Annotated in this window: 45 protein-coding genes and 2 tRNA genes (1 of these 47 running past the window's edge); 16 read left to right on the top strand and 31 right to left on the bottom strand. The window is 44.8% G+C overall.

All coding sequences use genetic code 11. The features are described 5' to 3' along the window. Nucleotides 1-2,005, top strand: partial view of a ribonuclease R gene (rnr, locus tag E5342_RS08785; RefSeq protein ID WP_135959218.1) — the 3' portion only. Its footprint begins 179 nt before the window's first position; the window shows 2,005 of its 2,184 coding nt (coding positions 180-2,184); the start codon falls outside the window, past its left edge; its stop codon occupies nucleotides 2,003-2,005. A gap of 77 nt (nucleotides 2,006-2,082) precedes the next feature. On the opposite strand, the gene E5342_RS08780 is transcribed toward rnr, so the two are convergent. From E5342_RS08780 to E5342_RS08745, 8 genes are all read right to left on the bottom strand, one after another. Further along, nucleotides 2,083-2,802, bottom strand: a complete 720-nt coding sequence (locus E5342_RS08780; protein WP_117987799.1) for a hypothetical protein — start codon at nucleotides 2,800-2,802, stop codon at nucleotides 2,083-2,085. Between the two features lie 4 nt (nucleotides 2,803-2,806). Beyond that, nucleotides 2,807-3,724: a relaxase/mobilization nuclease domain-containing protein gene (locus E5342_RS08775; protein WP_024987965.1), complete on the bottom strand. Its 918-nt coding sequence runs from the start codon at nucleotides 3,722-3,724 to the stop codon at nucleotides 2,807-2,809. Further along, a complete protein-coding gene (locus E5342_RS08770; RefSeq protein WP_024987964.1) occupies nucleotides 3,690-4,073 on the bottom strand; it encodes a MobC family plasmid mobilization relaxosome protein in 384 nt (127 codons plus the stop codon). Before E5342_RS08770 ends, E5342_RS08775 begins: the two co-directional genes overlap by 35 nt. Before the next feature lie 146 nt (nucleotides 4,074-4,219). After that, nucleotides 4,220-5,185 carry a toprim domain-containing protein gene (locus E5342_RS08765; RefSeq protein WP_005782049.1) on the bottom strand — a complete coding sequence of 322 codons (966 nt, stop codon included), beginning with the start codon at nucleotides 5,183-5,185 and terminating at the stop codon, nucleotides 4,220-4,222. 163 nt (nucleotides 5,186-5,348) lie between these two features. Next, nucleotides 5,349-6,428 (bottom strand): AAA family ATPase, encoded by a 1,080-nt coding sequence (locus tag E5342_RS08760; RefSeq protein ID WP_372585353.1) that lies wholly within the window; start codon nucleotides 6,426-6,428, stop codon nucleotides 5,349-5,351. Continuing rightward, a complete protein-coding gene (locus tag E5342_RS08755) occupies nucleotides 6,428-6,715 on the bottom strand; it encodes a helix-turn-helix domain-containing protein (protein ID WP_005633171.1) in 288 nt (95 codons plus the stop codon). The genes E5342_RS08760 and E5342_RS08755 overlap by 1 nt, the downstream gene beginning before the upstream one ends. 125 nt (nucleotides 6,716-6,840) lie before the next feature. Continuing rightward, entirely contained in the window at nucleotides 6,841-7,749 is a 909-nt protein-coding gene (locus tag E5342_RS08750) for a hypothetical protein (protein WP_024987962.1), read from the bottom strand. Nucleotides 7,750-7,985: 236 nt separating this feature from the next. Next, nucleotides 7,986-8,069, bottom strand: a tRNA-Leu gene (locus E5342_RS08745). A gap of 203 nt (nucleotides 8,070-8,272) precedes the next feature. Between E5342_RS08745 and E5342_RS08740 the strand changes: the two genes are divergently transcribed. Then, a complete protein-coding gene (locus E5342_RS08740) occupies nucleotides 8,273-9,355 on the top strand; it encodes a mannose-1-phosphate guanylyltransferase (protein WP_121735368.1) in 1,083 nt (360 codons plus the stop codon). 44 nt (nucleotides 9,356-9,399) lie between these two features. Here the strand turns inward: E5342_RS08740 and E5342_RS08735 are convergent, their stop codons facing one another. From E5342_RS08735 to aroQ, 5 genes are read right to left on the bottom strand one after another with little or no spacing between them, the layout of a single operon-like run. After that, the gene (locus E5342_RS08735) at nucleotides 9,400-10,629 is read right to left on the bottom strand and encodes an FtsX-like permease family protein (RefSeq protein WP_121735367.1); all 1,230 of its coding nucleotides are present in this window, start codon (nucleotides 10,627-10,629) and stop codon (nucleotides 9,400-9,402) included. Nucleotides 10,630-10,641: 12 nt separating this feature from the next. Next, a complete protein-coding gene (gene rbfA / locus E5342_RS08730; RefSeq protein WP_005859883.1) occupies nucleotides 10,642-10,977 on the bottom strand; it encodes a 30S ribosome-binding factor RbfA in 336 nt (111 codons plus the stop codon). 12 nt (nucleotides 10,978-10,989) lie between these two features. After that, the gene (locus E5342_RS08725; protein WP_121735366.1) at nucleotides 10,990-11,625 is read right to left on the bottom strand and encodes an O-methyltransferase; all 636 of its coding nucleotides are present in this window, start codon (nucleotides 11,623-11,625) and stop codon (nucleotides 10,990-10,992) included. Between the two features lie 5 nt (nucleotides 11,626-11,630). Beyond that, nucleotides 11,631-13,088, bottom strand: a complete 1,458-nt coding sequence (pyk, locus tag E5342_RS08720; RefSeq protein ID WP_135959217.1) for a pyruvate kinase — start codon at nucleotides 13,086-13,088, stop codon at nucleotides 11,631-11,633. A 52-nt stretch (nucleotides 13,089-13,140) separates the two neighbouring features. Next, nucleotides 13,141-13,557: a type II 3-dehydroquinate dehydratase gene (aroQ, locus tag E5342_RS08715; protein ID WP_121735364.1), complete on the bottom strand. Its 417-nt coding sequence runs from the start codon at nucleotides 13,555-13,557 to the stop codon at nucleotides 13,141-13,143. A gap of 100 nt (nucleotides 13,558-13,657) precedes the next feature. Between aroQ and xerD the strand changes: the two genes are divergently transcribed. Continuing rightward, complete coding sequence (xerD, locus tag E5342_RS08710; RefSeq protein WP_121735363.1) at nucleotides 13,658-14,563, top strand: site-specific tyrosine recombinase XerD; 906 nt, start codon at nucleotides 13,658-13,660, stop codon at nucleotides 14,561-14,563. Nucleotides 14,564-14,819: 256 nt separating this feature from the next. Here the strand turns inward: xerD and E5342_RS08705 are convergent, their stop codons facing one another. Further along, complete coding sequence (locus tag E5342_RS08705) at nucleotides 14,820-16,814, bottom strand: DUF4954 family protein (RefSeq protein ID WP_121735362.1); 1,995 nt, start codon at nucleotides 16,812-16,814, stop codon at nucleotides 14,820-14,822. A 21-nt stretch (nucleotides 16,815-16,835) separates the two neighbouring features. After that, complete coding sequence (gene hflX, locus E5342_RS08700) at nucleotides 16,836-18,047, bottom strand: GTPase HflX (protein ID WP_121735361.1); 1,212 nt, start codon at nucleotides 18,045-18,047, stop codon at nucleotides 16,836-16,838. 73 nt (nucleotides 18,048-18,120) lie between these two features. On the opposite strand from hflX, the gene E5342_RS08695 reads away from it, so the two are divergent. Beyond that, nucleotides 18,121-19,935, top strand: a complete 1,815-nt coding sequence (locus E5342_RS08695) for a T9SS type A sorting domain-containing protein (protein ID WP_135959216.1) — start codon at nucleotides 18,121-18,123, stop codon at nucleotides 19,933-19,935. Nucleotides 19,936-19,984: 49 nt separating this feature from the next. Next, entirely contained in the window at nucleotides 19,985-20,203 is a 219-nt protein-coding gene (locus E5342_RS08690; RefSeq protein ID WP_121735359.1) for a hypothetical protein, read from the top strand. Between the two features lie 365 nt (nucleotides 20,204-20,568). Here E5342_RS08690 and uvrA read toward each other — a convergent pair whose 3' ends face one another. Further along, nucleotides 20,569-23,352, bottom strand: a complete 2,784-nt coding sequence (gene uvrA, locus E5342_RS08685) for an excinuclease ABC subunit UvrA (RefSeq protein ID WP_135959215.1) — start codon at nucleotides 23,350-23,352, stop codon at nucleotides 20,569-20,571. 206 nt (nucleotides 23,353-23,558) lie between these two features. On the opposite strand from uvrA, the gene E5342_RS08680 reads away from it, so the two are divergent. The 3 genes from E5342_RS08680 (at nucleotide 23,559) to E5342_RS08670 (ending at nucleotide 27,519) form a co-directional block, all read left to right on the top strand. Further along, on the top strand, nucleotides 23,559-25,088 hold the full coding sequence (locus tag E5342_RS08680; protein WP_121735357.1) for a glycoside hydrolase family 10 protein: 1,530 nt from the start codon (nucleotides 23,559-23,561) through the stop codon (nucleotides 25,086-25,088). Nucleotides 25,089-25,099: 11 nt separating this feature from the next. After that, on the top strand, nucleotides 25,100-25,954 hold the full coding sequence (locus E5342_RS08675) for a helix-turn-helix transcriptional regulator (RefSeq protein WP_121735356.1): 855 nt from the start codon (nucleotides 25,100-25,102) through the stop codon (nucleotides 25,952-25,954). Between the two features lie 434 nt (nucleotides 25,955-26,388). Further along, nucleotides 26,389-27,519, top strand: coding sequence for a clostripain-related cysteine peptidase (locus E5342_RS08670; RefSeq protein ID WP_121735355.1), 1,131 nt, complete (start codon nucleotides 26,389-26,391; stop codon nucleotides 27,517-27,519). A gap of 141 nt (nucleotides 27,520-27,660) precedes the next feature. Here E5342_RS08670 and E5342_RS08665 read toward each other — a convergent pair whose 3' ends face one another. Continuing rightward, entirely contained in the window at nucleotides 27,661-29,859 is a 2,199-nt protein-coding gene (locus tag E5342_RS08665) for a lamin tail domain-containing protein (protein ID WP_135959214.1), read from the bottom strand. Nucleotides 29,860-30,012: 153 nt separating this feature from the next. On the opposite strand from E5342_RS08665, the gene E5342_RS08660 reads away from it, so the two are divergent. Continuing rightward, entirely contained in the window at nucleotides 30,013-31,023 is a 1,011-nt protein-coding gene (locus E5342_RS08660; RefSeq protein ID WP_121735353.1) for an aspartate-semialdehyde dehydrogenase, read from the top strand. Between the two features lie 72 nt (nucleotides 31,024-31,095). On the opposite strand, the gene E5342_RS08655 is transcribed toward E5342_RS08660, so the two are convergent. The 3 genes from E5342_RS08655 to E5342_RS08645 are packed head-to-tail and all read right to left on the bottom strand — an operon-like array spanning nucleotide 31,096 to nucleotide 34,474. Next, nucleotides 31,096-31,986, bottom strand: coding sequence for an SDR family oxidoreductase (locus tag E5342_RS08655; RefSeq protein ID WP_135959213.1), 891 nt, complete (start codon nucleotides 31,984-31,986; stop codon nucleotides 31,096-31,098). Nucleotides 31,987-32,001: 15 nt separating this feature from the next. Continuing rightward, complete coding sequence (locus E5342_RS08650) at nucleotides 32,002-33,222, bottom strand: DcaP family trimeric outer membrane transporter (protein WP_168354469.1); 1,221 nt, start codon at nucleotides 33,220-33,222, stop codon at nucleotides 32,002-32,004. Between the two features lie 22 nt (nucleotides 33,223-33,244). Then, nucleotides 33,245-34,474 (bottom strand): DcaP family trimeric outer membrane transporter, encoded by a 1,230-nt coding sequence (locus E5342_RS08645; RefSeq protein WP_135959211.1) that lies wholly within the window; start codon nucleotides 34,472-34,474, stop codon nucleotides 33,245-33,247. 159 nt (nucleotides 34,475-34,633) lie between these two features. On the opposite strand from E5342_RS08645, the gene E5342_RS08640 reads away from it, so the two are divergent. After that, nucleotides 34,634-35,995, top strand: a complete 1,362-nt coding sequence (locus tag E5342_RS08640; RefSeq protein WP_005859947.1) for a TrpB-like pyridoxal phosphate-dependent enzyme — start codon at nucleotides 34,634-34,636, stop codon at nucleotides 35,993-35,995. Between the two features lie 77 nt (nucleotides 35,996-36,072). Here the strand turns inward: E5342_RS08640 and E5342_RS08635 are convergent, their stop codons facing one another. Further along, nucleotides 36,073-36,483, bottom strand: coding sequence for a DUF3836 domain-containing protein (locus E5342_RS08635; protein WP_005859949.1), 411 nt, complete (start codon nucleotides 36,481-36,483; stop codon nucleotides 36,073-36,075). 352 nt (nucleotides 36,484-36,835) lie between these two features. Here E5342_RS08635 and E5342_RS08630 point away from each other — a divergent pair, with 352 nt between their 5' ends. Then, nucleotides 36,836-37,984, top strand: coding sequence for a BPL-N domain-containing protein (locus E5342_RS08630; RefSeq protein WP_005863380.1), 1,149 nt, complete (start codon nucleotides 36,836-36,838; stop codon nucleotides 37,982-37,984). 11 nt (nucleotides 37,985-37,995) lie between these two features. On the opposite strand, the gene E5342_RS08625 is transcribed toward E5342_RS08630, so the two are convergent. The 7 genes from E5342_RS08625 to E5342_RS08595 all read right to left on the bottom strand — a co-directional run bounded on the left by E5342_RS08625 (nucleotide 37,996) and on the right by E5342_RS08595 (nucleotide 47,074). Further along, entirely contained in the window at nucleotides 37,996-38,667 is a 672-nt protein-coding gene (locus E5342_RS08625; RefSeq protein ID WP_135959210.1) for a DUF2461 domain-containing protein, read from the bottom strand. Between the two features lie 37 nt (nucleotides 38,668-38,704). Next, nucleotides 38,705-40,909: a patatin-like phospholipase family protein gene (locus E5342_RS08620; protein WP_135959209.1), complete on the bottom strand. Its 2,205-nt coding sequence runs from the start codon at nucleotides 40,907-40,909 to the stop codon at nucleotides 38,705-38,707. A 445-nt stretch (nucleotides 40,910-41,354) separates the two neighbouring features. Next, the gene (locus E5342_RS08615) at nucleotides 41,355-42,512 is read right to left on the bottom strand and encodes a 6-bladed beta-propeller (protein ID WP_057326100.1); all 1,158 of its coding nucleotides are present in this window, start codon (nucleotides 42,510-42,512) and stop codon (nucleotides 41,355-41,357) included. 31 nt (nucleotides 42,513-42,543) lie between these two features. Then, entirely contained in the window at nucleotides 42,544-44,406 is a 1,863-nt protein-coding gene (locus E5342_RS08610) for a tetratricopeptide repeat protein (RefSeq protein WP_034531693.1), read from the bottom strand. A 56-nt stretch (nucleotides 44,407-44,462) separates the two neighbouring features. Next, the gene (locus E5342_RS08605; protein WP_135959208.1) at nucleotides 44,463-46,088 is read right to left on the bottom strand and encodes a M56 family metallopeptidase; all 1,626 of its coding nucleotides are present in this window, start codon (nucleotides 46,086-46,088) and stop codon (nucleotides 44,463-44,465) included. 17 nt (nucleotides 46,089-46,105) lie between these two features. Beyond that, a complete protein-coding gene (locus tag E5342_RS08600; protein ID WP_005859967.1) occupies nucleotides 46,106-46,468 on the bottom strand; it encodes a BlaI/MecI/CopY family transcriptional regulator in 363 nt (120 codons plus the stop codon). A gap of 114 nt (nucleotides 46,469-46,582) precedes the next feature. Next, the gene (locus tag E5342_RS08595) at nucleotides 46,583-47,074 is read right to left on the bottom strand and encodes an energy transducer TonB (protein WP_135959207.1); all 492 of its coding nucleotides are present in this window, start codon (nucleotides 47,072-47,074) and stop codon (nucleotides 46,583-46,585) included. Between the two features lie 477 nt (nucleotides 47,075-47,551). Between E5342_RS08595 and E5342_RS08585 the strand changes: the two genes are divergently transcribed. The 3 genes from E5342_RS08585 to E5342_RS08575 are packed head-to-tail and all read left to right on the top strand — an operon-like array spanning nucleotide 47,552 to nucleotide 51,022. After that, nucleotides 47,552-48,244 carry a succinate dehydrogenase cytochrome b subunit gene (locus E5342_RS08585; protein ID WP_121735342.1) on the top strand — a complete coding sequence of 231 codons (693 nt, stop codon included), beginning with the start codon at nucleotides 47,552-47,554 and terminating at the stop codon, nucleotides 48,242-48,244. Between the two features lie 48 nt (nucleotides 48,245-48,292). After that, on the top strand, nucleotides 48,293-50,236 hold the full coding sequence (locus E5342_RS08580) for a fumarate reductase/succinate dehydrogenase flavoprotein subunit (RefSeq protein WP_005859978.1): 1,944 nt from the start codon (nucleotides 48,293-48,295) through the stop codon (nucleotides 50,234-50,236). A 30-nt stretch (nucleotides 50,237-50,266) separates the two neighbouring features. Beyond that, the gene (locus E5342_RS08575; RefSeq protein ID WP_005859980.1) at nucleotides 50,267-51,022 is read left to right on the top strand and encodes a succinate dehydrogenase/fumarate reductase iron-sulfur subunit; all 756 of its coding nucleotides are present in this window, start codon (nucleotides 50,267-50,269) and stop codon (nucleotides 51,020-51,022) included. A 1,067-nt stretch (nucleotides 51,023-52,089) separates the two neighbouring features. On the opposite strand, the gene E5342_RS08570 is transcribed toward E5342_RS08575, so the two are convergent. The 3 genes from E5342_RS08570 to E5342_RS08560 form a co-directional block, all read right to left on the bottom strand. Further along, nucleotides 52,090-52,722, bottom strand: coding sequence for a hypothetical protein (locus tag E5342_RS08570; RefSeq protein ID WP_135959206.1), 633 nt, complete (start codon nucleotides 52,720-52,722; stop codon nucleotides 52,090-52,092). Nucleotides 52,723-52,902: 180 nt separating this feature from the next. Next, the gene (locus E5342_RS08565) at nucleotides 52,903-53,424 is read right to left on the bottom strand and encodes an FKBP-type peptidyl-prolyl cis-trans isomerase (protein WP_135959205.1); all 522 of its coding nucleotides are present in this window, start codon (nucleotides 53,422-53,424) and stop codon (nucleotides 52,903-52,905) included. Between the two features lie 4 nt (nucleotides 53,425-53,428). Beyond that, nucleotides 53,429-54,973, bottom strand: a complete 1,545-nt coding sequence (locus E5342_RS08560) for a glycine--tRNA ligase (protein WP_135959204.1) — start codon at nucleotides 54,971-54,973, stop codon at nucleotides 53,429-53,431. 138 nt (nucleotides 54,974-55,111) lie between these two features. On the opposite strand from E5342_RS08560, the gene E5342_RS08555 reads away from it, so the two are divergent. Both E5342_RS08555 and E5342_RS08550 read left to right on the top strand, forming a co-directional pair. After that, on the top strand, nucleotides 55,112-56,548 hold the full coding sequence (locus E5342_RS08555) for a Gfo/Idh/MocA family oxidoreductase (RefSeq protein WP_135959203.1): 1,437 nt from the start codon (nucleotides 55,112-55,114) through the stop codon (nucleotides 56,546-56,548). A 752-nt stretch (nucleotides 56,549-57,300) separates the two neighbouring features. Next, a tRNA-Leu gene (locus E5342_RS08550) sits at nucleotides 57,301-57,382 on the top strand. Nucleotides 57,383-57,671: the final 289 nt, after the last annotated feature.

Here is a 57,671-nt window from a genome sequence, read left to right as displayed (position 1 = left end):
CCAAGTGCAGAAATTGCAGGTGGTAGACATCCTGTATGACTTGTCCGCCGAGGATATCATCACCGAGATCGACCGTGGCCGCTATCGTCTCAACGGATTGGGAACCCTAGCCGTAGGAACTTTCGCACGCCGCAGTAACGGAAAGAATTCTTTCATCCCCGAAGACGGAGGTACACCGGTATTTATCGCCGAACGTAATTCCGGACATGCCATGGATGGTGACAAGGTGAAAATACAGCTTTTCGCTAAGCGTAAAGGTGCCGAGCCGGAAGGTGAGGTCGTGGAAATCCTTGAGAGCAAGGAACGTACTTTCGTAGGCAAACTTCAAGTAGCTAAGGGATTCGCCTTCTTGATTACGGAAAACAAGACGTTGTCTAACGATATTTTCATCCCTAAAGATAAACTGAAAGGGGGTAAGAACGGTGACAAGGCGATCGTACGTATCGTGGAATGGCCGGATGAAGCCAAGAACCCGCTGGGTGAGGTCGTCGATATCTTAGGTACCGCCGGACAGAATACCGCCGAGATGCATGCGATCCTTGCCGAATTCGGATTGCCCTACAAATATCCTTCCTCGGTAGAGAAAGCGGCGGATAAGATCCCGGAAGCGATCTCTCCGGAGGAAATTGAGAACCGGGAGGATTTCCGGGGGATAACAACCTTCACGATCGACCCGAAGGATGCGAAAGACTTCGACGATGCTCTTTCCGCACGCCGTTTGGATAACGGGAACTGGGAGGTGGGCGTACATATCGCCGACGTAACACATTATGTGAAAACGGACGGTGTCATCGATAAAGAGGCACAAAGCCGTGCGACTTCCGTTTATCTGGTAGACCGTACGATACCGATGCTTCCTGAGCGACTTTGTAACCAAATATGCTCTTTACGTCCCGACGAGGAAAAATTATGCTTCTCCGCTGTCTTCGAACTAAATAGCGACGCCGTAATGCAAAACTCCCGGATCTGCCGCACGATCATCAAGAGCGACCGCCGCTTTACCTATGAGGAGGCACAAGAAGTGATCGAAACCGGCGAGGGAGATTATAAAGAGGAGATTCTAGCCTTGAACGACCTTGCCAAGAAATTGCGGGAACGCCGCTTCAAGAGTGGCGCTATCAATTTCGACCGCTATGAGGTTAAATTCGAGATCGACGAACAAGGGAAACCGGTCCGTGTTTATTTCAAGGTCTCAAAAGACGCTAACAAGTTAATCGAGGAGTTCATGCTATTGGCAAACCGTACCGTAGCCGAGTTCGTGGGCCGTCCTCCTAAAGGAAAGACTAAGAAGACATTTGTTTATCGTATCCATGAGCTTCCGGACCCGGATAAAATGGAGAATTTCGCCTCTTTTATCCGTCGCTTCGGCTATAAGTTGAAAACAGACGGCACGAAGACGGATGTCTCCAAAGGTATCAACTCCTTATTAGACAATGTACAAGGGAAGCCGGAAGAGAACTTGATCGAGACAGTGGCGATCCGTGCCATGCAAAAGGCCCGTTACTCCACGGAGAATATCGGCCACTATGGCTTGGCTTTCGAATACTATACACATTTCACCTCTCCTATCCGCCGTTATCCGGATATGATGGTACACCGATTGCTGGAACGTTATCTAGCCGGTGGCCGTAGCGTTATACAAAAGAAGTATGAGGATTTATGCGATCATTGTTCCAGCATGGAGCAAGTCGCCGCCAACGCAGAGCGTGCATCCATCAAATATAAGCAAGTGGAATTCATGCAGGATAAGCTCGGCATGGTATTCGACGGCGTTATCTCCGGTGTCACCGAATGGGGACTTTACGTAGAACTGAACGAGAATAAATGCGAGGGACTCGTACCTATCCGTGATCTGGATGACGATTACTACGAGTTTGATGAGAAGAATTATTGTTTATTGGGCCGTCGCAAGAAACGTCAATATCGTTTGGGAGACCCGATCACGATCAAAGTAGCGCAAGCGAATCTGGAACGTAAGCAACTTGATTTCCAATTAGCGGAATAAGGCCGTCGACCCTACGGTAGCCATAAGTATCCAAGTATCTTAACTTGTACTTCATCATTTGTTCCGGCTTTCCCTGCTTATGGCTTGCCCAACTTATCGGCTTCTTTCTTTAGCTGTTCGGCTTGCTCGTTCAACAGCCTTGCACGTTCCAACGCTTCCGCCTGCTTTTGGATGCGGTATTCAAAATCCATCACTGAATCGGTCAGACTTCGGATAAAACCGTTATCCCGTTGCCACTTGAACTTGTTTTCCAGCATATCAAGAGTTTCCCCGTCTGCCTGTCCTTGCATCAGCAAATAGCGATATTTCATATCGTTGTCCTGCAACTGCTGCATACGTTCAGCCAAACGGACATTCAAAAATATGGAAACGGAACAGACAACCAGCACTGCCGAAAAAACAAACAATCCCGGACTAATCCAAGAAGCGACCTTGTTGTAAATCCGTTGATAGAACGGTAAGGGCATAGCTTCCTCTTTATCCATCTTGCAAGAGCCCAAAGTATCAATCATTACCTTGAAACAACGGTAGGTTTCCAATGTTATTTTCTTGGTGTCCTCTATGTTCTTCTGCTGACCTCGCATCCTGCTCCTTATGTCGTCAAGTTGGCTTTGAATAACCTGCAACTTTTCTTCGGGAACAGCCGAATTACTGTGCAGTTCCGACAACGCTTGTTCTATTACTCCCAGCCGTTCGAGAGTTTCCTCCCGACTGGCTGGCGTTACCTGTGCTTCCTGCTTCTCTTTCAGTTCCGTAACCATAGAGAGAAGCCCCTCTAAAATCAAATTATCCTCCATGTCTTTACAGTTTAAGTCGTTTTTTCTTTTTCTTCTTTCTCAAATTAAAATTAGGTTCTTCATCCACTGGGGGAGAAGAAGCGGAAAACAGACCGAGCGAACCAGTTATCAACGGACTGTCAGCCTTGCCCGGTGCAGGTACTTGTTCCCGAACAGGTGCGAAGGTTGTTTGCCGTTGGCTTCCGGCAACATTCATTCCTGCATCCCCGAAACATTTATCCAGTTTGGAAAAACTGAAACTGCGGTCTATCTCCGAACCCTTGAATGTGTATTCGCCTTTGGAAAAGGATATGCCCTGTATCTCATCGGTCTGTCCCTTTCGTTTGAACTGGACGGTGATACCCTTTTCCGCTAACCGCTGCTGTAACTGCTGCCAGTTACGGGATTTGCCGATTTCATTCTTCACAGCCGTGTAAATCTCGTATTTCGACTTGTCCGGCTCTTTCAATCGGTGCTGCTTTACCTGTTCTTTTCCACCAGCAAAATAAAGCCCGTGTTTGGTTTTCAGCTTCTTGCAGACCTGCTCGTTACGGTACATATCGTTCCTGTCCGAAATGGTCCTGCCGTTGTTGTCTATGCGGTTGAATACAATATGTACGTGCGGATGCTCCCGGTCTTGGTGGCGCACGATGATATACTGCGTATCGGTGATTTTCATTTCACGCATATACTCCTGTGCAAGCTCTATCATTTTCTCGTCCGTCAATTTGGGTACATCCACTGCCGAATAGCTTAACGCAATGTGTCCGACCGGCTTCTTCAAATCGGGATTCATCCCGGTCTGCATACAGAAGCTGCGGATTATATCGCTCCAGCTTTCCGTCAGAACCCCGTCCGCATGAAGCAAAACCGCCTGCTCCTTGCCAAGCACATAGTTCACACAGCCCTTAAAACCGCTTCCCTTTTTTATTTTTCCAATCATCCGACAAATGATTTATGATTTCAATAATCCTATTTTTGAGCTTCACCAGTTCCACCGCCACCAATGCGAAACCTCCGGCATTTGCCCTATGCGCCAGCTGATTGATGTTGTTGGCTTCCCCTGCCAGCTTGCGGATGGTGTCCGCATCCTGCCTGTTCAGCCGGGGTATGACCTCTGCCGAAACAACTGCCTGCCGTACATACTCACTGACACGCAACCCGGCTTCTCCGGCTCGCTTCCTGATGGCGTAATACTGCAACTCGGTCAGTTTCGTACTGACAACCCGTTGCTGCTTCTCTATCCGTTTCTTTGCCGGACGTCCCCCCGGCTTATCCTTTATATTCGTCATAGGTTTTTACGTTTAAATGGTGTCTTAAAAATTGCGACCAACGGGAGAAATTTTCTTTGCGATGAGCAAAGCAAGGTAGTTTCGGTTTACCGAAACATAACCTTGCTCTCCCTATGAAACCGCCAGCCGCTGGCAATCCTGCCGGATTAAATGCCCCTGCCTCTCTTTTGTTTTTGGGCGGCACGTTGTCCGGTTTTCTGCTTCGTTTCCTGTACTTGGCTGGCTGCGTTTTTCTGTTCCTGCTTCCTGCCGCACAGATAATCGTTCAAGTCCGAATACCCTCTGTAATTGTGCGAGAAGTCACGCACACGGTAGGAGTATTCCAATTCGATAGCCCGTGTTGCCTTATACCCTGTCTCATCATTGTCAAGCATACAGTGGATGCGTTCATACGGGTATAGCACATCAATGGCTTTCGGCACATTGACAGTCGAGTTAAGAATAACATAGTCCTGCCTGTCAAGGTCAGGCATGGTCGGACAGTTCTTCATCCGGAGCGTAAGGAAAGAGAGGTAGTCCATGAATCCCTCGAATACCAGACACTTCTCTCTCGGCTCTCCCTGCTGCCGTATATGGGTGATGTCTTTCGGGGCAATGCAGCCTTTGAAAAAGGAATTGCGAACCTCGTAACCTCCTGCCATGTTCGGAAACCCGATAGCAAAGAACGGCTTCCCGTTATTGGTAAAATGAAGTTCCTTACATTCTCTTTTTGCCAGCTCAATATTGATACCCCGTCCCTGCAAATAACGGAGCAATGCCGGATGAGTTAAGTCCCGGACTTCCAAATGTTGGAAACTTGGTTCTGTCCTACACTGGGGAAAAGAAAAACTGACTGGGCGAACATTCGGGGTCTGCTCTTCTATCCTTTTTAAAAGGTAGGGCAGACTGTCGGAAAAGTAAAGTTCCTTTGCCAGGGCGATGATGTTGCCGCCTTTCCCTGCGCCAAAGTCATACCAAAGGTTGCGGTCTGTATTCACCTTAAAGGACGCTTCGTGTTCCTCTCTCAGTGGTGATTTATACCATAAGCCGTTACCCTGCTGCTTGACGGGCGAATAACCTAAACTATGCAGATAGTCTGCAATGGGTATTTGTTTCACATCTTCGATGTTCATAACATTTTCTTTTTGGGGATTAAAAAATAGTTGAAAAGTGCACCAGTCCTGTTTAGTCCGTCATATATATACCCGTACCATACTAAACCTGCCTGCTGTCGATACCGGGAAACAGACAGTCCGTTCCGCTTATATATACACCCGGACTAAACCAAACCGACTTTTAATAATGAAAATCAGGATTGTAGCGATAGCCCTTACCCTCTTTCACAATCATGCGCTTGTTCACAAGGAACTTGTTAAGCGACACAAGGACATTGCGTCCACGCTCGTAACCTATACTTGCGTAACCTTGTTTCAATGCCGCTATCACATTGGAATAGCCTTGTACAACCTGCTTACCGAAACCGTTCTCCAATGCTTCCCGGTGCTGCTGTTCCGTCAGCTCTGTAAGCGGAAAGCTTCTGTCCTGCTTGGATTGCTGGAATACATAACCGTTCATGACTTCGGGCAAAGCGTTATCATTGATGCGAAATGCGAACGGGTCAAACTCCCGGTCACGTATGTGCATCGCCTTTACTTCACTTATATTGCCGTCCTGCGTGCTTTTCGTGATTTGCAGGACGGTTTCAGCTTTGTTGTTCAGCTCTGTACCGATATGTCCTCTTGTGTTATCATCCCCCTTGTTCAAATGCAGTACGGTATGGATATGCAGATTATACCCACTTGACCAGCGCATCAAAAGGTTGATTAGGTCGGTCGATTCGCTCGGACTGTTGATGTCGTACATCAAATCACGGATTCCGTCAATAATGAGCAACCCCACATCGGGCATATTCTCTAACATATAGCCAATTATCTGCTTACGTTTGTCGGGGGTCTGCTCCCTTAACACAATGAAAACAAAATCGTCCACATCTTTATCGGTCGGCAGTCCGGCAAGGCGCAAAATACGTTCCATGACCTTATGGCAATGGTACTTGCTCTGCTCGGTATCAACATAGAGAATTTTGCGCTTGTTCGGTGGCAGATATGCCGAATACTTCAAAACCTCGTCATTCTTCAATGCAGCCGCAACAATGGCGGAAATGTTGAATGTCTTTTTGCTCTTGGCTTTGCCTGTGGATGCACTGAAATTGCCCAACGTGCCGATAGTAGAACCGTTCACCCAAAGAATTTCGGGCGGTACTTCATAAGTGTCCGTCACCTTTAGACGAATGGTTTTCCAAAGGGCTGCAAAATCTTCTTTCGTCATGGCTGTACCTTGTCCGATTTCCTCTTTCGTCTTGTTTTCCATAGCCATTATTTCTTTAGAGGACGGTTAAGGATATACTTCTGCGCTTCCTGCTCTATCTGCGCCTGCGTCTTCACCGGGTTCTGACGCAACCATGCTTCCAGCTCAGCCTTTTCAAAATAAAGCATTTTGCCTTGCGGCTTGTAATGGGGTATCAAGTTACCCGAAGTCAGCTTGTACAGGTAACTTTTAGAAAGGTTCAAGAACCTGCTCGCTTCATCGAAGCTAAGCACGTTCTTTGAAAGGAACAACATCTTTTCGAGTTCGGAAACTCTTAACTCCAAGTCTTTTTCCATATCGTTTGGGATTTTAGGTGAAACAATATGAAGGTGCGCACCCTCGTCTTTTGTGTTAACGGGGGCAAAGTTAAGAGCTTGAAAATGAAGTCTAATTGACCTTTGTTTGAGCGTTCAATCTATGCTCAACCTTTTTGCAGTTGTTTGATGTATTTGTCTATGATTTCATATCCTTTCGGATAGATGTTCTTCGCCTGGTCTGTCGCACTCGACAAGTCAGTACGTGTAAGCGGTTCTCCTTTTATCTTCTTCAATATCAACTTGTTGTTTGCTATAACTGACTGCCACTCATAAACGATGTAGTTATAACAGCTGAGTTGCATCATTAGATAAGCCAACAGACGGGTATTATTAACTTTCAATACACCGTCCAACTTACAGTTGAAAAAATCGGTAAGTATTTTGGTGCTGACAGTAGTAGTAAACATATTCGCTTCGTTCACACATTCGGTCAGAAGTTTGATTTCATTGGCTTTCAAAGTGGATTTGAAGGGATTGCTTTTACCCACAATCTTGGCTGGAGTGGTTTCTACACTTTCATCTTTTTCTTTTGGCAAGACTTGTTCTTTAGTGGCAACAGAATCTGTATAGTATTTGCTCTCCTGCTCTTGCAGAAAGTACAAATACTTGGAAAGTACCACAAGGCTAACGATGATGGAAAAATAGGGAAGCCGTTCATCATAGCAAGACGGTTCATGCAAATATGCATCCATATCAAAATCAGAACAGCGGAAAACGATGTACTTTTTCCTCTCATCAGAGTTCAAGTCCTCAAAATAACCGCTTTCCCACAAAAAATCAGGAATATCCATATCCAATACAATGTTACGCACGACACGGTATTTTTGTTGGATGGCTACAATATTTTCAGTCACACGGAAAATTTCTTGTCGCAAATAATCCTTTAGCTGGGCTTGCGTCAAATATTCACGTTTTAAAAATAGTGCATCTACTTTAGTTTTATAGTCATGAGCTATACAACTATCTAATATCTTCTGTATTCCTCTGAAATTGGTTTCTATATGATTTTCCATAATCGTGTGCCTTTAAACGTTCATGTCACAAATATAAGGTAAGAATCTCACTTTTCCCGAAAACATCGGCAATAATAAGGAAGAAAAGATAGGATAAGCGTTAAGAAATTATAAAGATATGGGGAAGAAAACTATTAAAGTACACCTTTTCTTTGTATTCGTCATTCAGTACACATTTAGTACACCCTATAAAAGTAGAAAACCCTGATAATCAGGTGATTATCAGGGTTTATTCGTACCCAGAGCCGGGATCGAACCGGCATGGAAGTGAATCCACTGGTGTTTGAGACCAGCGCGTCTACCAATTCCGCCATCTGGGCATTTTGATCAACCTTTTGGCTTTAACAGTAGGTTTGTTTCTCAAATGCGTTGCAAAGGTACAGCTTTTTTTTAAACCTGCAAGCGTTTGGATGAAAATTTTCAAATATTTTTTTCGTAAAGGGAATATATATGGGTTTGTTTCGCATAGCAAAGATTATTTCGTTACATTTGTGAATGTATAATCATAATAACAGCCAATATCATGAAAGATAATTATTGCGTCATCATGGGAGGCGGAATCGGTAGCCGTTTCTGGCCTTTCAGTAGAGAAAGTTACCCAAAACAATTCCTTGATTTTTTTGGGAGCGGACGGTCTTTACTGCAAATGACATTTGATCGCTTCGCAAAAATCATCCCTACTGAAAATATATACATCGTTACCAACGAATCTTATGCAGACTTAATCAAGGAGCAGTTACCCGAATTAGCGGAAGAACAAATCCTTTTAGAACCAGCTCGTCGCAATACAGCCCCCTGTATCGCTTATGCGACTTATCATATTAAGGCATGCAATCCGGAAGCGAATATTGTCGTAGCCCCTTCAGACCATCTGATCTTAAAAGAGGATGTTTTCTTGAGGGACATTCAAAAGGCATTGGATTTCGTGAAAAGAAACCGTGCGTTGGTCACTTTGGGCATCAAGCCTAGCCGCCCGGAAACAGGATACGGATATATCCAAAGCAGTGATACGGTAGTAGATGATTTCACCAAGGTGAAGACCTTTACGGAAAAACCGAACCTCGAGTTGGCAAAGGTATTTATGGAAAGTGGAGAATTCTTCTGGAATTCCGGATTGTTCGTCTGGAACGTGAATACGATCTTGGAAGCGTTCTCTAAATATCTCCCGGATATCAGCAGCCGTTTCGATCTGGGCAAGGATAAATTTAATACCCCGGGAGAAAAAGCGTTCATCCAAGAGAATTTCCCCTATTGCCTAAATATATCCATCGACTACGGTATCATGGAAAAAGCGCACAACGTATATATGCTATGCGTAGATTTCGGTTGGGCCGACCTCGGTAGCTGGGGATCTTTGTTCGACCTAGCGAATAAAGACGAGAATGAGAACGCCGTATTGAAAAATAACCAGGCAATGCTATACGAATGCTCCGGCAACGTGATCGCATTGAATAACCCGAAACGTCTAGCTGTTATCCAAGGGCTAAAAGATTGCATCGTAGCCGAGTCTGGAAACGTATTATTGATTTGTAAGAAGGATGACGAACAACGTATCAAACAATTCGTAGCCGACGCCAAGATTAAATACGGAAAAGAATACAACTAATTAAGAATTGAGAATTGAGATTTATCGGCAAGCGGTATTCATTCTCAATTCTCAATTTTCAATTTCTTAGCAAGATATCGTACAGGATACCACGCTGCCAAAAAGCCTATCGTTAACACCGTTACGAAAACCGTAATTATATCGGTTGGGACTACACGTACCGGATAAGCCTCTATAATAAATGCTCCAGCGGCTTCCCCTAGTTTTATAAAGCCAAACTCTTGTTGTAACAAACAAAGCACAACTCCGATCAAGACTCCGATCAAAGCTCCAAAACCAGAGATCATCCAACCTTCAAACAAAAAAATCCGACGGATCAGACTGTCATCAGCTCCCATATTACGCAGTGTACTTACATCCTCCTGTTTCTCGATCATCAACATAGATAAAGAGCCCACCACATTGAATAAGGCGATCGCCAATATAAATGTAAGGATCAGGAAGGTCATCCATTTCTCCACTTGCATCATTTTGAAAGAAGCCTCCTGCTGCTCAAAACGGTCTTGCACGATATATGGATCACCTAGAATTCGTTGAATCTCTTTCTTTACCGAAGCGATATCCTCGCTATCTTTCACCTTCAATTCCAACGCTGTCACTTCTTTATCATAATTAAATAAAGAACGAGCCAGCGACAAGGGCACGATCATATATGAATCATCGTAAACCTGTTGGTCCGTACGAAAGACAGCGCCTATATAAGCATATTCCAAATTGAAGGAAGAAGCCGGATTCGCCATGTTTACCTTCTCCTCCCGCTTTGGAGCGTAGATCTCCAGCGGAGAGACAAAGCCTGCGTTTATTCCTAGCGAGAAAGCCAATCCGATCCCCATATTCGCGTAATTCGCAACCTCGTCATTCAGAAGGAATTTTCCATCAATCAAGATACTATCGATCTGCGCCAGTTTCTCATATTGATCGTCTACCCCTTTCAAGGTAGCCACACCCTGACGATCTCGATAACGGACCAAGGCATTGTCTTGCAACACCTCACTAAAACAAACAATGCCGGGCAATTCCCGCACCTTTCGAATCTCTTCCGAGGTCGAGTCGAAAACCTTCCCTTTCCGAGGCATGATTTTCAACTCCGGATCAAAATTGCTGAAGAGAGAAGAGACCAAATCGTTAAAACCATTATAGACCGACAAGGCACAGACCAAGGCGATCGTGGCGACAACAACCCCACATACCGATACCATCGATATGATATTTATGGCATTGTGCGACTTTTTCGAAAAGAGATACCGCCGGGCTATATAGAACGGAAAATTCAAGGCTCCTCTTGATTACTTATGCAAAAGATTGTCGATATTCTCGATATAATCCAATGAATCGTCTATAAAGAAGCTTAATTCAGGAATCTTACGCACCTGCAAACGAATGCGTTGCCCCAAATCAAAACGGATCGCTTTCGTATTGCTTCGTATAGCCTCCAATAGCTCTTGCGATTTATCCGATGGGAAAATGCTTAAATAAGCTCTCGCCACACTTAAATCCGGACTTACACGAACTACACTGACAGAGACCAATACGCCATGCATTCCTTGCGTCTGTTTCTGAAATATATCACTCAACTCCTTCTGAAGAAGGCGTTCGATCTTTTGTAATCTAGTACTTTCCATACGCTTTATTATTTACTTTTTCCAGATCATCGTCAAACCGTCGCGTAAAGGGAGGATCACCTTCTCTACCCGATCGTCTTGCTTGATCTTTTCATTAAAAACCAGTATTCCCTTCGTTTGTTTATCGGAAGGATGCACTTCTTCTATCACTTTACCGTCCCAAAGCGTATTATCCGCAATAATCAAGCCGCCCGGACGGACCATCGGGAATACCAAATCATAATACTCGGAATACAGACGTTTGTCGGCATCGATAAAAACTATATCGAACGTCTCATCCAAATGGGGGATAATCTCCATCGCATCCCCGAAATGGACTTTTATCTTGTCCTTATGTGGCGAGCGGGAAAGATATTTCATAATAAAATCCTCCATCTCGTCATTGATCTCGACCGTATGGATCAACGCCCCCTCGTCCATCCCTTCCGCCATACACAAAGTGGCATAAGACGTATAAGTCCCGATCTCCAAGGCTCTTCTCGGACGAATCATCCGGCAAAACATCTTCAATATCCTACCCTGCAAATGCCCGGATAGCATACGCGGACGGAGGAGGTTCACATTGGCGTCGCGATTCAATGCCAACAACAAATCCCCTTCTTCGTCTATATGAGAAAGAATATACGCATCAATCTCGCCCGTAAACATGCTTCTTACTCTTTAAAAGTAGGCAATTGGTATTGTGTGCCGGCATCCAGCACCTTTCCTACATTATTAATCTCCAAGAAGCTGGTACCACCACCTTCGCCGAAGCTACCGCTCAAATACGCTACCATATCGTTACGAGTGATACGTCCGCTATGAATCAACTGATTCAGCGCATCATAAAAATATCCCCTACGGCTGTCATTGTACGGCTGATGAACCGCCCATACACCATAAGAAAGACCCAACATACGCATCACACGAGGGTTATAGCAAATAGCGAACACGGTAGAGGTTCCGCGGAAAGCGGCCAGATAACGTGCCGTACGACCGGTGTAACTATCCGTGATGATCGCCTTCACATGTAATTTAGAAGAAGACTTAACGGCTTGTTTTGCTAAAAAAGAAGTCACGTCTAAATCATTCCCCTCGATCGGTACACGGATATCATTCGCAGAAAGCTTAGTCTTCTCAGCCTCACGAGCCACTTTCGTCATAGTCTGTACCGCCTCGACTGGATATTTTCCATAAGCCGTCTCACCGCTTAGCATCAAAGCATCCGTACGATAATAAATAGCATTGGCGATATCCGTAACCTCAGCACGAGTAGGACGAGGATTGTTAATCATGGAATGAAGCATTTGCGTAGCCACGATAACCGGCTTCTTCACCTCCACGCACTTACGGATCAACATACGCTGGATACCCGGAATCTTCTCGGCCGGAACCTCAATACCCAAGTCACCACGAGCAATCATGACACCATAAGCCACTTCCAAGATCTCTTCAATATTATCCACGCCCTCTTGATTCTCGATCTTAGCGATAATCTTGATAGGGCTGTTAGACTCGTCCAAGATACGTTGGATATCCAATACGTCCTGTTTGTTGCGAACAAATGAGTGAGCAATAAAATCAAGATCATGCTTGATCGCCCAAAGTATATTATTACGGTCTTTCTCCGTCAATGAAGGTAAATTGATACGTACGCCCGGCACATTCACGCTCTTGCGGCTACCCAACGTAGCGTCGTTCTGGACTTCGCAAAGCAAGCAGTCGCCAGATTTCCCGACAACTTTCATTTCCAGATCACCATCATCGATAAGAATGTCGCTGCCAACCACCAAGTCATTCACGAAATTCTTATATGACACACAAATGCAATCATGCGAAGTTTCCTGATCGGGATTACCGATTACCTTCACGATCTCTCCAGTCTTGAAAGGGATCGGCTCCTTGTTTACCGTTGTCGTGGTACGTACTTCCGGCCCTTTCGTATCCATTAAGATACCGATACGATCGGATACAGTACGGACGTTATTTACCACACGGGTCAACCCCTCTTCCATCATGTGAGCCGTATTCAAGCGCACCACATTCATTCCCGCTTTATATAACGCCTCAACGAACTCAACGTCGCAGCGCTGGTCGGAAACTGTAGCAACAATCTTCGTATGCTTTAACATATACCTTAAAATTATTATAACCTAATTATTAATTCTATTTGATAACCTTCTATCACATAAACGATTCAATCGCCAACCGATACGAATCCAGTCCAAACCCAAGAATCACTCCCCGGCATGCTGCCGATATCATCGACACATGGCGAAACGATTCACGGGCATGCACATTCGAGATATGTACCTCCACGACTGGCGTAGTAACCGCCTTGATAGCATCATGCAACGCAACGGAAGTATGTGTATAAGCACCGGCATTCAACACGATACCGTCATATTCAAAACCAACCTCATGGATCTTATTAATCATTTCTCCTTCCACATTACTTTGATAATAAGATATCTCACACTGAGGAAAGCAGGCACGTAACTCGCTCAAATAGCCCTCGAACGAGGCATTTCCGTATACTGTCGGTTCTCGCTTGCCCAACAGATTCAAATTAGGGCCATTGATGATCTGAATCTTCTTCATTCTTATTGTAAGTTTATTACCTTTGTACCGCCTGTTGAGGTCGGAATTATCCGGCAAAGGTAAGGATTTTATTTGACACATTCATAACGACATACCGACAATGAGACAAGGAAAAGATATAAACAACCGATATAAGACCTATTTACGGCTGGAAAAATCGCTCTCGACCAACTCGATCAACGCCTATTTGACAGATCTTGACAAATTGCTACGTTTCGCTGAGGATGAGAAAAAGGACATTAAGAAGATCACCTACGACGACTTGCAACAGTTCATCGCCCAATTACGTGACATCGGTATCCATCCCCGATCGCAAGCACGTATCATTTCAGGTATAAAATCGTTCTATCGTTTCTTATTGCTTGACAATTATATAACAAATGATCCGACCGAATTGTTAGAGTCTCCCAAGATCGGACTAAAGTTACCGGAGGTTCTAACCGTCAACGAGATAAACAGCATTCTCGAAACGATAGACCTCACGCTTCCCGAGGGACAGCGCAACCGTGCGATGCTGGAAGTTTTATATAGTTGCGGACTACGCGTATCGGAGCTTACCGGCCTACGTTATTCGGATATATATCCCAAAGAAGGTTTCATCCGAGTAGAGGGTAAAGGAAGCAAACAACGACTTGTTCCTATCTCCGAAGTCGCTTTGCGAGAAATTAAGAACTATTTATATGACCGGAATTCGATCGTGGTTAAAAAAGGCTTCGAGGATATTCTATTTCTAAGTCGGCGAGGGACGGCTCTCTCCCGTATCATGGTATTTCATATCATCAAGCAACAGACAGAGGCCGCCGGTATCCATAAAAACGTAAGCCCCCATACCTTCCGCCATTCTTTCGCCACCCACTTGCTGGAAGGCGGCGCCAACTTACGGGCTATCCAAGAGATGCTGGGGCATGAGAAAATCACCACTACCGAAATATATACACATATCGACCGGGAGTTCCTTCGCAAAGAGATACTAGAACATCATCCGAGGAGCAGGCCAAGAGGGTGACGCTGCATGGAATATCAAATGGCACAGATTGCAAAGAGACATTCCAGATAGTACCGTATTTATTGCCAAAGAAGCCTAATTCCAGACTATATCTTTTGAGTCCATTAGGCAGTTTGTCGATATCTATCACCATGTTCTCAAACCGGTGTTCCATATCATCGAAGGTTCTCTCTAATTTTCGGGTATCGCTTCCTATCGGTAACTGGAACCGCCCGAGAGCCTCCCGATCAGCCACCGCATTGCTTCTCTGTTTTCCTCATAGCGTATTCAAAAAGCTCAATCTTTCGATCAGCTCATTTCCCAACGCGCGTTTGTTCACAATATGTTCTTGTACGGCGGTGACAAACGGATTGTTCTCGAAATCACCTCGTACCCCCTCGAAGTCTTGTTGTTTTTCCACACTGGAACCATCCACGCCAAAACCTGTCATAGAGGTTAAAGAGAACTCCTTGCGAGCATCCTCATACAGCAATTCGTCCAAGCGAGTCACAGATTCTTGCCAACGGCGCACAAGCTTGATGATCTCAGCCGCCGAGATCGAGCGAAGGTCTACCTCATAATAAAGTTCGATCATCTCATACGCCCACGTCCATTCCAATGAATAATAGCGGCCATGTACCAAACGGAAGAAACATTCCACCTCCTCTAACGAGGTAATCTCCCCTTGTTCGATATCCGACAATAAAGCGTCTAGCGGCTCTTTCGGAAGGATCAGACCCGCCAGATCCAACCACTCGCCAGAACCTTTGGACTCCGTGGGACGCAATTGTTCCCAAACCTCTTCCATCGAATGGAATTCGGTTCCCTCTAGTCTCTTGATCAAAGAGTTACCGAAAAACTTATTGATAGCCATTCCATAGAAATTCAAGGCATTCCGAAGAGAGGAACCTTTTATACGGGCATTTTGGTAATAATAAATCTCCGATGTCTCACCAACCAACGCTTGTAAATTCCTCAAGATATCGATCGCCTTGAGCATCTTATGAATCGTATAAGGACTCAACAAATTGTAGTTGATCATATCCAAGCGATCCGGGTCTGTACGTTTATCACGTTTCGGCCATTTCTGGGCATCACGGATCGTACCCACGCTGCGAAGATTAATTCCCGGGACTAAGTAAGTCTCATCATCCTTCTCTATTAAATAGGAGAAAGGAATATCAGAAGTATCGCTATGGTGATGATGGCGCCCCATTACTAAAGAGAAAGCACCGATACGAGCCGGCCAAAGGATATACGAGTCGCTGGTAGTCTTGGAACCACGCTCTACGATCCCTTGATGGATCGGTCCCAGCTTATACATATGATTACTCTGGTTGGAGCCACTCCCCGCATTCAAGAACGAATACATTCCCGCTATCAACAAACTGCTCTTATGCATAGACACCGTAAACGGGCCGGCGAAAATAGCACAAGCCTCTCCATTCTCGAAAGCGCAGTTACTGAACAATAAGGAATCGTGCGCCGAGAAGTTATGTGTCACTTGGCAAGCCTGTCCGATAAAACAACGGATAATCTTAGCGGCATCCGCAATTTTAGCCCCCGAGGAGATAATGAAATCTTGTGCGATCACGCTATCCCCGATAAATATCGGAGCCTCCTTCTTGCTATTTACGGAACCATTTTCCAAACGTGCACTATTCTCTATAGTCGCATAATCACCAATCTTCACGTTACGGATCGTACCGGTATTAACAATCTTAACTCTATCGCCAACTATTCCCTCCGTAGAGGCGATACCCTCCGTATAAGCGGTAATCATATCCCGCAAGTGTTTGATCAAGACCGGACGATGTCGGTACAAAGCGATGATATAAGCCAATGAGGCCGATAAACCATCGTAAATCGGAACTTCACGCCCACCGGTCTCATTCAACACCGATACCTCGACATTATTCCCGAACGTAGCCTTGCCTTCCACCAACATAACATTTATATTCTGGATAAAGCAGTCATCGCCGATTCGGTAATTAGCTATATAATTTTGTACGTTCTCAATCAATACATTATCCCCCAACGTACAATTATGTAGGGTAACATGACGAAGCCCACTATGCTTTACCAGTCCCCCCGGTAGGGTAAACACCTTTCGAAAGGCTCCTAACTGAACCGTTCCCGAAAAACGCACATGGTTCACATATTCAATATCAAACATCTCAGGAACCCAAACTTGATTCCAATCATCGGCCCGGCAAGCTTGAGATCGCAAAATAGCGATCTCATCCAGCTGCAAATTTCTCAAATGATTCATTGGCATTAATTTTGTAAGACTCTACTCTTCATCGTATTGCTGAAAGAGGAAGTCATTGTAGGGGAAACGGTTGATATGGATTTGTTTAACCCGTTCATACAATATATCTTTCAACACCTCTATATTCGTACGTTCCTTGGCAGAGATAAAGATGCAATTATCTTGCAATTTACCCATCCACGTACATTTCAGTTCATCCAGATCAATATTCTCACGAGTACGAGGAGTCAAATCATCCTCCTCTTTCGGGACAAAGGTAAATGCATCCACCTTATTGAAAACCATGATCATAGGTTTCTCGACCTTATCAATCTCCATCAACGTACGGTTCACGACCTCTATTTGCTCCTCAAAAGTAGGATGAGAGATATCCACGATATGTACCAGCAAATCCGCTTCTCGTACCTCATCCAAGGTCGACTTAAAAGATTCTACCAGTTCAGTCGGTAACTTACGAATAAATCCGACCGTATCAGACAGCAAGAACGGTAAGTTCTCGATAATTACCTTACGTACGGTCGTATCCAACGTAGCGAACAACTTATTCTCGGCAAAAACCTCGCTCTTGCTCAATAAGTTCATCAAGGTAGATTTACCAACGTTCGTATATCCGACTAACGCTACACGTACCATCTTACCCCTATTTTTCCGTTGTACGCTTTTTTGTTTGTCAATGTCCACCAACTCTTTCTTCAACCGTGATATTTTATCCAAGATAATACGTCTATCGGTCTCCAACTGAGTCTCACCCGGGCCACGCATACCTACCCCGCCTCGCTGACGCTCCAAGTGTGTCCACAGACGAGTCAGACGGGGTAACATATATTTATATTGCGCAAGCTCCACCTGTGCCTTCGCATGGGCAGTTTGCGCACGGCTAGCGAAAATATCCAAGATCAAGCTTGTACGATCCAAGATTTTCACCTGCAATTCTTTCTCAATATTACGGAGTTGCTTCGGACTCAGCTCATCATCAAAGATCACCAAGCCAATCTCATTCTCTACCACATACTCCTTAATTTCTTGCAATTTACCGGTCCCGACAAAAGTGGCAGAATTCGGATAATCCATTTTCTGGGTAAAACGCTTTACCGCATCCACCCCTGCCGTATCAGCCAAAAAAGCCAATTCGTCTAGATATTCCTTAACTTTTTGCTCATTTTGCCCAGGGGTAACTAAACCCACCAAAACAGCCTTTTCGGTCTGTGCCTCAGATATGATAAATTCTTTCATGCCACAAAGATATATTATTTCAATTATTTACGTATATTTGTGGACACATTTACAAATATAAATCAACTTAGCTATGAAAAAGAGTATTTGGCATCTATCCAGATGTGTTGTCGTTTGTACGACATTCCTATTCGTACAACAATTTATTCGGTCACAAGTTTCACATCCATCTACATGGGATAGTTTTGTGCAAAGTAACGCAAATATATCTATCCGAGATACGTTTAGGATACAGACATTTACGGGATTACCTTACGATAACTGGAACTACACAACGATCGGAAACGTTTCTATCGAAAATATCTCGGAGACAGATATTCCCGATGACCCTAAACAGGGAAGAGGACACGGAACTCATGGCCTACGAATGTCCATGAACACACAAGTCGCCTTTGAGCATATCCCCTTAACGACCTACCAGGACGTAATAATCAGCGTTCGTAAAGGAGGCATCCATCTGGCAGAAGGAGAAGGCATGAAAGCCAGAACCTATCGAAAAGATGAAACAAGTTATCCCTCCTTAGTATCAACCATAGGAGAGAGCGGCATCAATCCATTCAAAACCACAGATATAAAAAATAATCCTCCAGGAGTGGATCTTATTGTCCCAGCCCCGGCCGTCAATACCAAAAACGGCTATTATTATGTAGACAGTGTCTATGCTCATGGAATGGTTCCTACCTATTCTCTATTTACCGGAAATAGCGATTGGGACAATGAGGATCACTGGAGCCACCTACCCGTCTACCGCCATCGCAACGCCTTGATTAACGGTAATATCTCCATAAATACAAATATCAGCTGTAAAGATATTTATATTTATGGGGACATCTACATTTTACCAACCGGAAATCTATCCGCAAATAACCTTACGATTTATCCCAATGAGGATGTCTTGGTGTCTTCCTCCACCTTGCGATCATCCGGAACTATTAACATTGCCGGGAAAATAACGATCGAGAAGACCTTCGCTCAAAAAGGCAAATGGTATTTTATCTCCTTCCCCTTCGATATATTCGCTTCCGGCATAGACCCAGAATTCCAACTAGGTGACAACAATAGCAATACAAACGGTAATTACTTTTACGTACAAGCCTACAACGGAGAAAAGCGAGCCAACTCACAAAGCCTCTTCAACAACTGGGAAGTTATACCACAAACAATAATCAATACATCCCAACCCATCTTCAAGAAGAACAAGGGGTACCTGATCGCTATTGACGCCTCTGCCGATCGCCAGAACCTTCGTTTCTCCTCGAAAACAGGAGATATCCCTATAGATTTCGGCAAAAACGGTCAAGCCTCTATCCCGGTAAGCATTAACAACCAAAGCCAGAACCAGAATCACAACGGTTGGTATCTATGCGGAAATCCCCTACCGGCCCCTTTAGCTCTCAGTCAAATAGAATCAAACTCAGCCTTAGACGGCTACATTTATATATATGATGGTTCCACTTACCAATCCTACACAATTGGTAGTGATTTCGCCATCCCTCCATTCTCTGCTTTCTTTGTCAAAGCGAATAAAAGCACTAGTTTATCTGTATATAGTACGTCCGAACCTGCCAATTATAAATTATTATCAACGAACGTACCCATGTCTTTCCCGACATCAGAACCTCAAGCCCGGCAGGCCCCCCCTGTTTCCAATCAAGCCTTCTCACTTCCGGAATTAAGCTATCATCTAGAGAACAAGACTTTATTCATTAATAATCTTCCATCCCCCAGTAAAATCGAACTATTTACTCCGGCAGGCGTATTAGTATTCACGCAAACGGTACAGGTAGGGAACCCTATCCTCCCGATTTCCCTCCCACAAGGTTTATATATCTTAATTATTCAAACAGAACATTATCGAGCACAGTACAAATGCGTTTTAACCTCATAAAGCCCGAAACTATCTTATATCTTTGCTCTATTTTTAGAATAAAACAAATATGAAGAAAATCAATATTACAACAATTGCCTTACTTGTCTACTTAATTGTGATGAGTATCATCGGCTGGCCCGGCAATAACCCAGGTAATAGCTATACCGAATATTTCCTGATGATCAGCGTTACGCTCGTCATCATTCTCCTTCTACGCTATCTGCAAGCCAAACGTCTGAAAATACGGGATAAGTGGAATAAAGACGACAATCCTGCCAAACAATAAAAACACAGCCTGTTCTTCTGTGAAGAAAAACAGGCTGAATAAACTTTATTTTATTACACTAGTATTAATATTACAGCTTTTTCTCCCTCACAGGCTACTTGAATGTCTCATAAAGCCTACGCACGGTATAAATTATGATTATAAATAATTACAATCTTAAAGGAGACACACCGCTTGTTTCGCTTACTTTCTTAAAATGAGTTACTTTCATAATTCTACATTTTATTCACTAGTACTAAAACCGCATCAAAACATTAATTCAGAAAAAATCACATACGTGTTTTTCGGGAAACTATTATATGGAATTTAAGTAACTATTTTGATGAGATGAGACGCAGCATGCTAGATCCCTGTAATTAAATGGATTACAATTTATCTTTCAAAAACTTTCCAGTATAGGATACCTCGCAAGCCGCTATCTTCTCAGGTGTACCGGCACAAACTAACTGTCCACCGGCCTTTCCGCCTTCCGGACCGAGATCGATCACATAGTCCGCACATTTGATCACATCCATATTATGCTCGATAATTACCACAGAGTGACCTTTCTCAATCAAGGCACTGAAAGCTTTCAACAAAGTCTTAATATCATGAAAATGTAAACCGGTCGTAGGCTCGTCAAAAACGAATAAGGTAGGTTGCTGTTTCTCTTGACCTAAGTAATAAGCCAGTTTTACACGTTGGTTCTCACCACCGGATAAAGTGGAGGAAGTCTGTCCCAACTTGATATAGCCCAAGCCCACGTTTTGCAACGGTTTCAGACGTTTCACGATCTTCTTCTCTTGGGAGCCAGAACCTTTTTCGAAAAATTCGATCGCCTGATTCACAGTCATTTCCAATACATCATATATGTTAGTGCCTTGATACTCTACATCCAATACATCCTGTTTGAAGCGTTTGCCGTGGCAAGCCTCGCATTCCAAGGTGATATCCGCCATAAACTGCATCTCCACCGTGATCTTGCCCTCGCCCTTACATTCCTCACAGCGGCCTCCTTCTTTATTAAAGGAGAAATAGGCTGCGTTATATCCCATCTGCTTCGCTAGAGGCTGCTCGCCAAATAGTTTACGTATCTCGTCGTAAGCACCGATATACGTCACGGGGTTCGAACGGGAACTCTTTCCGATCGAGTTCTGGTCTACAAACTCGATTGCCTGAATCATATTCAAATCTCCACGGATACCGGAGCAATCCACGGTCAGACGAGCGGCATCATCCAAATGGCGTTTCACGCCCTCGTAAAAAATATCACGAACCAAGGAGCTTTTACCCGAACCACTCACGCCGGTAACCACCGTCATCACGTTCAAAGGAAACTTCACGTCCACGCCCTTCAAGTTATTCTTCCGGGCTCCTATCACCTCTATATAATTATTCCACGGACGGCGATAAGGCGGGATCTCGATCTGATCCTCTCCCGTCAAATAACGTACCGTATGGCTATCGCTACACTTCCGGAGGTTGTTCACATCACCTTGATAGACAACCTCTCCCCCCAAACGTCCCGCTTTCGGACCAATATCGATGATATAATCCGCCGCACGGATAATCTCCTCATCATGCTCCACCACGACCACGGTATTCCCCAAGGCTTGCAACTGTCGCAATACCTTGATCAGCAAATCCGTATCCCGAGAATGCAGACCGATACTCGGCTCATCCAAAATATACAACGAACCCACCAAGCTACTACCCAACGAGGTAGCCAGATTGATACGTTGGCTCTCTCCCCCGGATAAGGAGGCCGAGAGGCGATCTAAAGCCAAATACCCCAACCCCACATCCAACAGGAATTGCAAGCGATTATTGATTTCCGTGAGCAAACGTTTTGCGATCGCCACATCCGTCTCATCCAGTTCCAGTTGATCAAAGAAAACCTTTGCCTCCGAAACCGGCATCGTCACCAGCTCAGCGATATTCTTACCGCCCACTTGCACATACAGCGCTTCCGGCCTCAAGCGGCTCCCCTTACAGACCGGACAAGTCGTCTTTCCCCGATAGCGGGCTTGCATCACCCGGTATTGTATCTTATACAGATTCTCTTCCACGAACTTAAAGAAATCATCGATACCGTGTAAGCCTCTCGCCCCATGCCACAACAAATCCTTCTCTTTCTGCGTCAAGTCGTAATACGGGCGGTGGATCGGGAAGTTATATTTCTCGCTCTTCACGATAAAGTCTTTCAACCATTCACCCATCACCTCACCTTTCCAGCAAACCACGGCTCCTTGATAGACAGACAAGCTTTTATCGGGCACTACCAAATTCTCATCGATACCCAGCACCTTACCGAACCCCTCACAGGTCGGGCAAGCGCCCAACGGATTATTAAAGCTGAACATCATATCGGTAGGCTCCTCGAATGTCATGCCATCGGCCTCGAACTTCTTTGAGAATTCCTTCACGACTACCCCTTCCTCCGTATAAATACGAATCAAACAGGTACCATGGCCCTCAAAGAAAGCGGTCTCGGCCGAGTCTGCCAAACGACTTTTCAAGGTCTTATCGTCCGATACCGTCAGACGGTCCACCAACAGCTCGATCGGGTAAGACTGCAACTCCCCGCTCGCCAGTACCTCCGAGATACGATATACCGTATCATTCACCGACAGACGGGCATATCCTTCTTTCCGTAAGATCTCCAGCTGCTCCTTCATATCCCGGCCTTCCGGCAAGACAACCGGGGCGAATACGGCAAAACGAGTCCCCTCGGGATATCGCATGACCTCCTTGATAATATCGCTTACCTGATGTTTTTTCACCTCGGTGCCGGAAACCGGCGATATCGTCTTCCCGACGCGAGCATATAACAAGCGTAAATACTCATAAATCTCGGTAGATGTACCGACCGTGGAACGCGGATTACGGGTATTCACCTTCTGCTCGATAGCAATAGCGGGCGGTATTCCCTTAATATAGTCGCATTCCGGCTTACTCATCCTCCCCAAGAATTGGCGGGCGTAAGCGGATAAACTCTCTACATACCGGCGCTGCCCCTCCGCATAAAGGGTATCGAACGCCAACGATGATTTTCCACTCCCGGACAGCCCGGTTATCACCACCAGCTTGTCCCTCGGAATCTCTACATCTATATTTTTCAAGTTATTGACACGTGCCCCCTTGATGAAAATCGAATTGCTCTCAGACATATTACCTTTATCTTTTTCTTTAACGCAAAGATAACCAAAACTAACCGATTCTGCCCTATCTTCATCGAACTAATTCACACAGTTAGACAGGGTGTGCCTCGTCTCTGCTGCCAAGTAAATAAAATAACAAGGGCGAAATATTTCATATTTACAGGGAATCTTCTACATTTGTTGAAAATTTCATAGACAAATACAGCAAGGCACTCATGTACATTAAATATTTTCGCTTCTTAATAGCGATTCTCTTTTGTGTGATAACCTCATGTTCTACGGTTCGCAAGACACCTCGTCCGGTTACGAATACAGGCAAGGAGACCAAGCGAGAGTTTAGGGGAGCATGGATACAAACCGCTTTTCAAGGCGAATACAAGGATATGTCTCCCGCCCGGATGAAAAAAGACTTCATCCGCAAGCTTAATTACCTACAAGCCTGTGGTATCAACGCTATCATCTTTCAAGTGCGCCCCGAGGCAGACGCCTTCTATAAATCCGATATCGAGCCGTGGAGCCGCTTCTTCACCGGAGAGCAGGGCCTAGCCCCAGCAGGAGAGTTCGACCCGATGGCTTTCCTGATCCAAGAATGCCATAAACGGAACATGGAGTTTCACGCTTGGTTGAATCCTTACCGGGCAAGCACAGCAGGAAACACCCGTTTCGCTGATTCCCACATTTATCATAAGCATCCCGAATGGTTTGTCACCTATAATAAACAAATCCTTTTCGACCCAGGATTGCCGGAAAGCCGTCAGTTTATCTGCCGGGTAGTGCGTGATATCGTCGGCCGTTACGACGTAGACGCTATCCATATGGACGATTATTTCTACCCCTATCCCGCGGCAGGTATGCCTTTCCCTGATGATAACAGCTTCCGGAAATACGGCTTGCGAAAAGGCTATAGCGAGGCACAAAGGAACGATTGGCGCCGGGAAAACGTAAATACCTTGATCCGGGAATTGAAACGCACCATCTTGCTCACCAAGCCTTGGGTACGCTTCGGTATCAGCCCCTTCGGCATCTACCGCAACAAGAAAAGTACCACAGACGGATCGGGTAGCAACACCAACGGCCTACAAAACTACGACGACCTCTACGCCGATATCACCTATTGGGTACAGCAAGGTTGGATCGATTATAACATCCCCCAAATCTATTGGGAGATCGGACACCCGGCGGCAGATTACATCACGCTTATCAAATGGTGGGACAAAAACGCCAACGGCGGACACCTGTATATCGGTCAAGACGTGGCCCGCACCATGAAAGCGGACCAATTAACCCGCAAGATGCGTTACGAACGCACCTTATCTCACGTAAGCGGCAATTGTTTCTGGCCCGCCAACGAGATTCTATGGAATAACAAAGGCGTAGCCGACAGCCTGAAACGGAACTATCACCGTTACCCGGCACTTATCCCGGCCTATACCCATATGCATAACCGTCCGCCAAAAGACGTAAGCAAGCTAAAGACCGAATGGACACCTAAAGGCTTCTTGTTACATTGGCAAGCGGAGCAAAGCCCCACGAATCCGGAGCTAGCCTCTTATTTCGTGATTTATCGCTTTAACGACAAAGAACCGATAGACACGAGCGACCCCTCGAAGATCGTGGCTATCACCCGGGAAACCGGCTACTTGATGCCTTACGAGAAAGGTAAGATCAAATATCATTACGTGGTGACCGCCGTAGATCGCTTTCACAACGAGAGCGAGGGCAAGGCAAAGAAAGTAAAATTATAAAGACACCAATTATGTTAACCGACCATCGCTGCACCAAATATACCGACTGTTCCTCTTGTAGTTTCTACCAAAGGGATATATTCAAGTATCGTCTTTATCCGAAAGGGTACGTGATCCCTCAGACAAGATGCATGCAGAACATGGTATTCTTCCTGATCAAGGGAGAAATCTGGCTGAACAGCGAGGAGCATCCGGACACTACGTTCCGGGGCGGACAGTTCGTATTGCAACCGATCGGCTCGAAAGTGGAGTGCAAGATACTCGACTATACCGAATGTATCATCTATCTTTTCGAGCGTCCGCAAAACATATGCGACAACCGTTTCAACAAAGGCATCTCCATCGTGGAGACCGAGCGCCAGCAACCCATCGTCATGACGATGGTTCCACCGATACAACTCTTCATCGAGGGTATGAAGCTTTTCCTCAACGATGATTTAAGATGCTCCGGACTGATGCAAGCCAAACGCTCGGAGATGGTCTACCTGTTGAACTGCTACTACCCCATCAAGGAGCTAGCCGCGTTTTACGCCCCGATTTACCGGTATAGCCACAGTTTCCAGTATTTCGTGATGCAGAACTACCAAAAGGCGAAAGACGTGGAGACCTTCGCCCAATTGGGAGGTTACAGCGTACCCACTTTCCGCCGTATCTTCAAGGACACGTTCGGAGAGCCCGCTTATCAATGGATGCTGAAACGCAAATGCCAAGACATTCATAACGACCTTATCATGACCGAACTTTCCATATCCGAGATTTGTTACAAGTATGGCTTCGAGTCGCTTTCTAACTTCTCGCACTTCTGCAGGGCTAATTTCGGCCAATCTCCTCGCTCAGTCCGTTCTTTAAAGGATGAAAACACATAATATTCAATGATTTTAAAAAAGAGCAAATAGTTTCTCTCAGGGAAAACTAAAGTTTCGTAAGCACAAAACAAAAGTTTCCCTATGAGAAAACAAGAGTTTTCCAATATGAAAACTTTTGTTTTTACACCATAAAAACTATAAACATCAATTATTCAACTTCTTAAACACAAAGCCTAAAATAATCAAGTAGCTAGTCTGCCGGCATACCGTTGCGCAACGGACGATGCGCAACGGGCTAATGATGCGGTTGGCGAGTAAGGGAACTGCAGTATTTAATGGTTGAAAATATCTCCCGATTCATTAGACCTATTTAAAAGACAAAACCGTACAGATATAAATATTATTTATCAGCTCATTCATACGTTAACTTATATAATATCCATGATTTCAAATGAAAAACGTTATCTTTGTAAGATAAATCCAGAATATGACTCATGAAGGCTAAATATATCGTAATATTCTTCCTGTCACTCCTTTCATTTGTCGCTTGCGATAAAAAGGAGATTGTTATCCCTACTACCGCCCCTCGTACGGTTCTTATCTATTTCGCGGGGAATAATAGCTTGAGTGGATACGTGAGCCAAAACTTAAAAGCGATAAAGGAAGGTATTGAGCAAGATGGATTGAACAACGGCAATTTGTTGATCTATACGGATAAGCAGAACGAGGTTCCCCAGCTTTTCCAATTAAAGCTGGAAGCGGATACCATCCAGCAGATTGTGCTCGAGACCTACGACTCGAACCAGAACTCAGCCTCTACCGAGACGCTGACGCAAATAATCGACAAGGTACAAAAGGAATACCCGGCGGATAGTTACGGGTTAGTACTGTGGAGCCACGGAACGGGTTGGCTACCTTCGGATATCTATAGTTATCTGCGTTCTTTCGGGCAAGACGGGAAGAATAATTTCATGGAGATCAATGATCTGGCCTCCGCTTTATCGAAGTATCATTTTGATTTTCTTTTGTTCGACGCTTGTTATATGTCGTGCGCCGAAGTAGCTTACGCTTTCCGGGGATGCGCGGATTATATTATCGGCTCGCCCACGGAGATACTGGCCAATGGCTTCCCATACCAAACGATCATGGGGGATATGTTCAAGAAAGAAGCTGATGTGGTGGGGATAGCAACAAAGTTTTATACGTATTATCAAAGTGAGGCAGGAACGATCTCAGTCATAAAAAGCGACGAATTGGATGAATTGGCCGCTACTTGCCATACCCTATTCCAGGGTAAGACCGAAAGTGATCTTTTCGCCGTGCCCGCTAGCGAGTTGCAGATCATGGAGTATTTAACGCCGAATTATCATGCCTTATATGATTTCGATGATTACGTGAGCCGTCTGGCCACGGAGGAGCAATATAACGCATTCAAGCGGAACATGGAAAAGGCGGTTATTTACAAGGCAACTACACCCAAGGCGGTTTATGCTTATCCGTATCCGTATGGAAGCTATCTGCCGGTCAATAAATATAGCGGCTTATCTATCTACGTCCCCCAAGAAGCCTTGCCCAAGCTGAATGAATGGTACAAGGATCTTGAGTGGTATAAAGCGGTCTATTAATCACCCCTTATCCAACGCTTTCCGCGAGGAGTGTGAAGAAACAGCAAGTATCTTCATTAACTCTCGTGCCTCTTTATACTCTTCTCTTTTTCTTTCGAAATTACTCATGCCCAAAATAGTAATTATATTTTACATAGTAGGTTATTTCACTAAAAACACTTCTTTGTACCGCTTAACGACACCTTGAGGATGAACCAGTTCCGCATAAAAGATATACACGCCAGTCCTTACCTTGGAACCGCTTACCGCCATACCATCCCAGACCAAGTTTCCTTCTATCCCCAACAATTCATGATTAACGATCTCACAGACTCGTTTTCCTGCGGTATCGAATACCCATGCACGGTAAGTATAGCCGGATTGATCCAGATGATAATGAATCGTATATTCCTTCGTCACTTCTGAATAAACGGGAGACTCTATACCCGTGACCTCACCTTCACCTTGTATCCCGTATTGAGAATTCCGATAACCGGGCGTTCCGTATCCATCCGTCGCCGAAGCGGAAGTCCAATTCGCCTCATTTTGCGAGTCACCATCCGGATCTATCCGTTCCAAAGCGATACCTTTCTCATTCTTTACGGAAGGAGCATGCCACTTGGAAGAATAACGAACCTCATCGATCACCTCCTCATCTTTGGAGCGGAACAAGACCAATGAGGCAGAAGTATTCGCCAAGACCGGCAATTTCAACTCATGCATCGCCTTGGGTGAAGATATCAAGTAAAAATCCTCTACCCCTTCTATACTTTTCGTCAATAACGCATAATCCGCCGGCTCCAACAGTGACGAGATAGAGGATAAGGGATAACGCATACTCAATGTCCCGTCCGATTTTCGGGTGGCAACAGATAATCCCGATAGGGTAAGCGTACGATCTGAACGGTTATAAAGCTCAATATATTCACTTCCGCCCGGATAGGGATTCGGCAGTAATTCGTTAAACACGATCTCATTAGGCAAGATGATCATTTCTACAGGAACCTCTGGTTTACCAGGAGTATCCGGCTTATCCGGTGTTTCCGGATCGTCAGTAGAGGAAGAATTGACAGAACCCGGTGTACCGCCCCGTATATCCGTTGATAAATGAAAACCATCTCCGGAACGCTCCCAAGAGATACCGGGTTTGGCTTTCTCATAAATCACTCGATCTATCTCTTTTCCCGAGGGATCTGATAAACCCAGTTCCTTTCCGGTATTCACCAAGGAAGCGGGGAATTTATCCAAAGGCAGATCCAGCCCCGCATCATCAATATGGATGTCCCTTCCGGATCGATAGAGCACCACATATCCGTCCGCCTCTAATGACATAACAGGCAAAACCGTAGGTTTACCGCCGTATAAGAACGACCAGTCCTTTAATTCCACGGTTTTATCTGTCGTATTATAAAGTTCCACATACTCCGTTTCGGGGAAAGCCTCTTGTCCCTTTGGATCGGCCATCACCTCATTAATCAATACACAGCCGGAAGGAAAAGAAGGGGTTACCGGTGTTTCTGGTTCTTCCGGGTTCTCGGGTTTTCCCTCATATTCTAATAAGACGGTAGCCGTATCATCCGGAATCTCATTCCCTTTAGCATCTTTCAAACCCGAACAAGACAGACGATATTCTACTCCTAAATCCAGTTCCTTCTCAAAACTTATATTCACGTTCACCTTCGTATCATCCGCATAAACGATACATGATGCCTTTCCTATACCGGGAATAGAAAATACGGCATTACTGATATCCACGGGATTATCATACTGCAATTGGAAAACAGATTCGGAAAAAGGCTGGATAGCGATTAGTTGGGGTATAACAGGCTTTTCAACAGGCGTATCCGGATCTGACGGCTCGATCTGTGATAATGAATTAGCCGAACCGGGCGTACCTCCCCGAGTATCCTTCGACAAGTATAATCCATCGACCGAACGTTCCCAAGCAATCCCTTTTTTCGCTTTCTCATATACGATCTCATCTATAAGGACATCGGAAGGACTATATAGAGCCAAGTCTTTTCCTGCATTAGCTAGATTTCGAGGGAAGTCCTCCAAGGCTAATCCCAAACCATCTGGATCTACATATATATCATTCCCAGATCGATATAACACGACATAACCCTGGGCGGGTAGTGAGAGCGACATCAGTCTCGTTCGTTTTCCACCATACATAAATTGCCAACCATCCAACTGGACAGACTCGTCCATCGTGTTATACAGTTCAACATACTCTGTCTCGGGAAAAGCGGTCAATCCTTTCGGATCAGCCATGATCTCATTGATACGAATAGCACCCTTTTGCTGGGAGAACGCACAAACAGGAAGTAAAAACGCAAATAATAATAATAATTGTTTCATAGCTATATCGTTTTAGTTATAAATTTCTCTATCTTTGCACCTCAATAACTTACAACTGTAAACTAAGGGGCCTAAAAGGCTTAAAATCGAAAGCCCTTTTGCGCAGCAAAGTTATAACTATTTTACATTATTCAAATTAAATCAGTGCTCAAAATGAAAGTAGCAATTGTTGGCGTAAGTGGAGCCGTAGGACAGGAGTTTCTGCGTGTACTCGACCAGAGAAACTTCCCGATGGATGAGCTGGTACTTTTTGGCTCATCTCGTAGTGCCGGACGTGTTTATACCTTCCGTGGTAAACAGTATACCGTTAAGGAACTGAAGCATAACGACGACTTTAAGGGAATCGATGTTGCTTTTGTTTCAGCCGGAGGTGGTACTTCTAAGGAGTTTGAGAAGACGATTACGAAACATGGTACGGTGATGATTGATAACTCCAGTGCGTTCCGTATGGACGAAGATGTTCCATTGGTCGTACCGGAAGTAAACCCGGAGGATGCCTTGAATCGTCCTCGTGGCGTGATCGCTAACCCGAATTGTACGACGATCCAGATGGTCGTAGCATTGAAGGCGATCGAGAATTTATCTCATATCAAGCGTGTTCACGTATCTACTTATCAAGCCGCCAGTGGAGCGGGCGCTACCGCTATGGCTGAGTTGGTAAAACAGTATGAGCAACTATTAAAGGGCGAGGAGCCTACAGTAGAGAAATTCGCTTATCAATTGGCATATAACGTAATCCCTCACGTAGACGTATTCACGGAAAATGGTTATACGAAAGAGGAAATGAAGATGTATAACGAGACCCGCAAGATCATGCACTCGGATATCGAGGTGAGCGCTACTTGTGTTCGCGTACCGGTTATGCGTGCGCATAGCGAATCTACTTGGGTAGAGACAGAACGTCCGATCAGTGTGGAAGAAGCCCGCAAGGCTTTCGCCGAGGCTGAGGGTGTGGTATTACAAGATGAACCGGCAAACAAGGATTATCCAATGCCGTTGTTCGTAGCGGATCATGATCCGGTTTACATAGGTCGTATCCGTAAGGACATCAGTAACCCGAATGGTTTGACATTCTGGACCGTAAGCGACCAGATCAAAAAAGGCGCCGCTTTGAATGCCGTACAGATCGCCGAATACTTGTTAAAGGTGGGTAATATCAAATAACAGACAACTTTGTAAATTCTATATATGCGGAAGCGGGATCAAGAGGACACTCTTATCCCGCTTTTTTATTTTTTAGCGTAATTCCTCCATGCCTTTCTCCAAAGAAAAAGGCGAATAGCCTAAATCCCTACGGGCTTTCTCGATGCTTAATCCACTGAAACGGGGACGTGGTGTAGTCTCATCCATCTCCTCAGTAGTGACAGGATGGATCAAAGAACGATCCAAATGGAAATAATTCGCTACCCGATAGGCAATCTCTGAGATAGAGAGACATTCATCCCCGCAAATATGATAGATACCATGATGCGTAGCAGGTAATAACAACTCCACTCCGTTCGCTATATCACCCACCCACGTCGGCGTACGCCACTGATCAGATACCACACGGATTTCCTGTTGATTCTCCAAACGTGTTTTCACCAACTGTAAGATATTGCCATGTTGTCCAGGAAGCGCCTTTCCACAGACCACTACTACACGGATAATGGCGTAATTATCACAAATGGAAATTACCGCCCGTTCACCCAAATACTTGGTCTGCCCGTAATAATTAATCGGAGCGGGCATATCCTCTTCCGTATACAAATCCCGTCTCGCACCATTAAAGACAAAATCCGTAGAGAAATGTAGTAAACGGCTACCTGTCCGCATACAACATTCCGCTAAATGCTCGACAGCCGATACATTGGTGGCATACGCCTCCTCATGATGCGTCTCGCAATAATCCGGAATGGACAAAGCGGATGTATTTATCACGACATCCGGGGTAAACGTACGAAACAAATCCTCCACAACCGGGAAGTTATTGATATCCATCTGAACGAAACTATAATCCCCCGAACCCGGCAATATATCCGGACGTAAGGAGCAACCCATTACTTCATATTTCCCGGTACCGGATAAACAAGAAAGAACTCGTCTTCCCGTAAAACCGTTAGCGCCTACTACCCATATTCTCATGATCTTCTTTCGTCTTAATTAAAACATATAAATCAATACGCCCAATATCCGATGATTAGTTACCGAGTGCGTGTCATGAATCCGTCCACCGTCTTGCAAGTCTACATTACCATACCAAGCGATGGAAGGGCTGTATTCGACACCCAGTTTCCAGTGCGAGAGGTTATACGAAAGTTGCAGGTTGGTCGTAAATACCTGATCTACGTCCAGACCTACGCCATAGGTTTTGCCTACCAGTGCCTCATTCGCTCCCAAGTTCTTCAAATAGCCTAAGAACAAACCCGGTTTCCATTTCTTACCATACACGATATTCAACCAAGAAGTGGAGAAGAGATACGGCGAATATTCCTGTTCGCCGGTACGTGGGTCGATAGAGGTGACGCCGTAACCACCCAACATACAAGTTTGCGTCAAGTTAGAAGCCAGCAATGTTTTCGCCATCACCAACCAATTCGCGTCCTGATATTTCACGTGCGCCTCGCCGGATACGGAAGTAACCCGCTCGCTGACTTTATAAATCTTGCCATCCACCTCGTTCTGCGTTCTCGGCACTAACGACAAGATTTCCATACCGGCTCCTACCTGCCAACCGGGTTTCTTATAATCCACCCCGAGATAGACTTCCGGTACGCAACTATTCTTGATATATTCCTCACTCTTTCCATTCGGTCCGGCCGATAGATATTGCAACTGCCATAGAACCGAGCCGGTCAATTGCCATCCATTGTCCGTATAACGATAACGAATTTGCGGGCTGCGGTTAAAGGGCTGGAACGGGGCGCCGGTAGAAAGATTCAACATCTGTGGAAAGACCTCGCCAAATAGAGGATGCCACGTCTGTCCGATCAAGACAGCGGACTTGCCCCAATCCAGATTCACATAGGCGTGACGGATACGGAGTACCGCCCAATTGCTACCCGAACCCCGGAAATCGGCCTCCAGTTTCAAGGAAGTCTTGGCCGAACCAACCTTCGGTCCTTGTACATCGATTCCCAAACGGGAGTAAAGCAGGTAAAAACTACCGTTCGGACTAGCGTTCAAGTCCTTGCCATCCGCATCCAACGCCACGTCCTTCGGATATAGGTGGAACAAACCATCCACGATCTCGGCGTTCGCACGGGAATTATAGAACAAGTCTCCACGTACCTGTCCGTAAAATTTGTAAGAGAAGTTTTTCTTTTGCGCCTGTACGCATACCGCCATACATAGGCCGATCAAAAGAAGCAAGTTGCGTTTCATTTCCATTCCGGTCAATCTATCTTTAAAAATAATACATCATCAAACCTAATATACGATGATTCGTTATCGCATGTGTTTGCTCGATACGTCCGCTCTCTAGGTCGGTCGTGCCATAATAAGCTGTCGCCGGACAATACTCGAAGCCGAACTTCCAATGCGGTAAATTATACGATACGTTTAAGCTGACGGTTATTAATTGATCGATATCCAATCCCATACCATACACCTTATCCGCTGAGACCAAGGACTTCCCGGTTCCCAAATTCTTCGTATATCCGACGAAAACTCCCGGTCTCCATTTCGTTCCGTAGGCGAAATTCACCCATGTCGTAGAATGGCGAAAAGGCGTATATCCCTGTTCGCCCGTACGGGAGTCCACCGAGCTCACCCCGTAACCGCCCAATAAAGCGGTATGATCCAAGGCTGAGGCCATCAAGGTTTTCGCCGCAAAGGTATAGTATCTTCCGCTATACTTCAAATGTGCCTCGTAAGAGAATGCGGTCATTCGCTCGTTCACCTTAAAAGTTTGCTCCTTCCATTCCGTGGAAGTACGGGGTTTCAAGGAGATCATATGAGCGCCGAGACCCATCAACCAGCCATCAGCAGGGGTAAAATCCGCCCCCACGAATATCTCCGGAATACAACTATTCTTGATATAATCCTCACTCATTCCTTTCGGTCCGCTGGAAAGGTATTGTAATTGCCACAACACGGAAGCCGTCAATTGTACCCGGCTATTCGCCTTATACTGGTAACGGATCTGAGGGCTACGGTTGAAAGGCTGGAACGGCGCTCCGGTGGAAAGATTCAAGACATCCGGCATCACGGCGCCAAACAAGGGATGCCACGTGATCCCTACTAATACCGCCGATTTTCCCCAATCCAAGTTTACGTATGCCTGCCGGATACGTAACATCGTATTACTACCGGAAAAACCGCCAAAGTCCGTCTCTATCTTAGCGGAGGAACGAGCCTTGCCGATATCGGGACCCGTCACGTCCAAGCCCAAGCGGGAAGTGAACGTATAGAAACTGCCATTCGGCGTGGCGTTCAAATCCTTGCCATCCGCATCAAAACTCTTATCCAAAGGATAGAGATAAAAGTTCCCATCGATCGGAGCCATATTAGCCCGGGAATTGTAGAAAAGATCTCCACGGACGAAGCCGTAGAATTTGTAAGTGAAGTTTTTTCTTTGCGCTGTCGTAGAAAATAAGGCTAGCATCCCCACGAGCAACAGGGTAATCCGTCTCATTATAATTCAGTTTGTTATTTTTCTTACCTTATAAGCCGCGAATGTATATATTTTTATGGATTCAATTTGAAGAAACGAAATATTATTTGTTCCTTTGCTTCCAAGTTGTAAGCCTTAAAGGTCAAATTAGATTAATATTGTAAACACCAGATAAAGAAAATGAGTACTAAAAAGTTTTTGCTAGAAGAAAAAGATATACCTACGGCATGGTATAATATCGTAGCGGATATGAAGAACAAACCGCTGCCGATCTTAAATCCACAAACTAAACAGCCCTTAAAGGAGGAAGATTTATATCCTCTATTCTCGAAAGGCGTCTCTCATCAAGAAATGAACACGACAGACACATGGATCGAGATCCCCGATGAAGTACGCGAGCTTTATAAGGTATGGCGACCGACTCCGTTGGTTCGTGCCACTGGATTGGAAAAAGCGCTGGATACGCCCGCTCATATCTATTTCAAGAACGAGAGTGTAAGCCCGATCGGTTCACATAAGTTGAATTCGGCCTTGGCTCAGGCTTATTATTGTAAACAAGAGGGTACGACAAATATCACGACCGAGACAGGCGCCGGACAATGGGGTGCCGCTCTTTCTTATGCGGCAAAAGCTTTCGGCTTGGAACTTGCCGTTTATATGGTAAAGGTTAGTTACCACCAGAAGCCCTACCGTCGTTCGATCATGCAGACTTTCGGAGCACAAGTTGTTGCCTCCCCGAGTATGAGTACGAAAGCCGGACGTAAGATCTTGACAGACCATCCTAATTATCAAGGTAGTCTAGGTACCGCCATCTCCGAGGCGGTAGAGCTGGCCATGCAGACACCGAACTGTAAATATACATTAGGTAGCGTATTAAACCACGTTATGCTGCATCAGACCGTTATCGGACTGGAAGCTGAGAAACAAATGGAAATGGCTGGCGAATACCCCGATGTCGTTATCGGTTGTTTCGGTGGTGGTTCCAACTTCTCCGGTATCACATTCCCATTCCTGCGCCATAAACTAACGGAAGGTAAGGATATCCGGGTTATAGCGGCGGAACCGGCATCTTGCCCGAAACTTACAAGAGGGCAATTCCAATATGACTTCGGAGATGAGGCAGGCTATACCCCATTAATCCCGATGTTCACGTTGGGACATAATTTCTCTCCAGCGAATATCCATGCGGGAGGTTTGCGTTATCATGGCGCCGGCTCCATCGTCAGCCAGTTGATGAAAGACGAATTGATGAGCGCCGTGGATATCAAGCAATTGGATACCTTCAAGGCCGCTACCTTATTCGCACAAGCGGAAGGAATCATACCGGCCCCGGAATCATCCCACGCTATCGCCGCGGCTATCCATGAGGCAGAGCAAGCCAAGATCGAAGGTAAACCTCGTACGATCTTGTTCAACTTATCGGGGCACGGCTTGATCGATATGGCCGCCTACGACCAATATCTATCCGGTGATCTAACAAACTATGAGGTAACGGATGAGGAAGTAGCTAACAATTTGAAAGATTTGGAGAAAATCATCTGATAAAAACAAGAAAAGGGGCGATACCAAATCGCCCCTTTCCCCTATTTGTCTATGAAAGTCTTAATTTAAAGTATGTATTATGAGAAAATTTCTTCGTAATTAGTACTCGGGATAATCATGTTCTGGACATTTAAGCTAAAGTTTTTCTTTTTCTTATCCCACATACCGTAATTTGTCTTTATCTCTCCACTTTGATCATCATATTGATAAGTGATCTGATAGAATGGAACCCATTCGTCGTTTGTCCGATCCCAACGAAACGCTTTCTTCTCGGAAACCTTGCCGTTCTCGTTGTACTGGAACTCATATCTTACCTGTTTGTTCAACAGTCCGTTTTCCTGTAAGAATACCACTTTAGAGATAATCTTACCATTCTCCTCTTTTGTATCATATAGATAATCTTTAGGAGACGCTGCGCTTATCGCTAAACTACACATGAAAGTAAAAACTAGCGCAAGAATACTTTTACCCCAAACTGATGTCTTCATACTATTTTAATTTATAAGGTTACTATCATTTTGTACCGCAAAGTAAGGAAGTTTCCCGACAATCACCAAAAGCAAAGTGACAAATCGTTAGCAATATCACAATATTTAACACATTCAAGACCTTCATTCCCTTCGATTCCCCTATGTTTACTGACATATTGTAAACCAAATCGTAAGTTCCCCCGATTTTTAAATATCTATTATTTACCACCAGCCGGATGTAACTTTCAAAAGAAAACTTTAGACACCGCTTTTTTAATAAATTAAAAATCTATTGATTAATAAATATATTCTTACCTTTGCGAAGGTAGAATGCAAATTGAATTCTACAGAACCTAAAATCCTCCGTAAAATGAAAACGACCGCCATCTTATTTCTTGCCTATCTGGCTTTATGCGTTCAGTGCTCAGTGCCGGAAAACAAGAGCACGAAAAAAGAGATTAGTACTCAGCCGATAAAGGTGGGTGTATTCGATGGGCATGGAGGAGCACAGACCTGTATTTGGGAAACTGTCGCCGCTATCCGGCTGGACCCGGAAATGGAGGTATGTACCATTACTACAGCAGATATAGCTAATAATGTGCTCGATTCGATCGACGCTATTATTATCCCGGGAGGAAGTGGCAAAAGTCAGTACTTAAACCTAGGGACCTTAAATCAACAACGTATCAAGGACTTCATCGCTAAAGGTAAAGGGGCTGTCGGGATCTGTGCCGGAGCCTATCTATTCTCGAATACTCCTGATTACACCTGTATACAGCTAAATGGACAGCAAGCGATCGACATCGAGCATGACAACCGAGGGCATGGATTAGCGAAATTCACCTTATGCGAGGAGGGTAAGAAGATATTCCCCGAATTAGCCGACCGCGATACGAGTTTCGTCATTTACTATGAGGGACCGGTATTTATAAACAATCCGGCTGATACGATCCAAAGCAACACGCTTGCCATCATGGAAAGCGATGTGCATGAGGAAGGAAACGCCCCGGCTAATATGACAAACGGTAAGCCATTCTTCGTAGCCAATAACTACGGGAAAGGGCGTGTTTTTAGTTCCATCGCCCACCCCGAAGGTACTCCCGGCATGATGTGGATGATCCCCCGGATGGTACGTTGGACCTTGAATAAGCCTTTTATCCCTTATCAATCCTCCGCCGTACGTCCAGACCTGTTCAATCATGAATCATTAATGGCTACCGATGATTTAAAGCAGGAAGAAAAAGCCTTTCAAATCCTTTTAAGCGGAGAAAGCGAGCAAAAGGTTGCCGCCTTGGATTGGCTGGAAGCACATCATTCATGGGACGCCAAACGATGGGTACAAGGATTGCTTTATGACGCTTCACCCGCCGTCCGTATCCGGGCAGCCCGGTATATAGCGGATACCCATTACTTACCTTTCTTACCCAACTTACAGGCGGCCTACCGGACAGAAACCGATAAGGCGACCCAAGAAGAGTTAAAGACGCAGCTGGAGAAACTAACAGCCTTACTTCCTTAGGCTAGGGAGATTTAAACTCTCCCTAGATATTCATCTACCGTATAGTTTAAGAAACGATTGAATGGTAATAACAATTTAAAGTCATCCACCGCCTTATCCATCCAATCCGTAGCGTAAAAGAAATTATCCGGCTTATAAGACACCACGCTGAAATCCTTATGCTTCATGATATAACCATAAGGGGAATCCATTGGATAGCCGGCAGGCATGCGTTTCAGCATCTCCCCCTCTAACACCGGGAATGTTTTCTTAAATGTAGGTTCCTCGATAATAGTCGTAAATTCCTCGATATGATCGTATATATCCTGACGAAGTTTCTTTAATAGCGCAGGTGGCGGGCACCATACACCTCCGGAAAGCAAGCAACCTCCCGGCTCCAGATGGATATAATAACCACCCCGTTCGCTGGCACGACCACCTTGGGAGATGTAAGCGGCGAAATGACATTTATAAGGAGTCTTATCCGGAGAGAAACGGATATCCCGGTATATCCGGAACAAACAATCTTTCGCCTCCAACCCGGCTACCTCGGGATCGAATAAGGAGATACGACCTATTAAATCTTGTACCTCATCGATAAACCCCTTACGTAGCGCATCGTAACGATTTTTATTGTCTTGGAACCATTCCCGATTGTTATGGCTCCTCAACTCTGTCAAGAACTCTATGATCTGTTCATTCATAACTTTCTATTTTTAATCCTTACAAATGTAAGAAATATTAGAAACTGTAACCCAGATTCAGATAAAATTGCAGGTTATTATTCCGGTTCGACAATCCGAAGTTCGTATTCATCGGACCGAACATACTATTATAGGCATAACCGATGCTGCCTCCCCATACACTTTCTCCCTTGAGCAGGTCGAAGAAATTATCCTCATGGATCGCATAGTTGGCTATCAATGAGATATAGTGCCGCTGCCCGATACGCTGACGTAAGTTCAAACGGACGATCGCCACGGAATTATCGAATATCTCCATCCGATTGATCCCCGCGAACGGTAACTGCTGGGGAAGGTACCTTTCCGGCATATCGCCTCCCACCACATTCAAAAAGGGATAAGCCGGATCTTTCCCGATCAACACGCGACCATCGATAGACGGCAACAGACTCAAATGGGTAGTCAGCGGCAATACTGAAAGGAAACTGAGTTTCAAAGCGGAGAAGAAGGTATGTCCCTTATAAGTCACGAAGTTATCCGTATAAATGGAATAATCCGCTTGCAGAGAAACGCCTTTACTCGGGAAGTAACGGCGGTCCAAGGTTTCCAGATGGGCCTGAGCGAAGTAACTGATAAAGCCTTCCGGTTTTACTTGATACTTTTGGTTTTCCGCCGTATAAAGGAATGAGTTATAATCAAAATACTCATAACGGGCTCCTAGCTTCAACTTGAAATTCAGCCAGTTCATGTCCGAATATCCAAGTTCCACGAAATGATGGCGATACGTCGTATTCACGATTTTATCCCCCCGGTTATAGACGTCGAGATCATGGTACGTGAACATGTAAGACAGGTTGATGTTACGCAAGGGATTACGCTCTATCGCATAGTCCACTCGCCCATACATACGTTTCCCGATCCTTCCCGTTACGGAGAACTTCGAATGGTAACGAGCCCGATTGTCAAAAGTTGCGTTCAGCAACAGGGCGACGATATCCTCACTATTAAAATTCAAGCCCACATTAATCGCGCTATTTGATTTTTCCTGTACCGTAAGCACCAAATCCTCCTGCCTCTCGCCGACTAATTTATAGCTTACATTCGAGTAAAGGTTTGTACCGATCACGATAGACATGGCTTCCTGCAATTTCTTCACGGTAAGCAAGCTATTCTCTTTCAAGCCACTGATTTGCGTCAACCATTTCTCATCACGAGGATCTATACCTTCAAACAAGACACGCCGGATATGAAACGTATCGGTAGGGGCTACCGGATAGGAATGTACTAATCTCTTTCGGTGCATATCCGAACTATCGGATAAACCAATCTTCTTCTTTAAGGCAAGAATCTCATCCCATTGCTTGCGGGCGACTTGCTCACCCCGGTCAATCAAGGTATCCAGGGCCGTCTCCCCAAAACTAGCGGAATTATAAGGGTCTGTATTCGGGCGGAACAACAGATCGGTCTGTTCCTTATTCGGTCCGTATTTCTCATAACCATGCAAGGCGATGATCTGCCCTACGATATCCCAAGGGGTATTTATCCGCTCCAACTGTTTCAAGTCGCTAGTACCCAGATCTACGCCAATAATGATATCCGCCCCCATATCCCGTGCGACATCCGCCGGATAGTTATTCTTGATCCCACCATCTACCAACACCATGCTATCCAAACGTACCGGCGCAAACACGGCAGGAATCGCCATACTGGCACGCATAGCCAACGGAAGACTTCCATGATGGAAAACATATTCTTGCCCGTCCACCACATTCAACGCCACACAAGCGAAAGGTATATTCAATTGATTGAAGTCCACGGAATCATGATAACCGATCGTTAAATCAGAGAAAAGGTTCTGGAGATTTTGACCTTTTATCATCCCTTGGATCGTTATCTCTTTTTTACTCCGGCCAAAAGGAAGGGAAAAGACATATCGCTCGGAATTCTCTTTCTCCGGAAAAGTAAGGTTACTACGTTTCACACGGTCACTTAGCAACATGCTCCAATCCTGCCAACGTACCATGCTATCGATCTCAGCGGCAGTATAGCCAACGGAATACAAGCCACCAACGATGGCTCCCATACTGGTTCCGGCAATATAATCAATCGGGATGCCGGCCTCCTCCAATACCTTCAACACCCCGATATGAGCGACACCTTTCGCTCCACCGCCTCCCAGCACCAAGCCAACCTTTTTCCGCTCAGCCATCACAGAAGGCACCAACATCAACCCAACCAACCACAATAAAAGGAACTTCCTCATCTAGATATTCTTTCCGGCAAATGTAGCTGGTTTACTCGAAAACGCAAACGGATTCATCTAGAATAAAACGTATGTTTACCTATATATAAAGTTTATCGCTATCTCATCTATTCTATAAACCATGCCGTGAACTGTATAAACCAAGGCGTGGTCTGCACATTCCACGGCGTGGTTTATACAGTTCACGGCGCTGATTTAAGAATAAATACTTATTCGCTATGGAATGTATAGGTTATCGGAGAACTATTTCAACAAGAGAGGAACATTTTATTTCCGGAACATAAGTGGGCAATCGATAGTATTTGATACGGCCTCCCTAAAATTAATAGGCATTTCTCGCTAAAATCGATTTACGTATTATGAATCAAGTATGTACGTGTTTATCAAAAAATAATATAGCCATCAACTTACTTTTTTCCAGCAAGGTAGCAGCCGGAGCAATATATTACTTTTTCTTTTTCAGCAGCATGACCACAGGATTCGACTCTTCATCCAAGTTTGCGGCGATCTCCTTCAACTTTCCTTTTAGCTGGCCTTTCTCGTAAGCCTCAACTAAGTCCGGGGCATCTAGAGTTTGGCAGATAGCTATTTCGGGGTTTCTTGGCTCTGATGTTAGAGAGACTTCTTCCTTATTGATGAAATCATCATTGTATAGAATATAGCTGAATAAGGCATTTTCTTGTTTATCATACACCAGATCTTCACCAAGGAAACCTTTAAACGTCGTAAAGTCAACCTCTTTTCTCATGGTTCTCATAAAACAGTAGCGATCGGTGATGACGGTTGGAAAAAGAAAGACTTTCGTATCCATGGAGGATATGGAAGGGCTTCTTACGATAAAAGGACTCAGATTACCATCCGGCAAGTAATGGAATATGGTATCAGACGATGTATTGACAAGTATCCATTTATCCCGATCCGGGAACGTAAGATAAAATTCCGGCGTAATGATAAACTCCCCTTCTGTTACAACCGGAGTCTCAGTCCCCTTAGAGGGAATTTGGATCTCATGAATGATACGGCCATCTTGTTTGGAAATAATCAAATGACACTCCCGCTTGCCTTTTTCCGATGGATAACTCTTATAGCAAATCAAATGATCACGATCATAATTAAATATATAATTATAATAACTGGTATCCGTGAACTTAAAACTCCTTTTATAGTTTCCTAATAAGTCATAGACACCTATTTTTCTCGCTGGATTATCCTTGACGAATATCTCATCGTTATCCTCATCCAAGACAAGCCCTGTAAGCTGCGTGTATTCCTCACCGCTTTGCCCTAAACGGTTTATCTTCCTTAGTCCCTTTCCGTTTCTATCGAAAACAAGAATATCCCCATCACTGCCCCGATTCGTCACCAGCATGATATCCTTTCCGATCGCTTTCACGGCACCTTTAGTTATAAAATCATCCGTGGTTTCCAACGCGATGTATTCCACGTCCATGAGGTCTTGAAGTATCAGTTCCTTTTCCGGATAATCGGCCATGACATCAACCCTTATAAGGTTATCGACAGAGGAAGCGGACCGATTGCCACATCCCATACATCCGACTAAAGCGAGCAGCATAGCCACTGCGTTCGTAGTTAACTTTCTCATTTTCATAATGTTTAAAGTCTTTCGTTCGATGTCATTTCTTGCTCTTTAGCGCTTTCTCTTTGTTCATCATCCGTATCATCTCTTTTACCTCATCGGATGTCTCTGGCAATTGTTGGATCAGAGATTGGAGTTCATCTATAGAAAGCTGGCTTTTCCGGTTATCTGGAGCCAGCATGGTTTGCTCCGTGATACCCCGTTTGGACATATCCGAATTTAATGACTCCAAGAAAGGCCGGGTAAAAGTCAGGTTACTCAGATCCGACTCGTTTTTCAACAGTTCCTTTGCGTAAGTCACTTGAGCGAATACACCTCTCTGTAGCTCCTCCGCATTCTTGAATCCGGAGATATCCGGATGGCTATATAGGTTCGCGATCTCACGAAGCAATTCTACACGAGTACCCTTCACCTTCCACGCTCGATAAAGCAGACGGGCCGCCTCCTCTATCTTACCCGAGCTTCTGGCGCTCATGGCACGAATCTCCATGACCATCTCCGATTCCTCCGGCAATTGATTGATCAGGTTACGCAAATCCACGATAGAGATCTTGCTCTTTTTCCCATCCGGGTCTATCATAGTCTCCTCCGCCACATTACGGAAAAACATATCCTCATAGAAGGATTGCAGAAGCGCCCGGCTAAACACCATCGTCCTCTCGTCCGCTTTTTTCTTTAAGCTCTCATTCATATAAAGTACCAAGATAAAAAGCCCTCGCTGGCGATCCTCCTCGCTCTGGAATTTAGACACGTCAATCTCACTATACATATGCGAGATCGCCGCCAGGAAATCCAGTCGTTCCGGATTCTTCTTCCATGCCTCATAGTAGAGACGGGACGCTTCCTTGTATCTCCCATCCTTTTGGTAAGTCTCCGCACGGAAGGCCAATAACTGATTTACCAAGAAACGATTGGGTTCCAATCCCTTTTCCGCCCGGTCAAATAAGTCGTAAGCCCGCTTCCGGTCATACGTCTTACCCAAGGCGGAACCCAATAAGAGGCATACCTCGACCGAGGTCGTATCCTGCTCATATGCCATATCCAAGATATCTACCGAGGGCATATACAGACCGGCATAATACTTCGAGGCTCCCCCATATTTCAAGGTAAGGTAGGTGGAATCACCATCAGCCAACAAACCAGAGTAAATGGAATCAGCCTGAGCGAATTGTTTTGCCATATACAAGCCCAAAGCTTTACTGCGTAATAACTGGCGATTCCCCGGATTGTAGATCAAGGCGGTATCGCAAATCGCTACCCCTTCTAATATATAGTCCGGACTACCGACACCCATACGATATAATGTATTTACCAAAGCACCCGCCAGTCCCGCATTCTCCCGGTTCAAGTTATACGCTTGAAAATAGGCGATCGTCGCGGACGGGTATTGCTCCAGCCGGGAATAACAATCGCCGATCGCCCGGTATAAGGCCGTATTGTCCTCATTCCGGGCTTGTAGTTTCTCATACGTATCAACCGCCCTCTCATATTCGCCCAACTGGAAATACAACCGGGCCAATTGATAATTAGCATAGAAGTTTAGGCTATCGGCCGCTAATACCTTGTGGAAATACCGCTCAGCGTCTTTCGCCTTGCCCAAGTTCGTAGCCGTTCGGGCCAACGTATTTAAAATATCCAGATTAGTCGTGTCCATGGAGAGGCAAAGACGATAATAGTCGTAGGCTTGCCGGTAACGAAGCATCCCCTCGTAGGCTTGCCCGATAGCATTCATCACCTCATAATCGGAAGAATCAGCCGGGGTAAGGCTATCGGCACGGGCGATCACAGCCGCATATTGCTTACGGTTCACCAAGTCTTGCCAATTAAACTCTTGAGCATTCCCGGGAAAAATAAGGCAACAAAGTAACAGAACTGTAACTAAATTACATTTCGCATTCATATCTGTATATTTTTAAGATTACTGATTAAGCGACTAACATAGCCTCTATTCTTATTTCACTGTAACCGGAAAGTAATAGGCACCGTATATAAGACGCGGACCGCCTTTCCGTCCTGACGACCGGGAGTCCACCGGGGCATCATTCCGATGACTCTCAAAGCTTCCGCATCCAAGGAGGGATCTATCCCCCGTATGATTTTAGGTTCCACGATATTTCCTTTCTTATCTACCACAAACGAACAGATCACACGACCTTGCACTCCCGCTTCCTGCGCATCCGTCGGATACTTTATGCTTTGAGCGATAAACTTTAATAATTCATGATCCCCTCCGGGATATTGCGGCATCACGTCCACTACCGTCAAAGTCTCTTCCTTCGTTTCTACTACCGGACTTTTCAAACGGAACGTAATCGGGACCGTATATTTCACGGCGACCGCCTTTCCACGTTGCATTCCCGGATTCCAGCGAGGCATAGTGTTGATTACCCTTACGGCCTCCTCATTCAATAAAGGAGTCACTCCTCGAAGCACCTCCGGATTATTGACGGAACCATCACGCCCAACAATAAACGAGCAGATTACACGCCCTTGCTCCCCGTTATCCTGACTCTCTTTCGGATACTTTATATTCGTGGCTATGTATTTCAGCAACTCCGCATCCCCACCCAGGAAACTAGGCATCTTCTCTACCACGGTAAATACTTGCTCGTCCATCTCACGGGATTTGGAAGAAACGTCCGTAGCCGTCACCATAGCGTTCGAGACCGTAGCCTCATTTGCCAGACGGACCGTCAAACGGGCTACCGCCTCGATATTACTTAACAGCATCAAGATTCCTACCAATGGAACAAATATCAGGTACTTCGTACGTACGATACCCGGGCTTCGCTTCTTATTCATCATCATAATCCGGTTCTTCAGATGCAGAACATTGAAACTATTATACAAGGTAGTAACAGACTGATGGTGGGCCAATCCCAATAAATGGTATTGATAGCTCTTACTATCATAACCGGACTGGATCACCGTGTTATCCGCCAGATACTCCAGATTATGCCTAACCTCACGCTTCAATAACCATACAAAAGGATTAAACCAGCAAGCCATACACATCATCTCGCTCAAGATCACGTCAATCGAGTGCCATTGAGATACATGCGTACATTCATGTGTCAATATCTCATCCGTTTCCTTATCCGAATGACTCTCCGGGTGTAAGAAGACCATACGGAAAAAGGAGAATGGTCCGGCGGCCTTCCGCAACACATAAACCGGAGTTTCATGAATAATAATACGCTCACAGGTATGAGCCAACCATAAGATACTGCTTAATTGCACGAGAAAACGTCCGCATAAGAGTGCTACGATCCCCCAATAAATAAATCCCAAAGATCCCAGCAGCCATCCATACCAATCCATGGACGCCGCGGCATCCGCTTTCGCCGTCGCCTCAGGCAACATAGCGGAATACATATAAATCACATCTGCTATAGGCTCTTGTTGCCTTACCCAATCTTGGATGTTCAGCAAAGGATAAAACAGAGCCAAGCCAAAGAACGCCAGCAATATCGCACGACGTAGCTTGAAGAACGTGTCCTTATAGAAGAACAACCGGTAGAAGGCGTAAAAGAGTACAAAGGCTACATTTACCTTCAATAAGTAGGCAAATTCCGGTGTCATGGTATGTGGGATTTAGGTTATTCTTTTCCTTTCTCAATCAAATCGATGATATCCTTTAGATCATCCGTAGAGATTTTCTGATCTTTCGCAAAGAAAGAAACCATTTCTTTATACGAGTTAGCGAAATAATTCGTTACCACGCCGCCAAGGAACGTACGTTTATATTCCGTTTCCTCTATCAAAGGACGGTATTCATACGTATTTCCATAACGTTTCGCCTTCACGTATTTCTTTCGTTCTAGATTCTTGATTACGGAAGCGAGCGTCGTATAAGGAGGTTTCGGATCCTCGTATTTGGCCAGCACATCTTTCACAAAACAAGGACCGATCCGCCAAATCCAGCGCATCGCCTCTTCTTCCTGCATCGTTAGCTTCTCCATAAATCTTATCCTTTTATTAATGTATATCCACAAAGCTACGAAATAGTCGTAAACGGCATGCGGAAGGCACGTTAATTAACATTAAATAAGAATCACAAGACCTGCAATCGTGAATTATTGCAACTTAAATGTGATCGGCACCGTATATTTCACGGCTACCGGCTCGCCTCTTTGCGTGCCCGGTGTCCAACGAGGCATCATTTGCAAAACTCGAACCGCCTCTTGGTCTAATGCCGGGGAGATTCCTCTAATGACCTTGTAATTCGTAAGTGTTCCATCCTTCGTTACCACAAACGAACAAATCACACGGCCTTGCTCTCCTTTGTTTTGGCTTTCTTGTGGATACTTTACATTCTTGGCTATAAATTTCAAAAGCTCCGCATCACCGCCGGGAAACTTCGGCATCACTTCTACCACCCTAAATACCTGCTCTCCATTTTCCAGCGTATCTTCGTCCTCCGCTTCCACCTGTACTTGTTCTTGTTTTTCTGCCTTTGTTACATCTGTCGGCACACTTTTTTCTTTTTGTTCCGAAGACTGTCCGCATCCTACGCACATCGCCAAAGCGAACAGGATGATCATTGTGTTCATAATCGCATTTCTCATTTTCAATCAGTTTTAAAGTTATTTATACCGTTATTACACACGCTTACCAACCTTAATTACGTCGGCTTCGCAAACATACGAAATATTCGTAATACGAATATAAACAATATGTTAATTAACGCTAACAGTCATCAAATGCATAGAAAGCACTGCCCGGATGATGCGGAATCAATTTCTCTACCTGCCCGAACAGGTTGCCATACTTGTCGCTCCTATATGAAAAAAGCACAAGAACCAAGATTGCGATCGCAAACAATAAGATTGTGAACTTGATCCCTATGTAAAAATGCCATGACCCATTCGAATCCTTCCGCATTATTTCATGTATCGGAGCACATGCTCTGACCTCTCCCATTAATGCAGAAATATTTCTTTAATCGTTTGCGCGATATATGGATTTAGCATACCTTTGCGTGATAATTACATAGTTTAAGTAGAAATTTCTAAATACAATTAAATAACTTAAATTATTATCTTATGTGGTTACTTAATTCTTCTATCGGGAAGAAGCTGATAATGAGTATATCAGGCCTCTTTCTTGTTCTGTTCTTATTGTTCCACCTGTCGATGAACGTGGCGGCCGTTTTCTCCGGAGAGGCTTATAACATGGTTTGTTCGCTGTTGGGCTCTAATTGGTACGCTGTCGCAGCTACTCTCGTATTGGCCGCAGGTGTTGTGATCCACTTCGTGTACGCTATCATTCTTACCTTGCAAAACCGTAAGGCACGTGGTAACGACCGTTACGCTATCAACGCTCGTCCGAAAGGCGTGGAATGGGCATCTCAGAACATGTTCGTTTTGGGTTTGATCGTTATCCTGTTCATGCTGTTGCATTTCAGCCAGTTCTGGTATAAGATGATGTTCGCCGAGTTGATCGGCCATCACGAAGTAGCATTGGGCCCAAATATGGTATCTCCACAAGACGGAGCCGCTTTTATCAACTTTTACTTCCAAGGTAATGCCGTGATCACTGTTCTTTATTTGATCTGGTACGTGGCTTTGTGGTTCCACTTGACTCACGGATTCTGGAGCGCTATCCAAACGATCGGTTGGAATAACACGGTCTGGATGAACCGTTGGGAATGTATCTCTAAGATCGTAGCTACGGTTATTTGCGGACTTTTCGCGATCATTACTATCATCTTCTTCCTAAACGGAGTAGGTGCTTAATTGCAAGCTACAGGTTTTATAATTAAGAACTTTTGAAATTAAATCATTATGTCTGAAATAAATTCTAAAATACCTCAAGGCCCATTGGCTGAGAAGTGGACTAATTATAAAAATCACCAGAAATTGGTGAACCCCGCTAACAAGCGTCGTTTGGATGTTATCGTAGTCGGTACAGGTTTGGCTGGAGCTTCCGCTGCAGCGTCTTTGGCAGAGATGGGATTCAACGTGTTGAACTTCTGTATCCAAGATTCTCCCCGCCGTGCGCACTCTATCGCCGCTCAAGGTGGTATCAACGCCGCTAAGAACTACCAGAATGATGGTGACTCTGTTTACCGTTTGTTCTACGATACGATCAAAGGAGGTGACTACCGTGCTCGTGAGGCTAACGTTTATCGTTTGGCTGAGGTTTCTAACTCAATCATCGACCAGTGCGTGGCTCAAGGCGTTCCTTTCGCTCGCGAATATGGTGGTTTGTTGGATAACCGTTCATTCGGTGGCGCTCAGGTATCGCGTACGTTCTACGCCCGTGGCCAGACGGGTCAGCAGCTTTTGTTAGGCGCTTATTCAGCGTTGAGCCGTCAGATCGGTTTGGGTAAGGTTAAGATGTACACCCGTCATGAGATGTTGGATGTAGTTAAGGTAGACGGTCGTGCTCGTGGTATCATCGCCCGAAATTTGATTACAGGTAAGATCGAGCGTTATGCCGCTCACGCTGTAGTCGTGGCTACGGGAGGTTACGTTAATACGTTCTTCTTGTCTACCAACGCTATGGCATCTAACGGTTCTGCCGCATGGCAATGCTACAAGAAAGGCGCTTACTTCGCTAATCCTTGTATGGTTCAGATCCACCCGACTTGCGTACCGGTGAAAGGTGACTTCCAATCTAAATTGACTTTGATGTCCGAATCCTTGCGTAACGACGGCCGTATCTGGGTTCCTAAGAAACTGGAAGACGCTAAAGCTCTACAGGCCGGAACGAAGAAAGGTAAAGATATTCCCGAGGCAGACCGTGATTATTATTTGGAGCGTCGTTATCCGGCATTCGGAAACTTGGTTCCTCGTGACGTGGCTTCTCGTGCCGCTAAAGAACGTTGCGACGCAGGCTTCGGCGTGAACAGCACGGGCTTGGCCGTATTCTTGGATTTCTCCGACGCGATCAATCGTTTAGGTAAAGAAGTCGTTAAGCAGAAATACGGTAACTTGTTCGATATGTACGAAGAGATCACGAACGATAATCCATACGAGACTCCGATGATGATCTATCCGGCATTGCACTACTCAATGGGTGGATTGTGGGTTGACTATGAGTTGATGACCTCCATTCCGGGCCTGTTCGCTATCGGTGAGGCAAACTTCTCCGATCACGGAGCGAACCGTTTAGGTGCTTCCGCTTTGATGCAGGGATTGGCCGATGGTTATTTCGTATTACCATACACGATCCAGAACTATTTGTCCGACCAAATCCAAGTTCCTCGCTTCAGCACGGATCTGCCGGAGTTCGTCGAGGCAGAAAAGGCCATCAAGGACCGTATCCAAAAATTGATGAACGTCAAAGGTAAAGAAACCGTAGACACTATCCACCGCAAACTAGGTCATATCATGTGGGAACATATCGGTATGGCACGCGACGCAAAAGGTTTGCAAGAAGCTATCCAGATGCTGAAAGACTTGAAGAAAGAATTCTGGAGCAACGTATTCATCCCAGGCAACGCAGACAACTTGAATACCGAGTTAGAGAAAGCATTACGTGTAGCCGACTTTATCGAGATCGGTACATTGATGGCACACGATGCTTTGGACCGCGCTGAGTCTTGTGGTGGCCACTTCCGTACGGAGCACCAGACAGAAGAAGGTGAGGCCTTGCGTCATGACGATAAGTTCATGTACGTATCTTGCTGGGAGTACCAAGGCGAGGACAAAGATCCTGTCATGTTGAAAGAGGATTTGAACTATGAGTTCGTTGTTCCTCAAACACGTAACTACAAGAAGTAATAATCATCAATCTCAGAAAAAATTAGAATCATGGATAAAGATATAAGTGTAACACTTAAGGTTTGGCGTCAGAGAGGTCCGAAGGAGAAAGGACAGTTCGAGACATACAAAATTGAGAAGATCAATCAGAGTGTCTCTTTCTTGGAAATGTTGGATATCTTGAACGAGCAGTTGGTCAACGAGGGTAAGGAACCGATCGTATTCGACCACGACTGCCGCGAGGGTATCTGCGGTATGTGTTCATTGTATGTAAACGGACACCCGCACGGACCGGCAACCGGAGCTACGACTTGCCAGTTATATATGCGTCGTTTCCACGATGGAGAGACGATCACGATCGAACCGTGGCGTTCCGCAGGTTTCCCTGTTATCCGCGACTTGATGGTAGACCGCTACGCTTACGACAAAATCATCCAAGCGGGTGGTTTCACATCTGTCAACACAGGTGGTGTACCCGACGCTAACGCGATACCTATCCCAAAGAAGGACGCAGACTTAGCCATGGACGCTGCCGCTTGCATCGGTTGTGGCGCTTGTGCTGCCGCTTGTAAGAATGGTTCCGCTATGTTATTCGTATCCGCTAAGGTTAGCCAGTTGGCTTTGTTGCCTCAAGGTAAAGTCGAGGCTGCTCGCCGTGCCAAAGCTATGGTCGCTAAAATGGATGAGCTTGGCTTCGGTAACTGTACGAACACACGCGCTTGCGAGATGGAATGTCCGAAGAATATCTCCGTTAGTAACATCGCTCGTTTGAATCGTGAGTTCATTTGCGCTAAATTACAAGACTAATATTTGATTAGTATATCATGGAAAGGGCGTCTTTCTCTAAAAGGAAGGCGCCTTTTTATTTTTGTTATATGTCGCAAAACATAATTTAGCATTACAGATCTTGACAGGAATTGAAAAGTCTGTATATTTGCATCGTGGTTTTTTCATAATAGTATTAGATTTAAGGTTAACAAAGTTTGATTAGGGCTTGTCGCGAGACAGGCTTTAATTGTTTTATAAAGTCTGCTTTCCGTAAAGTTCTTCTTCCCCAAGTAAAAAACGTACCGCCCCTATATGAATTCTTATCCTGTAGCGTATGAATTCTTGTTCGCATACTGTATAATTCTACAAACCACGGCGTGGTCTATACATTCCACGGCGTGATTTATACAGACCACGACATAGAATATACAGACCACGGCGATGATTTAGAAATAGATCAAGTAGAAAATAGGTTTATGTATAGTAAAAAGAATGTTTATCGCTTGTTGACACGAACAATTATACTTAAGGGCAGTCATGGTTGCATATCTCGAGCAAGAGATGTGTGACTTGAGCGGGATCGATTTTCGAGCCAGCCGCTCCGACTATCTCCCTTCCCCGTCGTAAAGATGCGGCAAGCTATATCTCCACTAAAAGCATTGAATCGCCGTTAAAATTAGAAGATTTTGATTGTAATATATAGAGTTTTATACCGTATAACACTTTTTGGCAAGCATCGGCATGTTACTTAACATATATTAGTTGCAAAAGACTTGACAAATGGTCTTGACGAACGTATCTTTGCATCGTGGTTTTTTCATAATAGTATTAGATTTAAGGTTAACAAAGTTTGGTTAGGGCTTGTCGTGAGACAGGCTTTAATTGTTATAGGGGGGGGACCTTACCCCCTTCCAGCAAGTAAAGTAAAGGAGGAACCTAAAAAGCGGCCATCTCTTTGTCTAGAGGTGGCCGCTTTTTTACTAGAAAATAAACACTAACTCATTCTTGATCTTGTCGATCCAAATGATAGTTTTTCATTTACCTAGAAACGAATTAGATAATCTCATTAGCTCTTTAATGGAATGAGAATGGAGATAACATTAAAGTTATAACTTATCATCTATGGATATTGAAGTAATTCTGTCATTCCAACTTTTGGAAGAACCGGCAAGTGGATAATCTTTCAAATTTCTTATTTCAGCTCTACCTCCTGTCGTTCGTAAAACTAAACATCTTCCAGAAAAGTGATCATCTTCCCAAAACTTATAATATAGATTATCAGAACCTAACTCTATTTTCAAAGCTGTTGTTTTATCATTAAAATTAGCAGTTTCACCAAGAGCTGTTTTATAAGACTTTAAATGTGAAACAACAAAACCTCCAAATTCCTCAACAATAATCATTCGTCCACTGAATCCATCATCATCGTACAAGTAAAACCGTCCGTACTTTTGCATTATACTAAGATCTCTCGTAGCAATACGATTCGGTTCTTCCTCTTCCAAAGAACTTCTCATCATATCTAAATTATCAAAATACTCAATATACCCCTCCGGATGAATATATGTTACAACTTGCGAGCTATCGGAAAGACTAAAATAAAGACTCCGAACTTCCTCATCAAATATTTCAACAATAGAATCATTTAAACTAGAGTAGTCTGAGACATAATGATTCCCCTTATAATAAAAATCTAACTTTTTGATAATAGTATCATTTACACTAGCAACATTAGCCACAACACTTAACTTAGCTTATCTACATTCCCAATCATATCATTGCTTGGGAGTTCATTACTACAAGAAATAGCTCCCATCATCGTGAGAAATGCCACTCCAATTAAACACAAATGTTTTTTCATCATTTTATCATTTTAATATTAAATCATTAAATATACTCATAGAATACAAGAAAACAATTCACTCTTCAATAATTCTTACTACCTCTACCTCATAGATTAAAGTTGTATAAGGCTTAATTATCACATCGCCCCTTTTATCACCAGCAGAGCCATATCCAAGTTGCTGAGGTATCCAAATCTCCCAACAATCTCCTGGATGCATATTTTGCAAAGCCGTAGAAAAACCATCAATAAATTCAAAAACACCTTTTTCTGTTATATATGGAGCTCCAGCTTCATATGATTTATCTTGAAAAACTGTTCCATCAATAAAAGAGGCTTTATAGTAAAGCTCCACCTTGCTCGTATAATAAATCGGCTCCTTACTCTCCCCAGTCTTCAAGACCTTGTAAAGGATAAATCCGGCATTACTTTGAGAACTCAATTGCTCGAAACCCGGAACCAGCATCTGGGCTTGAAAAGCCTCCTCATTCTGGACCTTCCAAACCTCATCCACCTCTAGTGCCTCATCATCATCCCCACAAGAGGTGATCATGAGCACGCAAAACAACATCAACGCAATATGCCAGTACTTCTTCATTCGTTTACTCTATTACCTTTTTCAATAAATTCTTCATGCTCACCTTCTCCGTGATAATATCGTGAAGCTTATCGATGCTTACGCGCTCTTGCTCCATCGTGTCACGGAAACGGATCGTTACGCAATTATCCTTCAAGGTGTCATGGTCTACCGTAATACAATACGGGGTACCGATCGCATCCTGACGGCGATAACGCTTACCGATAGAATCCTTCTCGTCGTATTGGCAACGGAAGTCGAAACGCAACATATTTATAATTTCCTCAGCTTTCTCGGGCAGGCCATCTTTCTTCACCAATGGCAATACGGCCAACTTGATCGGAGCCAAGGCTGCGGGCAACTTCAATACCACACGGCTCTCGCCATTCGCCAACGTCTCCTCGCAGTAAGAACCCGCCATGATGCTCAAGAACACACGGTCTACACCGATCGAGGTCTCGATTACATACGGAGTGTAACTCTGGTTCAACTCCGGATCGAAATATTGGATCTTTTTACCGGAAAACTTCTCATGCTGACTCAAGTCGAAGTTCGTACGGCTATGTATACCCTCCACTTCCTTAAATCCGAACGGCATTTCAAACTCGATATCCGTAGCCGCATTAGCGTAGTGAGCCAACTTCTCATGATCGTGATAACGATACTTCTCATCTCCCAAGCCAAGAGCTTGATGCCATTTCAAGCGAGTAGACTTCCATTTCTTGAACCACTCGATCTCCTCACCCGGACGAACAAAGAATTGCATCTCCATTTGCTCGAACTCACGCATACGGAAGATAAACTGGCGAGCCACGATCTCATTACGGAACGCCTTACCGATCTGGGCGATACCAAACGGGATCTTCATACGGCCGGTCTTCTGCACGTTCAAGAAGTTCACGAAAATACCTTGGGCCGTCTCCGGACGAAGATAAATCTTAGTCGCTCCATCAGCGGTAGAACCCATATCCGTAGAGAACATCAAGTTAAACTGGCGAACCTCCGTCCAGTTACGAGTTCCGGAAATCGGGCAAACGATCTCGCAATCCAAGATCAATTGGCGAAGATCCTCGAAGTTAGACTCGTTCATCGCCTTGCTATAACGCTCATGGATCTCATTCCATTTCGCTTGCTGCTCCAACACGCGAGGGTTCGTCTCACGGAACTTTGCCTCATCGAAAGCGTCGCCGAACTTCTTAGCGGCTTTCGCCACTTCCTTATTCATTTTCTCCTCGATCTTGCCCAAATGGTCTTCGATCAAGACGTCCGCACGGTAACGTTTCTTCGAGTCCTTGTTATCGATCAACGGATCATTAAAAGCGTCAACATGGCCGGAAGCTTTCCAGATAGTAGGGTGCATAAAAATAGCGGAATCAATACCCACCACATTCTCATGCAGCAAAGTCATGCTATCCCACCAATATTTCTTTATATTGTTCTTTAACTCAACACCATACTGGCCGTAATCGTATACCGCTCCCAATCCGTCATAAATCTCTGAGGAGGGAAATACGAAACCATACTCCTTACAGTGTGAAACTAATTTCTTAAATACATCTTCTTGTGCCATAATATACTAATTTGCTATTGATCCATCATTAAAGCTGCAAAGTAAATGATTTTTTCCGTAACTATAGAAAGTTTTGTATATTTACGACGTAAATCATTAGTGTTTGCGCAAACAGTATAATTTAAACAAGATAATACCATGAAATCAGAAGAAATCTCACGCCGCTCGTTCCTGAAGCGAGCGCTAGCCTTATCGGCAGTATCGGCTATCCCGTCGTTCTGGACACCCGCCCACGGACGTGTTCTACCTACTTCCTCGCTAATCAGTGCTAATGACCGGGTAAACATCGCATTCATCGGCATCGGACAACGAGGAGGCGAGATCGCCAAGGAATTGTATAACACAGGTCTGTGTAACGTAGTAGCTCTCTGCGACGTGGATATGGGAGCCCCTCATACGCAAGAGATTATCAACATGTTCCCGAAAGCGGCCCGTTTTCAGGACTTTCGCACGATGTTCGACCGGATGGCGGACAAAATCGATGCCGTAAGCGTAGGCGTGCCGGATCATTCCCACTTCCCGATCACGATCGAGGCGATGGCACACGGCAAACATGTATATGTAGAGAAACCGATGGCCCGCACATTCCAAGAGATAGAGATCATGATGCGTGGGGCCAAAAAATACGGCGTTGTCACCCAAATGGGTAACCAAGGACATTCCGAGGCGAACTATTTCCAATTTAAGGCATGGAAAGAGGCCGGTATTATCAAGGACGTGACAGCGATCACCGCTCATATGAACAACTCCCGCCGCTGGCACGGCTGGAACCCGAACATTAGGCATATGCCTATGGGAGAGCCGGTTCCTGCCACGATGGATTGGGATACTTGGATCGGTGTGGCTCAATATCACGATTACAACCATGATTATCATTTGGGGCAATGGCGTTGCTGGTATGATTTCGGAATGGGGACTTTAGGGGACTGGGGCGCTCATATTCTGGATACGGCGCATGAGTTTCTGGATCTGGGACTACCGACGGAGGTAAATCCGCTATATTTGAAAGATCATAACCCGTTCTTCTTCCCGATGTCGTCCACCCTTTTGTTTAAATTCCCGGAAAGAGGAAATATGCCGGCCGTGGATATCACTTGGTACGATGGGCTGGACAATATCCCTGCCGTACCGGAAGGTTACGGTGTCTCGGAACTTGATCCGAACATCCCGACCGTAGCCGGCGGCAAGATACAACCAGCGAAGTTGAACCCAGGTAAGGAAATCTACTCGAAAGAATTAACCTTCAAGGGAGGATCTCACGGAAGTACCTTATCTATCATCCCAGATGAGAAAGCGAAAGAGATGGCATCCCGCTTACCGGAAGTGCCGAAAAGCCCGTCTAACCATTTCGCAAACTTCCTGCTAAGTTGTATGGGTAAGGAGAAAACTCGCTCGCCGTTCTCTATCGCCGGCCCATTAAGTCAGGTATTCTGTCTCGGCGTATTGGCCCAACGTTTGAATCGCAAGCTCGTCTTCGACCGTGACACGAAACAGATCACGAACGACCCAGAGGCGAATAAGATGCTATGCGGAGTACCGCCTCGCAAAGGATGGGAACAATATTATACCATTTAATTGAAAAACGGAGAATTGAAAGTTATTTGTTTATCTCTTTAACTTTCAATACTCCCATATAATTTACAAGACTATTTGCTACAATATCTACAACTACCCCTACAATTTCTAAGCTGCGTCTATCGGGATCTGGGAGACGCACCTCGGACGATCAAAGCGTTTCTACATGCAACGGAGCTTGGCGAGAATACGAAAGAATATGTTTTAATAGGGAAAACCTATGGACAAATCTGCGCCTTGCTAAAGTAACAGAGCGTATACGATGAAGCCGAGAAAGCAGGCAGGAAAGAACTTGAATATACCATTTTGAGAAACGACATCACCGCAATCGGCTACTCCCTTCGCAATATCGCACGCATATTCCATAATCGGCATGAGCTTGACAGTGCTTTACATTAACTAATTATATGGGAGGAGCCATGCGGATAAAGTACATCATCTTAAGCGAGGTGCCATGGATTTATTGACAAAGGAAAACCAGGGCAAGCGAACGGTGAAGGTTTATATACCCAAAATAAACAAGCAATTATTGCAATGTCTCAACATCCGACAGATATACGTATGGGAATAAATAGTCATCCTTTAAAATAGCATTTACCTACTGATTTACAAGCTAATGCCACTATAAACCAGTAGGTAAATGCTACTTTAAAGAATGACTATCTAAAATTTGACTATGAACAAAAAACTAAAAAACAACACAAATATTTGCAAGTTTACAAAAAAGCATTACCTTTGCACACGATTCCAATGCGGCTGTGGTGTAATTGGTAGCCACGTCAGACTTAGGATCTGATGCTTCACGGCGTGGGGGTTCGAGTCCCTTCAGCCGCACAATCTAAAAAACCTTGTAAGCGTGCTTACAAGGTTTTTTAGTATATCAAAGATCACAAACAGCACCCCCGACTGTTAATTTTAGAAGATTTTGCGCATATTCTGTATAGTTTCAAATTCAAAAACATTTTTTATATCAAACAAGCATATTGTTTAACACAAGTTATATTCAAAACCCTTGACAAAGAGGCTTTACAAGTTTATCTTTGCACTGTGGTTTTTTCATAATAGTATTAGATTTAAGGTTAACAAAGTTTGGTTAGGGCTTGTCGTGAGACAGGCTTTAATT

Source organism: Parabacteroides distasonis, assembly GCF_004793765.1.
Lineage (GTDB): Bacteria > Bacteroidota > Bacteroidia > Bacteroidales > Tannerellaceae > Parabacteroides > Parabacteroides distasonis_A.
The sequence above is the reverse complement of the archived record's forward strand: the minus strand, read 5'-3'. Positions and strand labels throughout refer to the sequence as shown.

What these genes read in the sequence shown, in the direction of transcription:
- E5342_RS08780 (WP_117987799.1), bottom strand. Translation starts at nt 2,802, where the DNA reads ATGGAGGATAATTTGATTTTAGAGGGGCTTCTCTCTATGGTTACGGAA.
- E5342_RS08775 (WP_024987965.1), bottom strand. Translation starts at nt 3,724, where the DNA reads ATGATTGGAAAAATAAAAAAGGGAAGCGGTTTTAAGGGCTGTGTGAAC.
- E5342_RS08770 (WP_024987964.1), bottom strand. Translation starts at nt 4,073, where the DNA reads ATGACGAATATAAAGGATAAGCCGGGGGGACGTCCGGCAAAGAAACGG.
- E5342_RS08765 (WP_005782049.1), bottom strand. Translation starts at nt 5,185, where the DNA reads ATGAACATCGAAGATGTGAAACAAATACCCATTGCAGACTATCTGCAT.
- E5342_RS08760 (WP_372585353.1), bottom strand. Translation starts at nt 6,428, where the DNA reads ATGGCTATGGAAAACAAGACGAAAGAGGAAATCGGACAAGGTACAGCC.
- E5342_RS08755 (WP_005633171.1), bottom strand. Translation starts at nt 6,715, where the DNA reads ATGGAAAAAGACTTGGAGTTAAGAGTTTCCGAACTCGAAAAGATGTTG.
- E5342_RS08750 (WP_024987962.1), bottom strand. Translation starts at nt 7,749, where the DNA reads ATGGAAAATCATATAGAAACCAATTTCAGAGGAATACAGAAGATATTA.
- E5342_RS08740 (WP_121735368.1), top strand. Translation starts at nt 8,273, where the DNA reads ATGAAAGATAATTATTGCGTCATCATGGGAGGCGGAATCGGTAGCCGT.
- rbfA (WP_005859883.1), bottom strand. Translation starts at nt 10,977, where the DNA reads ATGGAAAGTACTAGATTACAAAAGATCGAACGCCTTCTTCAGAAGGAG.
- E5342_RS08725 (WP_121735366.1), bottom strand. Translation starts at nt 11,625, where the DNA reads ATGTTTACGGGCGAGATTGATGCGTATATTCTTTCTCATATAGACGAA.
- pyk (WP_135959217.1), bottom strand. Translation starts at nt 13,088, where the DNA reads ATGTTAAAGCATACGAAGATTGTTGCTACAGTTTCCGACCAGCGCTGC.
- aroQ (WP_121735364.1), bottom strand. Translation starts at nt 13,557, where the DNA reads ATGAAGAAGATTCAGATCATCAATGGCCCTAATTTGAATCTGTTGGGC.
- xerD (WP_121735363.1), top strand. Translation starts at nt 13,658, where the DNA reads ATGAGACAAGGAAAAGATATAAACAACCGATATAAGACCTATTTACGG.
- E5342_RS08705 (WP_121735362.1), bottom strand. Translation starts at nt 16,814, where the DNA reads ATGAATCATTTGAGAAATTTGCAGCTGGATGAGATCGCTATTTTGCGA.
- hflX (WP_121735361.1), bottom strand. Translation starts at nt 18,047, where the DNA reads ATGAAAGAATTTATCATATCTGAGGCACAGACCGAAAAGGCTGTTTTG.
- E5342_RS08695 (WP_135959216.1), top strand. Translation starts at nt 18,121, where the DNA reads ATGAAAAAGAGTATTTGGCATCTATCCAGATGTGTTGTCGTTTGTACG.
- E5342_RS08690 (WP_121735359.1), top strand. Translation starts at nt 19,985, where the DNA reads ATGAAGAAAATCAATATTACAACAATTGCCTTACTTGTCTACTTAATT.
- uvrA (WP_135959215.1), bottom strand. Translation starts at nt 23,352, where the DNA reads ATGTCTGAGAGCAATTCGATTTTCATCAAGGGGGCACGTGTCAATAAC.
- E5342_RS08680 (WP_121735357.1), top strand. Translation starts at nt 23,559, where the DNA reads ATGTACATTAAATATTTTCGCTTCTTAATAGCGATTCTCTTTTGTGTG.
- E5342_RS08675 (WP_121735356.1), top strand. Translation starts at nt 25,100, where the DNA reads ATGTTAACCGACCATCGCTGCACCAAATATACCGACTGTTCCTCTTGT.
- E5342_RS08670 (WP_121735355.1), top strand. Translation starts at nt 26,389, where the DNA reads ATGAAGGCTAAATATATCGTAATATTCTTCCTGTCACTCCTTTCATTT.
- E5342_RS08665 (WP_135959214.1), bottom strand. Translation starts at nt 29,859, where the DNA reads ATGAAACAATTATTATTATTATTTGCGTTTTTACTTCCTGTTTGTGCG.
- E5342_RS08660 (WP_121735353.1), top strand. Translation starts at nt 30,013, where the DNA reads ATGAAAGTAGCAATTGTTGGCGTAAGTGGAGCCGTAGGACAGGAGTTT.
- E5342_RS08650 (WP_168354469.1), bottom strand. Translation starts at nt 33,222, where the DNA reads ATGAAACGCAACTTGCTTCTTTTGATCGGCCTATGTATGGCGGTATGC.
- E5342_RS08645 (WP_135959211.1), bottom strand. Translation starts at nt 34,474, where the DNA reads ATGAGACGGATTACCCTGTTGCTCGTGGGGATGCTAGCCTTATTTTCT.
- E5342_RS08640 (WP_005859947.1), top strand. Translation starts at nt 34,634, where the DNA reads ATGAGTACTAAAAAGTTTTTGCTAGAAGAAAAAGATATACCTACGGCA.
- E5342_RS08635 (WP_005859949.1), bottom strand. Translation starts at nt 36,483, where the DNA reads ATGAAGACATCAGTTTGGGGTAAAAGTATTCTTGCGCTAGTTTTTACT.
- E5342_RS08630 (WP_005863380.1), top strand. Translation starts at nt 36,836, where the DNA reads ATGAAAACGACCGCCATCTTATTTCTTGCCTATCTGGCTTTATGCGTT.
- E5342_RS08625 (WP_135959210.1), bottom strand. Translation starts at nt 38,667, where the DNA reads ATGAATGAACAGATCATAGAGTTCTTGACAGAGTTGAGGAGCCATAAC.
- E5342_RS08620 (WP_135959209.1), bottom strand. Translation starts at nt 40,909, where the DNA reads ATGAGGAAGTTCCTTTTATTGTGGTTGGTTGGGTTGATGTTGGTGCCT.
- E5342_RS08615 (WP_057326100.1), bottom strand. Translation starts at nt 42,512, where the DNA reads ATGAGAAAGTTAACTACGAACGCAGTGGCTATGCTGCTCGCTTTAGTC.
- E5342_RS08610 (WP_034531693.1), bottom strand. Translation starts at nt 44,406, where the DNA reads ATGAATGCGAAATGTAATTTAGTTACAGTTCTGTTACTTTGTTGCCTT.
- E5342_RS08605 (WP_135959208.1), bottom strand. Translation starts at nt 46,088, where the DNA reads ATGACACCGGAATTTGCCTACTTATTGAAGGTAAATGTAGCCTTTGTA.
- E5342_RS08600 (WP_005859967.1), bottom strand. Translation starts at nt 46,468, where the DNA reads ATGGAGAAGCTAACGATGCAGGAAGAAGAGGCGATGCGCTGGATTTGG.
- E5342_RS08595 (WP_135959207.1), bottom strand. Translation starts at nt 47,074, where the DNA reads ATGAGAAATGCGATTATGAACACAATGATCATCCTGTTCGCTTTGGCG.
- E5342_RS08585 (WP_121735342.1), top strand. Translation starts at nt 47,552, where the DNA reads ATGTGGTTACTTAATTCTTCTATCGGGAAGAAGCTGATAATGAGTATA.
- E5342_RS08580 (WP_005859978.1), top strand. Translation starts at nt 48,293, where the DNA reads ATGTCTGAAATAAATTCTAAAATACCTCAAGGCCCATTGGCTGAGAAG.
- E5342_RS08575 (WP_005859980.1), top strand. Translation starts at nt 50,267, where the DNA reads ATGGATAAAGATATAAGTGTAACACTTAAGGTTTGGCGTCAGAGAGGT.
- E5342_RS08565 (WP_135959205.1), bottom strand. Translation starts at nt 53,424, where the DNA reads ATGAAGAAGTACTGGCATATTGCGTTGATGTTGTTTTGCGTGCTCATG.
- E5342_RS08560 (WP_135959204.1), bottom strand. Translation starts at nt 54,973, where the DNA reads ATGGCACAAGAAGATGTATTTAAGAAATTAGTTTCACACTGTAAGGAG.
- E5342_RS08555 (WP_135959203.1), top strand. Translation starts at nt 55,112, where the DNA reads ATGAAATCAGAAGAAATCTCACGCCGCTCGTTCCTGAAGCGAGCGCTA.